Annotated in this window: 44 protein-coding genes and 2 pseudogenes; 14 read left to right on the top strand and 32 right to left on the bottom strand. The window is 61.9% G+C overall.

What is annotated here, in order from left to right:
- The first annotated feature begins 400 nt into the window (after positions 1–400).
- On the top strand, positions 401–1,942 hold the full coding sequence (locus RBA40_RS02475) for an alpha-N-arabinofuranosidase (protein ID WP_306645662.1): 1,542 nt from the start codon (positions 401–403) through the stop codon (positions 1,940–1,942).
- 578 nt (positions 1,943–2,520) lie between these two features.
- Here the strand turns inward: RBA40_RS02475 and RBA40_RS02470 are convergent.
- Genes RBA40_RS02470 through RBA40_RS02440 form a run of 7 tightly spaced genes read right to left on the bottom strand, consistent with a single transcriptional unit; the run spans position 2,521 to position 12,635 of the window.
- Positions 2,521–7,773 carry a DNA repair ATPase gene (locus RBA40_RS02470; protein WP_306645660.1) on the bottom strand — a complete coding sequence of 1,751 codons (5,253 nt, stop codon included), beginning with the start codon at positions 7,771–7,773 and terminating at the stop codon, positions 2,521–2,523.
- Between the two features lie 4 nt (positions 7,774–7,777).
- Positions 7,778–8,311: a TFIIB-type zinc ribbon-containing protein gene (locus tag RBA40_RS02465; RefSeq protein WP_306645659.1), complete on the bottom strand. Its 534-nt coding sequence runs from the start codon at positions 8,309–8,311 to the stop codon at positions 7,778–7,780.
- Positions 8,312–8,360: 49 nt separating this feature from the next.
- Positions 8,361–10,433, bottom strand: a complete 2,073-nt coding sequence (locus RBA40_RS02460; protein WP_306645657.1) for a flotillin family protein — start codon at positions 10,431–10,433, stop codon at positions 8,361–8,363.
- A gap of 29 nt (positions 10,434–10,462) precedes the next feature.
- Positions 10,463–11,110: a ubiquinone biosynthesis protein gene (locus RBA40_RS02455; RefSeq protein ID WP_306645656.1), complete on the bottom strand. Its 648-nt coding sequence runs from the start codon at positions 11,108–11,110 to the stop codon at positions 10,463–10,465.
- A 33-nt stretch (positions 11,111–11,143) separates the two neighbouring features.
- Positions 11,144–11,470, bottom strand: coding sequence for a hypothetical protein (locus tag RBA40_RS02450; RefSeq protein ID WP_306645655.1), 327 nt, complete (start codon positions 11,468–11,470; stop codon positions 11,144–11,146).
- Between the two features lie 9 nt (positions 11,471–11,479).
- Positions 11,480–12,208 carry a PspA/IM30 family protein gene (locus RBA40_RS02445; RefSeq protein WP_306645654.1) on the bottom strand — a complete coding sequence of 243 codons (729 nt, stop codon included), beginning with the start codon at positions 12,206–12,208 and terminating at the stop codon, positions 11,480–11,482.
- A gap of 10 nt (positions 12,209–12,218) precedes the next feature.
- Complete coding sequence (locus tag RBA40_RS02440) at positions 12,219–12,635, bottom strand: DUF2170 family protein (RefSeq protein WP_306645652.1); 417 nt, start codon at positions 12,633–12,635, stop codon at positions 12,219–12,221.
- Between the two features lie 572 nt (positions 12,636–13,207).
- Here RBA40_RS02440 and RBA40_RS02435 point away from each other — a divergent pair.
- Genes RBA40_RS02435 through RBA40_RS02425 form a run of 3 tightly spaced genes read left to right on the top strand, consistent with a single transcriptional unit; the run spans position 13,208 to position 14,276 of the window.
- The gene (locus tag RBA40_RS02435; RefSeq protein WP_306645650.1) at positions 13,208–13,546 is read left to right on the top strand and encodes a cation:proton antiporter domain-containing protein; all 339 of its coding nucleotides are present in this window, start codon (positions 13,208–13,210) and stop codon (positions 13,544–13,546) included.
- A complete protein-coding gene (locus tag RBA40_RS02430) occupies positions 13,489–13,950 on the top strand; it encodes a hypothetical protein (RefSeq protein WP_306645648.1) in 462 nt (153 codons plus the stop codon). The genes RBA40_RS02435 and RBA40_RS02430 overlap by 58 nt, the downstream gene beginning before the upstream one ends.
- Positions 13,951–13,964: 14 nt before the next feature.
- Positions 13,965–14,276, top strand: coding sequence for a family 43 glycosylhydrolase (locus RBA40_RS02425; RefSeq protein ID WP_306645646.1), 312 nt, complete (start codon positions 13,965–13,967; stop codon positions 14,274–14,276).
- Here the strand turns inward: RBA40_RS02425 and RBA40_RS02420 are convergent.
- Positions 14,260–14,580: a hypothetical protein gene (locus RBA40_RS02420; protein ID WP_306645643.1), complete on the bottom strand. Its 321-nt coding sequence runs from the start codon at positions 14,578–14,580 to the stop codon at positions 14,260–14,262. The genes RBA40_RS02425 and RBA40_RS02420 overlap by 17 nt on opposite strands.
- An 86-nt stretch (positions 14,581–14,666) precedes the next feature.
- Between RBA40_RS02420 and RBA40_RS02415 the strand changes: the two are divergent.
- Positions 14,667–14,744 (top strand): annotated as a pseudogene (locus RBA40_RS02415) (hypothetical protein); the annotation flags it as partial.
- A 27-nt stretch (positions 14,745–14,771) separates the two neighbouring features.
- On the opposite strand, the gene tssA reads toward RBA40_RS02415, so the two are convergent.
- The 22 genes from tssA to tssB all read right to left on the bottom strand — a co-directional run bounded on the left by tssA (position 14,772) and on the right by tssB (position 41,903).
- A complete protein-coding gene (gene tssA, locus RBA40_RS02410) occupies positions 14,772–15,887 on the bottom strand; it encodes a type VI secretion system protein TssA (RefSeq protein ID WP_306645641.1) in 1,116 nt (371 codons plus the stop codon).
- Positions 15,884–20,014 (bottom strand): type VI secretion system protein, encoded by a 4,131-nt coding sequence (locus RBA40_RS02405; protein WP_306645640.1) that lies wholly within the window; start codon positions 20,012–20,014, stop codon positions 15,884–15,886. The genes tssA and RBA40_RS02405 overlap by 4 nt, the downstream gene beginning before the upstream one ends.
- Positions 20,011–20,787 (bottom strand): DotU family type IV/VI secretion system protein, encoded by a 777-nt coding sequence (locus tag RBA40_RS02400; protein WP_306645638.1) that lies wholly within the window; start codon positions 20,785–20,787, stop codon positions 20,011–20,013. Before RBA40_RS02400 ends, RBA40_RS02405 begins: the two co-directional genes overlap by 4 nt.
- The gene (tssK, locus tag RBA40_RS02395) at positions 20,784–22,115 is read right to left on the bottom strand and encodes a type VI secretion system baseplate subunit TssK (protein ID WP_306645636.1); all 1,332 of its coding nucleotides are present in this window, start codon (positions 22,113–22,115) and stop codon (positions 20,784–20,786) included. The genes RBA40_RS02400 and tssK overlap by 4 nt, the downstream gene beginning before the upstream one ends.
- A gap of 16 nt (positions 22,116–22,131) precedes the next feature.
- On the bottom strand, positions 22,132–22,653 hold the full coding sequence (locus tag RBA40_RS02390; protein WP_306645634.1) for a hypothetical protein: 522 nt from the start codon (positions 22,651–22,653) through the stop codon (positions 22,132–22,134).
- A gap of 41 nt (positions 22,654–22,694) precedes the next feature.
- A complete protein-coding gene (locus tag RBA40_RS02385; RefSeq protein ID WP_306645633.1) occupies positions 22,695–24,104 on the bottom strand; it encodes a cation:dicarboxylate symporter family transporter in 1,410 nt (469 codons plus the stop codon).
- A 9-nt stretch (positions 24,105–24,113) separates the two neighbouring features.
- On the bottom strand, positions 24,114–25,409 hold the full coding sequence (locus RBA40_RS02380; protein ID WP_306645632.1) for a dicarboxylate/amino acid:cation symporter: 1,296 nt from the start codon (positions 25,407–25,409) through the stop codon (positions 24,114–24,116).
- A gap of 22 nt (positions 25,410–25,431) precedes the next feature.
- Positions 25,432–26,313: a substrate-binding periplasmic protein gene (locus RBA40_RS02375; protein WP_306645630.1), complete on the bottom strand. Its 882-nt coding sequence runs from the start codon at positions 26,311–26,313 to the stop codon at positions 25,432–25,434.
- Entirely contained in the window at positions 26,310–26,489 is a 180-nt protein-coding gene (locus RBA40_RS02370) for a hypothetical protein (protein WP_306645629.1), read from the bottom strand. The genes RBA40_RS02375 and RBA40_RS02370 overlap by 4 nt, the downstream gene beginning before the upstream one ends.
- Before the next feature lie 18 nt (positions 26,490–26,507).
- The gene (locus RBA40_RS02365; protein WP_306646034.1) at positions 26,508–26,894 is read right to left on the bottom strand and encodes a DUF4280 domain-containing protein; all 387 of its coding nucleotides are present in this window, start codon (positions 26,892–26,894) and stop codon (positions 26,508–26,510) included.
- Entirely contained in the window at positions 26,894–27,571 is a 678-nt protein-coding gene (locus tag RBA40_RS02360) for a toxin-antitoxin system YwqK family antitoxin (protein WP_306645628.1), read from the bottom strand. Before RBA40_RS02360 ends, RBA40_RS02365 begins: the two co-directional genes overlap by 1 nt.
- Complete coding sequence (locus RBA40_RS02355) at positions 27,572–29,608, bottom strand: type VI secretion system Vgr family protein (RefSeq protein WP_306645626.1); 2,037 nt, start codon at positions 29,606–29,608, stop codon at positions 27,572–27,574.
- Positions 29,605–32,229: a type VI secretion system ATPase TssH gene (tssH, locus tag RBA40_RS02350; RefSeq protein ID WP_306645625.1), complete on the bottom strand. Its 2,625-nt coding sequence runs from the start codon at positions 32,227–32,229 to the stop codon at positions 29,605–29,607. The genes RBA40_RS02355 and tssH overlap by 4 nt, the downstream gene beginning before the upstream one ends.
- Complete coding sequence (gene tssG, locus RBA40_RS02345; RefSeq protein WP_306645624.1) at positions 32,219–33,238, bottom strand: type VI secretion system baseplate subunit TssG; 1,020 nt, start codon at positions 33,236–33,238, stop codon at positions 32,219–32,221. Before tssG ends, tssH begins: the two co-directional genes overlap by 11 nt.
- Positions 33,226–34,974 (bottom strand): type VI secretion system baseplate subunit TssF, encoded by a 1,749-nt coding sequence (gene tssF / locus RBA40_RS02340; protein ID WP_306645622.1) that lies wholly within the window; start codon positions 34,972–34,974, stop codon positions 33,226–33,228. The genes tssG and tssF overlap by 13 nt, the downstream gene beginning before the upstream one ends.
- A gap of 11 nt (positions 34,975–34,985) precedes the next feature.
- Positions 34,986–35,441: a type VI secretion system baseplate subunit TssE gene (gene tssE, locus RBA40_RS02335; RefSeq protein ID WP_306645620.1), complete on the bottom strand. Its 456-nt coding sequence runs from the start codon at positions 35,439–35,441 to the stop codon at positions 34,986–34,988.
- A gap of 228 nt (positions 35,442–35,669) precedes the next feature.
- On the bottom strand, positions 35,670–36,548 hold the full coding sequence (locus RBA40_RS02330) for a papain-like cysteine protease family protein (RefSeq protein ID WP_306645618.1): 879 nt from the start codon (positions 36,546–36,548) through the stop codon (positions 35,670–35,672).
- 720 nt (positions 36,549–37,268) lie between these two features.
- Positions 37,269–38,186, bottom strand: coding sequence for a hypothetical protein (locus RBA40_RS02325; protein WP_306645616.1), 918 nt, complete (start codon positions 38,184–38,186; stop codon positions 37,269–37,271).
- 50 nt (positions 38,187–38,236) lie between these two features.
- Complete coding sequence (locus tag RBA40_RS02320) at positions 38,237–39,016, bottom strand: hypothetical protein (protein ID WP_306645614.1); 780 nt, start codon at positions 39,014–39,016, stop codon at positions 38,237–38,239.
- Positions 39,017–39,255: 239 nt separating this feature from the next.
- A complete protein-coding gene (locus RBA40_RS02315; protein WP_306645613.1) occupies positions 39,256–39,741 on the bottom strand; it encodes an Hcp family type VI secretion system effector in 486 nt (161 codons plus the stop codon).
- Between the two features lie 87 nt (positions 39,742–39,828).
- Positions 39,829–41,322, bottom strand: a complete 1,494-nt coding sequence (gene tssC / locus RBA40_RS02310) for a type VI secretion system contractile sheath large subunit (RefSeq protein ID WP_306645611.1) — start codon at positions 41,320–41,322, stop codon at positions 39,829–39,831.
- A gap of 41 nt (positions 41,323–41,363) precedes the next feature.
- Positions 41,364–41,903 carry a type VI secretion system contractile sheath small subunit gene (gene tssB, locus RBA40_RS02305; protein WP_306645609.1) on the bottom strand — a complete coding sequence of 180 codons (540 nt, stop codon included), beginning with the start codon at positions 41,901–41,903 and terminating at the stop codon, positions 41,364–41,366.
- A gap of 246 nt (positions 41,904–42,149) precedes the next feature.
- On the opposite strand from tssB, the gene RBA40_RS02300 reads away from it, so the two are divergent.
- The gene (locus RBA40_RS02300; RefSeq protein WP_306645608.1) at positions 42,150–45,449 is read left to right on the top strand and encodes an nSTAND1 domain-containing NTPase; all 3,300 of its coding nucleotides are present in this window, start codon (positions 42,150–42,152) and stop codon (positions 45,447–45,449) included.
- 424 nt (positions 45,450–45,873) lie between these two features.
- On the opposite strand, the gene RBA40_RS02295 is transcribed toward RBA40_RS02300, so the two are convergent.
- Positions 45,874–46,650: a hypothetical protein gene (locus RBA40_RS02295; RefSeq protein ID WP_306645607.1), complete on the bottom strand. Its 777-nt coding sequence runs from the start codon at positions 46,648–46,650 to the stop codon at positions 45,874–45,876.
- A gap of 417 nt (positions 46,651–47,067) precedes the next feature.
- Here RBA40_RS02295 and RBA40_RS02290 point away from each other — a divergent pair, with 417 nt between their 5' ends.
- Complete coding sequence (locus RBA40_RS02290) at positions 47,068–48,411, top strand: PAN/Apple domain-containing protein (RefSeq protein WP_306645606.1); 1,344 nt, start codon at positions 47,068–47,070, stop codon at positions 48,409–48,411.
- A 531-nt stretch (positions 48,412–48,942) separates the two neighbouring features.
- Here the strand turns inward: RBA40_RS02290 and RBA40_RS02285 are convergent.
- Positions 48,943–49,126, bottom strand: a pseudogene (locus RBA40_RS02285) (thiolase family protein); the annotation flags it as partial.
- A 246-nt stretch (positions 49,127–49,372) separates the two neighbouring features.
- Here RBA40_RS02285 and RBA40_RS02280 point away from each other — a divergent pair.
- The 7 genes from RBA40_RS02280 to RBA40_RS02250 form a co-directional block, all read left to right on the top strand.
- Positions 49,373–49,510 carry a hypothetical protein gene (locus RBA40_RS02280; RefSeq protein WP_306645605.1) on the top strand — a complete coding sequence of 46 codons (138 nt, stop codon included), beginning with the start codon at positions 49,373–49,375 and terminating at the stop codon, positions 49,508–49,510.
- A 238-nt stretch (positions 49,511–49,748) separates the two neighbouring features.
- Complete coding sequence (locus RBA40_RS02275; protein WP_306645604.1) at positions 49,749–50,909, top strand: GNAT family N-acetyltransferase; 1,161 nt, start codon at positions 49,749–49,751, stop codon at positions 50,907–50,909.
- Positions 50,910–50,919: 10 nt separating this feature from the next.
- The gene (locus RBA40_RS02270) at positions 50,920–52,134 is read left to right on the top strand and encodes an MFS transporter (protein WP_306645603.1); all 1,215 of its coding nucleotides are present in this window, start codon (positions 50,920–50,922) and stop codon (positions 52,132–52,134) included.
- A complete protein-coding gene (locus tag RBA40_RS02265; protein WP_306645601.1) occupies positions 52,131–53,291 on the top strand; it encodes a LuxE/PaaK family acyltransferase in 1,161 nt (386 codons plus the stop codon). Before RBA40_RS02270 ends, RBA40_RS02265 begins: the two co-directional genes overlap by 4 nt.
- Positions 53,292–53,302: 11 nt before the next feature.
- Positions 53,303–55,825, top strand: a complete 2,523-nt coding sequence (locus RBA40_RS02260; RefSeq protein WP_306645599.1) for an acyl-CoA reductase — start codon at positions 53,303–53,305, stop codon at positions 55,823–55,825.
- Entirely contained in the window at positions 55,825–57,102 is a 1,278-nt protein-coding gene (locus RBA40_RS02255; protein ID WP_306645597.1) for a phenylacetate--CoA ligase family protein, read from the top strand. The genes RBA40_RS02260 and RBA40_RS02255 overlap by 1 nt, the downstream gene beginning before the upstream one ends.
- A 196-nt stretch (positions 57,103–57,298) precedes the next feature.
- On the top strand, positions 57,299–57,671 hold a 373-nt coding region (locus RBA40_RS02250; RefSeq protein ID WP_306645595.1), incomplete at its 3' end, for a transposase.

The following is a 57,671-nucleotide window of genomic DNA, read 5'->3' as shown; positions in this document are numbered from 1 at the left end:
CCGGCGCGCCAACGAAGGCACGCGCCGGGTGAGCACCGGAATAGCGCTAATGATAAAGGCATTGCAAGCGTGCATATAATCGCATTAATACTGCATTTTTGTGCATTCAACATGCGGCAACGGCGGGGCGGCCGCTGGCGTACTGGGAGCTGCCCGGATCGACCTGCGGCCTTCCAAGCGACCGATAGCAAAATCTGCACGAGCACTGCTACCAACCGTGCAGAATTTTCGCACAAGGCCCTCGTGCCCAATCGCGTGCCATTTCGGCGCGTAGTTCTGTCGAAATTTTTGGGATAGACTCCGCCGGTTTGCTGGAAAGGCGAGGCCCACTTCCCGTCTCGCAAGCGAAAGCCGGCCCTTAAGCGGCCACATAAAGTGCGCAACGAAAAATGGAGAAGACATGAGGGTAGTAAAGAGCAGCGTAATGGCGCTTGCATTGCTGGCGAGCGCGCCCGTGTTCGCAGCGGTGACCATCAACATCGATCCGGCCAAGCCTGGCGCCGTCATCAACAAGAACGTCTATGGACAGTTTGCCGAGCACCTGGGCACTGGCATCTACGAAGGCATGTGGGTCGGTCCCAGCTCTAACATTCCGAATATCAGAGGCTGGCGCAAGGACGTTGTCGGCGCGCTCAAGGCGCTGCACGTACCGCTGGTGCGTTGGCCGGGCGGCTGCTTTGCCGATGAATACCACTGGAAAGACGGTATCGGCCCCCGTAACAAGCGTCCGGTCAAGGTCAACACCAACTGGGGCGGCGTGGAAGAGAGCAATGCGGTCGGCACTCACGAATTCTTCGACCTGGCCGACATGCTGGGCGCTGACACCTATGTGAACGGCAACCTGGGCACAGGCACCCCGCAGGAAATGTCGGAATGGATCGAGTACATGACCTCCGACAGCAAGTCGACGCTGGCCGAGCTGCGCCGCAAGAACGGCCGCGCCAAGCCTTTCAAGGTTGATTTCTTCGCCGTCGGTAACGAGTCATGGGGCTGCGGCGGCAACATGACGCCTGAGTATTACGTCAATTTGTACAACAACTATAAAACCTTCCTGAAAGCACCGGCGCAGCACCGGCCGAAAATGATTGCCAGCGGCGGCCACTCTAACGACAAGTGGTCCGACGTGCTCAGCAAGGGTCTGAAGGGCCGCACCGCAGGCATCAGCTACCACTACTACACTATCCCGACCGGCAACTGGGACGTCAAGGGCGCGGCCACCGGCTTTCCAGAGGCGCAGTGGATATCGACGCTGGTGAACACCCTGAAGATCGATACGAGCATCAAGGAAAACGTGGCGGCGCTCGAGAAGAACGATCCCGAAAAAAAGATCGGCCTGCTGATCGACGAGTGGGGCACCTGGTATGACGTGGAAAAAGGCACCAATGCCGGCTTCCTGTTCCAGCAGAACACGCTGCGCGACGCCGTTGTCGCGGCGCTCAACTTCAACATCTTCCATGCCCATGCAGAACGGGTCACGATGACCAATATCGCGCAGATGGTCAATGTGCTGCAAGCGATGATCCTCACTGAGAAGGACAAGATGCTGCTGACCCCGACCTACCATGCCTACAAGATGTACGTGCCGTTCCAGGATGCGACCTCGTTGCCAGTAGCCTTGAGCGACAATGTCGCGTACAAGTTTGGCGCGGCCAGCATTCCGGGCATCAGCGCCTCTGCGGCGCGCGCCAAGGACGGCAAGCTGTATCTGGCCATCGTTAACACCAACCCGCACGAAGCGTCCGACGTGGCGGTCAATGTCGCCGGCCAAAACGCTTCCGGGGTCAACGGTCAGGTGCTGACAGCGGCAGCGATGGACGCGCATAACACCTTCGATCGAAAGGATGCGGTCAAGCCGGCGCCGTTCGCAGCGAAGGCGGTCAATGGCAAGTTGAGCCTGAAAATCCCGGCCAAGGCAGTGGTGGTCGTCGCCGTCGAGGGCTAAGTCCGATCTCCGGGACATCCTTCGCGCGCCGGTACACGGGATGGCCGGCGCGCTCGACTATGTAATATCCCGGCAAGTAAAATGACCCTGAGCAGTTGCGCAGGTGGAGGCAGAAGGCAGAAGGCAGAAGGCAGAAGGCAGAAGGCCAGCCTCCTCTATTTTCGCAAACACGATCTAAATGATTATATTTCTCTCTGATCTGGGGTCTTTATTCTGCTGCAACCGCAACATGGCAACCGCCAGTTGGCGCCATACAGACGAAAAAAAGCCTCTGAAATCAGTGGCTTGGATCTTGCGAAATGCACGAGCCTGTCAGATCATGCCATCTCTGACCTCACTCCCATTCAATCATTAACGGCACTGCTAACATCTTGTTTTGTATCGGCATTCTACCAATTTGCAGACTAGGACCATCAAAAATACCATGCACCACGACGGGCAGTACAAGTGTCTCCGAACCGTGGCTCGGCTATGATTGACCACATTGTGGAGACCGTATTGGTTATTGTTCAGTAAGACGGAATGCCACCACGTTCGCCCCTCCCATTCGCCGCTGCCGAGGCACGGCAAATACCAGTTCAGTCCGGCTTTATCTCATGCGCTTCTTGCGGAAACAGGCGCGCCAAGCGTTTCTCGATCTCCTTGATATCGGTGCCGGTATCGCGCACATTGTCCCAGATGCTGTGGTCGAGCCGCATCTTGTGGTTCATCGCGCTGATCAGCGGCAGTAGCGACTGCTCGTAGCTTTCCGCCAGGCGCAGCACCGCTTCCTGCAGTGCCAACTGTTCCGGCACCGTCACATGCACCGCCGGATTGATGCGCTGGCCCAGCGCCGCGATCTGCAAGCCGATCTCGGACAAGGTATTGGCCATCCGGGTGGCGCCGTCGGCATCGGTGCCGCCCTGCTTGCGCAGGCGCACGAAATCATCGACCAGCGCGGCCCAGCGCTGCTGTTCCACCGCATCCGGCTGGCCCAGCAGGTGCGCCAGCTTGAGCAGATTCTCTTCGGCGCCGGCGGTCAGCGTCTGCGCTTCGCCACGGTAATGGTCGCGCAACAGGGCGTCGAGCTCGGCATCGTTCATCAAGGCCGAGACCTTGGGCGCGAGCTTGTTCATGTTGCGGTAGCTGCCCTGCAGCCTGAACGGCGGCTCCATGCGGTAGGCATCGTCCTGGGCGGCCGAGGCGATGTACGCCCGGTTCACGGCCAGCAGGGCATCGCGCACCTTGAACAGGCGCCGCAGCAGATTGCCGATCTCGGCCAGTTCGGCGCTGGTGTAGGCGTGCGACAGCTCGCCCGGCGCGACCGCTTCGCCCTGCGCCATGCGGATCAGGCGCACCACATCGGCCGGGTCGCGCGACGCCAGCGGCTGCAGGTCCGGATGGGCCACCAGCGCGTTCTCGATGTAGGACTGCGCGAACACTTCCTCGCGCCCGCTCAGCACGTCGCCCAGGTTGTAGATGTCGGCGCGGTTGGCCAGCATGTCCGGAATCTTGAACACATCGCCCGATTCGGTGTACGGATTGCCGGCCATGACGATGGCAAAGCGCTTGCCGCGCAGGTCGTAGCTGCGGCTTTCGCCCCGCCACACACCCTCGATGCGGCGCGTGCCGTCGGCCAGCGCGATGAATTTTTGCAGGAATTCGGGATGGGTGTGCTGGATATCGTCGAGATACAGCATGACGTTGTTGCCCATCGCCAGTCCCAGGTTGAGCTTCTCGAGCTCCATGCGCGCCCCGCTGTTGCTGGCCTCGGCCGGGTCGAGCGAGGTCACGCCGTGGCCCAGCACCGGACAGTTGATGCGCACGAAAATCATGCCGAGGCGGTCGGCCAGGTATTCCATCAGGGTCGTCTTGCCGTAACCGGGCGGAGAAATGAGCAGCAACATGCCCATTGAATCGGTGCGGCGCTGCTCGCCAGCCGCGCCGATCTGCTTGGCCAGGTTCTCGCCCACCAGCGGCAGATAAACGTCGTCGATCAGGCGGTTGCGCACAAAACTCGACAACGGCCTGGCCTGGAACTGTTCCAGCCGCAGGCGCGCTTTTTCCTCCTGCAGCAGGCTGTGGCGCAATTGCTGCAACTGCTGGCAGGCCGGCACGATCACGCCGCTGTGGTAAGCCAGCCGGCGCAAGAAGTCGTTCAGTTGCAGCGCCATGCTCTGCCCGCTCACGCGCGCATGCTCGCCCAGCAAGCCGTCGACCTGCGCAGCCAGTTCGGCCGGCTGCACCCGGCGCGGGAGCGAACACAGCAGGCTGGCCGCCGCTTCCGGCAGCATCGTCAGGTCGTGTCGTTCCTGCAGCATGAAGCCGTACAGCCATTCGGTCGCCAGTTGCCAGCGCGCGCGCCAGCCCTGTGTGGTGTTGGTCCATGGCTGGGCAATGCCGTGCCGCTCCAGGTGCCGCAGCAAGCCCTGCGCCAGGTCGGCGCCGGCACGGCTGGCCACCCAGGCGTGCGGAGTTGCGCGTTTGGGGTCGCCACCGTGGGCGCCCAGCTCGGCCAGCAGGTAGGCGCCGCCCTGCTCCAGCAAGGCAGCCGGGGTGTCGCTCGCGCTGTCGAGCCAGGATATCAGGTCGAGTTGCTGCTGGGTCAGGAACTCTTGCAGCGACAGCGCGAACTGGGCCGCGACCTGCTGGCCCATGCGTTCATTGCCGAACTGGACGCGCATCAATTCGGCCTGCCCGGCCTGATGCGTGACCAGTTGCGCGTGCGGGTGCAGGTCCGGCGTGTCTTGCAGGTGTTGCCAGTACAGCACGGCCAGCGCGCGCGCCAGCGGGCTGTAACGCAACAACGCAGCGTCTTCCAGCATCGGCAGCAGGCGCCGCAAGATCAGGCTGGCATCGTGGTCGTGGATGCCTTTCTGGTAGCCTTCGTGAAAGCGCGGGGCGGCGAAGCGGCGTACGTGCTCTTCGAGCAGCGGGCTGTCCGGATCGCGCGCCGCCTGCACCAGGCTGGCCCAATCCGGTTCGGCACTGCCTTGCTGCGCCGCCAGCACCACTTGCCAGGCCAGGTATTCGGCGCGGTAGACCAGCGCGCTTTCCGACAGTGTCTCGACGCTCCAGTAGGCTTGCAAGGCGTCGAGCCGGGCATCGTCGAGCGGCAAGAAATAATCGGTACCGGCCAGATGGTAGGCCGGGCGAGCGTGCCAGGTGACGATGGCCAGGTCGAGCACCTGCTGGTTGACCGTGAAAGCATGGCTTCCCAGGCGGATGGTGTTGCCGGTGACTAGCTCGTTGCGGTCGCGCAGGGTACGCTGGCCCTGCTCGCGCAGCGCCTTGAGCTGCCCGGCCAGGTCGTCCGCACCGACCGCGGCGCCCAGCTTGCGCAGTTCGGCGATGCTGGCGCGCAGCTTGTTAAGGAGGGCGTCCGAGGCGAAATAGGCTTCCAGCTGGGCGCTCTCGCCCAGTTGCGCCAGCCGCTTGGGCACCCCGGCCAGGATGCGCCGCGCCGCGTCCATGATGGCTTGCACGCGCCGCGCGCGGCCATCGAGCAGGGCTTGCTTGCGCCCTTCCAGCGCCTCGTAGACCGCTTCGCGCTTGTGCGCGATCTCGGCCAGATAGTCTTCCTGTTCGGCGAATTTGCCCTCCAGGTCTTCCAGCTGGGCCAGCAGGCGGGTCAGCAACTCGTCGCAGCGCTCGGGCGTGTCGGCCTGCTCCAGCGCGCTGTCGACCGACTGGCCGAACAGCTGGAACTGGGCGGCGAACTCGGCCGCCGACTCGCCCTGCGACAGCGCCTTGCGCTTGTGGCGCGCCTGCGCGCGCAGCTTGTTGACGTCGGCATAAATGGCCGAGATGGTACTCAGTATGCGGGTGCGCAAGGTGGCGTCGCCCAGCCCGAGGGTGGCGAGCAGCTCGGTCAGCCCGTCCAGGCTGGCGGCGCTGCGCTCGAGCGTATCGTACAAGGGCGCCAGTTGCGCCGTCGTGTGCATCGTTTCGAGCTGGGCGCGCTGGGCCGCCAGCACGCCGGTGAGCGGGTCGAAGGCATTGTCCTGGGCCAGAAATTGCACGGTCTTGTCGGCCACGCGCGCTTCTTCGGCGGCCAGCTCGGCGTCGAGCTCGTCGAGCCGCGCCACATCCATGTAGCGCTGTTCCCGGAGGCTGGCTAGGCGCCCGCGGCCGAGGCGAATGGCGTCGAGCGCGTCGATGAAGTCGATGGGCGACTGCCACAGGCGGCTGGCGCTGTCGGTCAGTAACTGGCGCTGGGCCAGGGCGCTCTGCGAAAGAAGCGCTGCGGCGCTACGCCGCAGCGCCGCCACCTTGTCGAATTCGTCGAGCGTGGCGCTGGCCACGGCCATCATGGCCTGCACTTCGCTGGCCGCGTCGTGCGCCTGCGGCGCGCCCAGCCAGTGGAAGGCGTCGCCGATACGGCGGCACTGGCGCACCAGGGTCTCGAACACGAAGCGGGCCGGCAACTGGTCGCGCGCGGCCTGCGCCTGTGCGCGCACCAGCTTGGCCAGCGAGTACAGTTCCGACAGGCCGCGCACCAGGTCGCGGTTGCCGATCTTGCCCAGGTAACTCTGGCGCGGCGCCTGCAGGGCGGCGTGGTCGTCGCTGACGAAGGCGGTCTGCCACAGCTGCATGGCGTGGTTGCGGGTCGGCTCCTCGCTCTCGGCGGTAAACAGCAGCATGCTGCCATCGGCGTAATGGGCGTAGCCGTGCGCCACCAGCGGCTGGGCCAGCGCCTTGCTGATCATATTGTAGGTGAGCAACACATACACGCCCTGCTCCACCCCGTAGAACACGTACAGCACGTCTTCGCCGTTGGGCGACATGACGCGCCGCTTGAATTGCAGGCCGCGCGGCAGGTCGGCAAATACCTTGCTTTCCCCGCTCTGCAGGATGTAGCCGTCGGGGAACACGATCCCGTGGTCTTCCGGCAACTGCACGCAGGAGGCGCCGATGGCGTCGATCCGCGCCACCTGGGCCGTGCGGCGGTTGAATACCAGGTAGCGGAAGACCGACTCGCGGTACGGTTTGATGCGCAACAGGATCAGTTCGCCCACGGCGGCGTAGGCGATGTCGCCATCGTTGAGCGACTGGTTGCGGTCCTCGACCGGCTCGGCGTAGATGCCCAGGCCGGTATCGGTATTGTTTTCGATCTTGACGGTCAGGTCGCCGCCCACGGTCTCGACGAACAGGATGTCGAGAATATTGATGTGCGGATGCTTGCCCAGCACATGCTGCTCGCGCGTAGTCTGGGTCCACTCGAAATCGTGGGTCGGCGGCAGTGCAATGTCGCGCTCGCCGCGGTTATCGATGTAGCTGGCGGCGCCATTCTCGCCGAGCTGCCAGCGGAACACGCGCACGTCGCTGATGCGCTCGCCGATCTTGAAAGCGGCCAGGAGCTTGCCCTGATGCACGCGCAACTGGACCAGCTGGGCATTTTTATAGTAACTGTAGAGTTCCCTGAATTCGGCCAGGAAGCGCGGTTCGTCGAGAAAGGTGTGTTCCAGTGCGAGCGGTTCGAGCTCGGCCTGGTCGCCATCGGCGCGCAGGCGGTACAGCCCGAACACATCGGCCACCCGGGTTTCCTGACGCAGGCCAATGAAGACGTTGTAGCCGAACAGCAGCACCTCGCCCACCAAAACCAGGTCGCGCGCCACGCAATTATTCTCGGTGCGGGCGCGGGTGCGGGCCCGCAACAGCATTTCCTGGCGGCCGAATTCGGCCAGGCGCGCCTCGTTGAGCAGGTTGGCCTTGGCCTGCAAGGCCTTGCCATGCTCACCCAGGCGGGCGCGCAGCAGCTCGAAGCTGCCCGACTCGGGCGCAATGTCGTCGGCGCTGGGGGGGGCGTTGCCGGAGTCGGCCGGTGCCGGTGCTGCGTGGGGGTCGCTCATGGACTCAATCTGCTTTCGTATTCAGGAATGCCATCATGTCGGATTGGTTCGGCTGCTGTGCCAGCCAGGCGCGCATGTGCACCAGTTGCTCGTAGGCGTCATCGCCAAAGCGCAGGCGCATGGCGTGCTCGGCGCGCTCGCGCGCGGCCGCCCGCTTCAGGTCGCTCTGCCAGCGCTCCGACACAATCGCGTCGAGCTGGTCGTGCAAGCCCATGGCCAGCACGCGCTCCCACTCGCCCTTGTCGAACCAGACCGCTTGTGCCATCGCACTGTAGTCCAGGCGCAACGGATTGTCGTTGCTGACCTTGAGGCGGGTCATCAGGCGTCCCGTGTTCGGGCATACCCGCGCCGGTTCGCTGGCTTGCGAAATCTCGCCGTCATACTCGGGCGCGGCCAGTTGCGGCGTACGCTTGCGCCAGAGCCGGTAGCGCTCCAGTTCCACCCAGGCGCCATGGCAATCCTTGCAGCGTTCGGCCGGCAGGCCGCCTTCGATCTTGACGGACGCGACATGGCGGCCGCCGCATGCGGGGCAAATCATGGTAACTCCTGTATCGATGGTGAGGCGGGGCATGGGCCCCGCCGCTCTGTCAATTGGCGCGCGGCGCTTCGAGGGCCGGCTGGAAGGTCGCCAGCAAGCTCTGCAGCGCTTGCTGCTGCTGGGCGGTGCCATCGCGGCCGACCTTGGCCAGCAGAGCCGACACTGTCAGGTTCTGCAACTCGCCCGAGGAACTGCCCAGCGCGCCGATCAGGCCGCGCAAGTCGCCCACCATGTCGCGCTCGCCGCTCAGGTGGTCCTTCAGGCCCATCTGCAAGGTACGGCTCTTCTCGACCGTGGCGTCGATGCCCTTGCCGATCGAGAGCGCCTTGACGAAGCGCTCGAAATAGTCGCCCTCGCCGCCGACGATATCGATCTTGGCGTTCTGCAGGGCCTTGCCCAGCACCTCGGCCTGGTCCTTGGCGATCAGGGTCTGGGCATCGATGCCCTTGTTGATCTGCTGGTTGGCCATTTCGAGCTGCATGCGGAACTCTTCGTGGGCGCGGGTTTCCTGGCTCATCGCCGACATGGCCTCAAATTTCTGCGCCAAGCCCTTCGATTCGGCTTCGAAGCGCGCCTGGATGACTTGCGCCTCGGCGTCGCCATGGGTCGCCGTCGCGGCCGCGTCGGCACTCTTGACCGCCGCTTGCGCCAGCCCCATCTGTTCCACGCCAGCCGCTTCGGCATGCATGCGCAGGCGCATCGCTTCCGCTTCGGCCGCGCCCTGCTTGAGGATCGCTTCGGACGAGGCGATCATGACCCGGGCGCTGGCCAGGCCAGGGGCGGCCAGTTCGGCTTCCTTGCCTTCGGCATCGCGTTTTTGCGCCTCGGCGCCGCGCTCGGCCACTTTCAGGGCAGCGTCGGCGACGGTCAGGTCCTGGGCGGCGCGGTGCTTGGCCGAGCGCTCGGCCGCTTCCGCGGCTTTTACCGTCAGCACCATTTTTTCCTCGGCCTGGGCTTCGGCGGCGATCACCACCGATTTTTTCAGGCGGTCCGCTTCAGCCACCACGCGCACTTCCTTGATCGCTTCTTCCTGCTCGGCCACGGTGCGTTCGACCACGATGCGCTCGCGTACCACGTCGGCAATCGCCTTTTTCTGCACTTCGATGGCCTTTTCCTTTTCGATGGTCTGCAGCGCCACTTCGCGCTCGCGGTCGACAATTTCGAGCTGGCGTGCGCGGGTGACGCGCTCTTCTTCGATCGCCACGGCGCGCTTGCGGTTGTTTTCGGCCACTTCCTTCTCGCGGGTGGTATTTTCCTGCTGCACCATCACCAGCTGTTCGGACTGCAGGCGTGCCAGTTCCGACTTGGTGAATTCTTCCGACTGCACTTTCTGGGTTTCGGCCTGCTCGCGGGCCCGCACCGAACTGACTTCACGGCCCTGGCGCGACTCGGCGTCGGCTTGCTGGCGCTCCAGTTCCAGGATCGCTTCGCGCGTTTCGACATCCTTTTTCTTGATCCGCATCTGCTCGTCGCGAACCAGTTCGTTGGTGCGGATATTTTCGATCGCGGTCAGTTCGGTGATTTTCTTGATGCCCTGGGCGTCGAGAATGTTCTGGCCATCGAGCTTGTCGAGCGCGGTCTGCTCGATGTAGTCGATGGCCGCGTCTTCCAGCACATAGCCCGACAAATCGTCGCCGATCTGGCGGATGATATCGTCACGGAAGCGGTCGCGCGCCTGGTACAGTTCCACGAAATCCATCCCCTTGCCGACCGTCTTGAGCGCTTCGGCGAACTTGGCCGAGAACAGGCTTTCCAGGGTTTGCTGGTTGGAGGCGCGCACGCAGCCGACCGCCTGCGCCACCTTGAGCACATCCTCGGTGGTCTTGTTGACGCGGATGAAGAAGGTGACCTTGATATCGGCGCGGATATTGTCCTGGCAAATCAAGCCATCCTTGCCGAGACGATTGATTTCAATCGTCTTGAGCGAGATTTCCATCATCTCTTTCTTGTGAATGATGGGATACACGATACCGCCGGTAAACGTTACCTCGGGTTGTGCGCGCAGGGTATTGATGATCATGACGTGGCCCTGTTCCACCTTGTGGTAGAACTTGGCGAACAGCACGAAACAGCCCAGCACGATGACGGTAATGATACCGATCGAGAGCAACATAATGTCCATGGTTTCTTTCTGATTCGAGTGAGTAAGCGTTAAATAGCGTCGGTTGCTGCCTGTACTTCGTACTCCCGGGTGGCCTCGTCATAGGCGACGATAATCGCTATGGAATGCCTGACCAGCGCATTGGGCGTGTCGGCCCAGACCCGGATATTGATGCTGGCGCCCTGGCCGCCGACCTCGGCGCGGCCGAAACGGCGGTCGACGTAGCGCGTGACGATCTTGCAGTCGAGGCCGACCAGACTGGCATTGGCGCGCGCCGCCTGCGTGACAAACAAGCCGCGCAGCGGACGCAGCACGCGCGCCCCGAGCGGCACGGCCAGCGCAGACGAGAACAGCAAGGCCGCGAGTCCCCCGGCGATGCGCAGCGGCGCGCCCGGCAGCCAGACCAGCACGTATTGATGCAGCAGGACCGTGCCGAGCCAAGTGAAGAACATCAGCACGCTGGCGGCCACCGACAGCGGCACGCCGCCCAGGCCCAGCGCCACCAGGTAGCCAGCCAGCGCCGGCAGGCCGGGCCCGTCGTGGGCCGCGTGGCCGGCGTCCACATCGAGGTCGAGGTCGATCGCATCGCCCATGTCGACCAGGCCGATCATCGACAACAGCCAATAAATCAGCAGAACGGCCAGCAGTACCGTGGGAATGGCGCTCGGAAAGCTGCTCAAAAGGTGCCAGAGGTCCATCGCGGGTTCCTTCTTGTTATGGTTTCAAAAAAATCATGCGTCCTGTTGGCGGGTTTGCGCAAAACGGATCAGGGCGTCGTGCAGCGCTTCCTTGATCTTGCGCTTGTCGTCGGCCGGCACGCCGAAGCGCTCGGCCAGGATCGCGTAGTCGGCATCGCTGAGCGTGACCGTCAGGCGCGGGCGCACCGGCTTGCTGGTGACAGGCAAGCCGAGGATCAGGCGGATCTGGTCCGATGGCGACACCTGCTGTTCGAGCGCGGCATAGCGCACCGCGTCAATCACCTGTTTTTCGACATCGAACGCCACCTGGACGGCGCGCAAGGCCGCGTCCGATCCGGTCCAGCGCGGGGAACTGACCATGCGTCCCCCTCAGTCCGGCTTGGCGCCGCCAGCGCCCGCGTCCGCGTCCGCATGCAGGCGTTGCTGCAGGCGCGCCATCACCTGCGCCTTGCGGCTGGCGCTCGCGCCGATGCCGGCGGCGGCCAGCTTGCGTTCCAGCGATGTATGACCGAGTTCATCTTCCAGCTGCTCGGCCGCCTGCATGCGGTCGGCCGTGTCCTGGTGGCGCTGGCGGATGCGTTCCAGCGATTCCTTTGCGCTCATCAATCTGGACCCGCTGCTGCCCATGCTGCTCGAAATGGTGGCCGTGGCCCGGTACACGCTTTCGGTCGTCTTGGCCATGACCAGTTCGCGCTCGTGGTCGCGCAGGTTGGCCTCGGCGTTGCGGATCAGGTCTTTCATGCGCGCCACATGACCGGAAAAATCGTCGCGCGCGCTGGTCTGTTCGGCCAGCGCCACTTCGAGGCCGGCCACCTTGTCGGCCACTTCCCCGGCCAGCCCTTCCTCGTTTTTTTTCAGCGCTTCGAGCGCCAGTTCTTCGTAGCGGCGCAGGTCGCGCCCGAGCCGCTCGATCTCGCGCGCGGCCTGCATTTCCCGCGCCATGACCGCGGTCAGGTCCTGGCGCGCGTGCGCCACATGGGCTTTCGCTTCGATGATTTCCTGTTCGTAGATGCCGTTGGCATTGTGGTCGACCAGGCTTTGGCCGATGCTGCGCACGTCGCCGCGCAGCATGGTGAGGATTTTGGAAAAGACAGCCATGATGCGCTCCTTATTTTAAGAATTCGGTCAACACGTCGAGGGCTTCGAACGCGTTGTCGGCGACCATCGCCACATCCGTTGCAATGCTGGCGGCGCTGGCGTCGTGCGCCAGCGAGCCGAAAATCACGTAGTGCTCGCCGATGCGGCCGAAATTCGACAGCGGGATGGCCATGTTCAGGTCCAGCATCGTCTCGAGCAGCTCGGCCCGGCGCTCGGGCCGGATTTCGCTTTCGGTCCACAAGTAGCAGATGCACAGTACCTGGCTGGGCGAGCCGGTGACGAACACCGGCAACTCTTCCAGTCCTTCGATACTGATCCGCATCACCGGCACGCCGTCGGCATCGGCCGGTGGCAGCAGATGGCTGCTCACGCCCACCGACCCGAGCTTGCGCAGCAGCGCCTGTTCGATCTCCAGCATCTGTTTCATTGCCATTTCCATCATTGTCATCCTTGCATGCGGAGGTACTTCAATCATCCCTGAGCGGGCCAAAGACATAATATGTCCAAGTATAGATGGCTGACATAAAATGTCAAGATGCAAATATGCAATTCTTTTGAATGGCGATCAGTCAACAACTGAGCATCGCACGATCCTGCTAAATGTTGCTGGTGTGCCATTTCCTGGCTACATTGATCGCCCTCGCGCCGCTCCGTGCCGCAAGCCTGTTGACTGCCCGGCACCGCCGTGTTGAACGATGCCATGCCAGATCTTGGTGCCATCCTCCTTGTCCTGACTTGCCCTGCCAGCCTATGTCAATCACCCTGTCGTGCGGCTGCCGACGACCATCGGCGTGAGGGCCATCGCCCTGCTGCTGTCGTCGGCCCTGCCGGACTTGAAGGCGCACAGGGTGAGCGCATTGCATCACCGCGCTGTCGACCGCGATCAATGTCAGCGAGGTGCCATGGCAGGGAATGTTGTCGATCCTGCTGTTCGGCGGGGCCCTGCACATCGACGTGGGCAAATTGCGCGCCTTCCGCCTGCAGATCTGACTGCTGGCCGTGGTCGGCACGCTGATCTCGGCCATCGCGGTCAGGGCCATTCTTTGGTGGACGCTGCCGCTGGTCGGTTTGCCGCTGTCTCTGACCGACTGCATGCTGTTCGGCGCCCTGATTTCGCCCACTGATCCGATCGCCGTGATGGGCACTCTGAAATCAGCCAAGGCGCCGGAAAGCCCGGAACTGCTCATTGCCGGGGAATCGCTGTTCAACGATGGCGCCGGCGTCGCGCTGTTCGCCATCATTGCCGGGGGCTGGTCAGCGGAGCGACGCTCAGCGCCTCGGTGCTGTTGTTGCAGGAAGCGGGCGGTGGCGTCTTTGGCATTCTGCGGGGCTATGTGACGTATCGCTTGCCAGGCAGTATCGACAGCGATCAGGAACAAGTGCCCGTTACCCCGGCGGCCGCCATCGGCAGCGATGCGCTGGCCATGTCGGACGAGACGCGCGGACCCGTGGACTCCTTCTGGGAGCTGCTCGATTCGATCCTCAACGCCGTACTGTGCTTGCTGATCGGCCTGGAAATGATTGTCGTGCGCATGTCGCCGATGCTGGGCGTGGCTGCGTTGATCACCATCGCCGTGACCCTGTTTGCACCTGCTATCAATGATCGTATCGATACCCAAAATCCTGCTTGCGAACATCCGGCACCATCAGGCGCACCATCAAATGGCGTTGCTTCGGATTGCCCATCAATGCCAAGCTGTACCGCAGGTGCGAAAAAAAAGCCCCTGAAATCAGAGGCTTAGTTCGAACAGAGTGCATGAGCCTGCCGGCTCATGTCATCGCTGACATCATTCCCACCGTGTTCACCGATGACGACGGCACCAGCTGGCTGGCCTGGAGCAATCGCCAGTGCTACATTGCGAAACTCAAGCCCAACATGATCGACATCGACGGACCGATCCGCGAAATCACGCCGCCGCACTTCGTGGAAGGCCCTTGGCTGCACAAGCGTGGCAAGCTGTATTACTTAAGCTACGCGTCGATGACCCTGCCACACCGAGCGCCGAGCACGTATCGTATTCAACGGCGCCAAGCATCACCGGACCCTGGACCTACCGCGGCCTGTTGACGGGACCGGCCAAAAACAGTTTCACCATCCACCGGGCATTGTCCAGCTCAAGGAGAACTGGTACCTGTTCCTGCACAACGCCACATTGGCGATCGGCGACGTGAGTGGCATGGCCGGCCGGGGTGCTGTTACTGTCGAACATTTGCAAAACAATCCAGACGGCACGATGAAGCCGGTCGTGCAGACTGAACTCGGCGTGAGTGTGCCGGCGCTGCCTTAGCTTGTTGCTCCGGGCTAGATCGCGCGTCTGCCGCGGCGCTTCCAGTCGGCACGGCGGGATCGCGTTGGTCTTTTCAAACTGCATGTCAAACAGGATCCACTGACCGATGGACTAATCCTCAGGACAGCACGAAACGGATACTGGCCACAGACCTCGACGACACTTTGCTGGTGGGTCCGGCCGACTCCCGGCGGCGCGTGCGCGGCCTGTTCAGCGGGGGCTTGCCCGGCGCCAGGATTGTATTCGTGACCGGCCGCAGCCTCGAATCGATCATGCTACATTTTCAATCCAAGAACACCCACCAGCCGCTTGAGGTCGCCCTCCTCCCTAATGATTTCGGCGATCAGTTCCGGCAAAGGCATGCTGCCCCAATGTAGCGCGCGTCGAATAAGAAACGGAACGGGACTGTGTGGTTCAAGCTCCATCAAATAGCGCGCCAGCGCATCGAGCGTCACATAGGCGTCAGCGCGGTTGCGCCAGCCGGAGAGGGTCACGCCGGCGTCACAGTGCGCCGGCGCGGGCATCGCACCAGTGTTGGGAAGCACGGTTTCAAGCTCGGGTTCGTCGTCCATGTCGATCGCTTTCTGTTCAGGATGCAATTGCACCAGCACGCGCTCGGCAGCTTCCAGCGTCGCTAGCAGGCGTGACATATTCGGCGCGTCATCCCCCAGCCGTTCATTGAGGAAGGAGTTTATCGCGGACAACGCTTCGCGGCTTTGCGAGACTGCAGCCCGCGTCGCGTGCAACTGGGCCTGCGACTGGGCAGCACAGCTCAGGATAGCGGCCCGCGTGAGCTCGGAGTCGGCGTCGCCGCGCGCCTCGCCACGCTGTTTCTCGTCCAGACCCGTCAGATCTTGCGCCGACATGCGTTCCCAGTCTGCCAACGTCAAGCGGGGCGGCTTGTACTGGGCCAGTGGCAGCAGCACCGCGTGAATGCGCACGTCGACGCTGAGCGATTCGTTGAGCCATTCCAACGGCGCCAGGCGCAGGTCGCAGTCACCCTCCTTGTCGATCATGGGATGGATCGAATCCCAATAGCGGCGCAACAGCGCGTCGAGCATTCCCAGTCCCTGGCACAGGCCGGCGAAGCCGCGCTGGCGCATCCATGACTCAGTCAGCCATACGGCAAACTGGAGGTGTTTGGAGCGTGTGCAAAGCATCTCCATGCAAAGCGCATCGATCCGCACCCAGTCGGCCACCTTGAGTGGCCGCTCCCATTGCCTCATTGGCAGGCTGGGATCATCCTCGTCGCGCAGCAGGCGTATTTCGGTAAAGACGGGATCGAAGCGCATGTCCGCGCCGCATGGTGCATCGGGCGCTAGCGGCGCAAGAATTTCAGCAACAATCTGCCGGTCTGCGTCGTTGACGAGAAAATCTGTTATTGCGTTCATTTGGCATTCGCCTCAAGTTGATTTGTTAACAGCGCGGCGCTGCTGGTCGGCGCCGCGTCCTGCCAGCGCGGCACATGCGACAGGAAAACCGTGGGCCAGGCCAGCGGCGTGCGCTTGCCCGGCGCGCTCACGCTCAGACGCAGGAAAACACGGGTCCGTGCCGCCAGCGGCACCACGTTCACACCCGCGCCGGTGTGCAGCACCGGAAAGTCAAAGCGCAGCAGCGGCCCGCGCTGGTCGCCGTCGGCCACTTCGCTATCGCGGTAAGCGCCGATAAAACTGAACAGTGCCCATGGGTCGCCAAAGCGATAGTTCACGGTGCGCTCGGTCACTGACATGTTGAGGTGCCCCGGTTCGGCCTGGGGCTGGCCACTGCCGTCGCGCGCCAGGCGCAGTGACAGCAGCACCGGCATGCCGGGTTCCCAGCGCAGTGCGCGGGGCGCGTCGCCAAGGCGCAGCGTCCCCGCGCCGATGGCGAGGCGCCAGTCGATGATCTGGTTGGCCCCGGCATCGGCCACGCCTGCGGGGCGAAACTGCACCGTCACGTCCAGCCCGCCCACCTGCCCCGGTTCGACCGGATACAACGGCGCCAGGACCTCGCGCATGCGGCGCAGCTGCTCGCCTGCCTCGCGCACCGCGGCGCTGGCGCCTGCCACACCTGGCTCGCGCTCGGCCAGCGCACTGGCTGCACGGGCGCGATCGAACTGGTTCATCGCTTCCCCCACCGCGTCCCGGTCGGCCGGCAGCGCATCGCCGCCCGGACGCGCATCGAACGGCGCGCGGCGCGCAAGGTCACGGTTGTACAAGCCGGCAAAGCGCTCCCACTCCTCCCGGTAGCGGCCGGCCGCCAGTTCGCGGCAGCGCACCAGCAAGCCGGCCTGCAGATTGAGCAAGCGTTCGGCAAACACATCGGCGCCCCGCTGTCCACCGCGTGAACTGAGCCTGGCGGTACAGTTGCCAAGGTCGATATCGGCACTGCCGCTGACGATGAACTGCTCCAGCGCCATGAGCGAACTGGCCGGACTCTTGAGCCTGTAGCGGCGCAAGTCCGCCACGATGGCTTGCCAACGTGCCACCAGCGGGTGCCCGGGGGCGAAACTGGTCATCTGCGCCAGCACGCCTTCGGCCTGACTGGCCGCAGTATCGACAAACTCCAGCTGCTGGGCGACGTAGGCGGCAAGTACGGCGGCGTTGCCATTGCCAAAGGCGTCGAGCAGGACACCCTTTTCGCCGTTCCACGCCTCGAACGCGCGCTCGCGCGGCACGAACACCTCAGCCCCCCTGAAGATGTCGTCCAGACGCTGCAGGCGCGACAACGCATCGGCCGCCAGCACCGCGTCCAGCTCTGCGCTGACATCGCCTGCCCCGATTTCCAGCAGCCAGGCACGCACCCGCAGCACGCTGGCGCGTTCGGCATCGCTGGCGCCACTCGGCAGTTCGACCGGGGCCACGCTGAGCGCCTGCATCAACAGCCGCTGCGCACTGGCGGCCAGCGCCAGGTCGGCCAAGGCGGCGGCAGGTTGCTGGAGCCTGGCCGGCAGCGCCATGAAAGGACCGGCCTGGAAGCGCTTGCGCGCCTCGGCAAGCCCGATCGCCTGCTCCAGCAGCGCCTTGTTCCAGCTGACGGTGGCGCCGCGCGCCAGCACCGGCAGCTGCGCCGGCCCGCCGGCGTTCATCCACGGTTGCGCCACCAGCGCCGCCACCGACGCGTGCAATGCCTGGCGCGGCGGCGAGAATGCCCAGGCGCTGCCGGACCACACCAGGTTGTCGGCCATGCCATCGATTGGACTGGGCGCCGACAGCGCGGCATCCCTGGCTACGACAAAGCGTCCAAAGCCATCTGCGACGCGCCGCCGCGTTTCCTGCACGGCGGATTTTCCCAGCAGGGAATTGGCGCCGATACGGTCTATCATGCTCTCGTGCGCGGCGCCGAGGTTGACACTGCTCTGTATCATCCAGCCCCCCTTCCCCCCGGCGATCTGATTCTGCTGAAGGTTGAGCGCGTCGCGCAGCGCGTGCCACGCCGGCAGCTGGCCAGCCAGCCCTGCGCCAGGCTGGGCGCCGGCGAACAGGGCTGCACTGCTGGCGGCCACCATGCGCTCCGAACGCAGCAAGTCGTTGTCATCGAACAGGCGCTGGTACAGCGCCGTGCTGGCCCGTCGCAGCGAACAGCGCGCCGCCGCCTGCATCGGCTCGAGCGCCAGCGATGGCTCGCGCTGTGCCACGGCCCGAAACAGCGCGGCCGTCCGTGCCGGAGCGCCATTGAGCTCGGCGCCAAGCAGGACCCGCACCACCAGCGCCAGATCAGCGCCCGACGCCGGCCCGGCCTCGGCATGCTTTAGCCGCAGCATGGCGCCGATCACGCGATCGATTTCGTCCAGCCGCGCCAGGTATCCCAGGGTGGCGCCGAACTGCGGCAGGTCGTCGACATTGAGTGCGCTCCCGGTTTGCGCAGCCACCTGTTCGCTCCAGCCAGCGGGCATCGTACATTGGGCGCCACCGATCAGAGCGCCGGAGACCGGCTCGATCGGTACCCCCGTCAATTGGCCCAACCGGCTGAACGCGGCGCGCCGCAATGGGTCAAAGGCGTTGTCGGCAAAGCCCTGCTCGAGCCGGCCAACCACGCGCTGGTGCAGATCATCGAATAGCGGCCAGGAACCGGGCATGAAGACCGAATTGAAACGCGCGCTCCCCAGTTGCTCGATATTGAGCAGCGCGTCGGTGGCGCGCCTCTGGCTGCGCTGGGGGTCGTCAATGCCGGCGCGCGCCGTTTGCAGGCTGCGCCGGGTATCGCTATTGAGCGCGTTCAGATAGCCCACCAGGTCGCCACCCAGTTGGTGCAGGCGTACGGTGGAGACGACCAGTGCCGCGGCCCACAGCACCGGCAGTGCCAGCACCACCCAGGAAGCAACGCGGCTCGCAGCAGGGCGACGCATGCGCTGCGAGGAGGACTGTACCAGCCCCGCTTCGGCAAAGACCTTGCGCTCGAAAATGTCGCGCATGAAGACCGGCATCGCCTCTGCCGTGGCCGCTACCGCGGGCTCGCCCGGTCCTGGCGCGGCCAGGGACGGCGCGGCCAGCGCACCGGTTGGCGGAGCCGGCATCGCGGCAAGCAGTGCGGCAGCGTCGCCGCTGTCGCCGGTCAGGTACATGCCACGCAACAGGAACGGTTCATGATAGGCGCTGGGCCGCATCAGCTCTTCGCAGAACAACTTGAGGCCGCCCCGCAGGCGTTCAAGTTCCCCGGGCAGCATGAGGTAAGCGCTGCTGTCCGCGCCGGGCGGTTCCAGTGCGCTCAATTCCGCACAGCGATCGCTTGCCGCCCGCACGATGTCGTCCATGGCGCTGTCGGCCCACTGGGTGCGAAACGGCGCCACCAGTTCGTAGGGCGACGACCAGCCCAGCATCGATCTGCGCAGCGCCTCGGGCAAGGCGCTGCCAAAGTTGGCAAAGCCCGGCAGCGCTTCGCATTCGGACACCACCAGATAGATCGGAAAGCGCAGCGCCAGGCGATTTTGCGCCAGCCACAGGCGATGGTGAATCGCCTTGGCGCGCGCCATCAGGTCGAGCTGGCCTTGCGGGTCGGTTTGCAGCAGGGCCGTGCACGGCACCGCCAGCACGATGCTGTCGAACGGGCGCTGCGGCCGGTAGCTGCGGCACAGGCCCAGAAAATCGTCCCACACCCCATTACTCGAGGCGCTGTCGGGATCGGGCGAACCGAGATGGCCGGCCTGCAGTTGGACGATCACGCCGCTGTCGAAGAAATGCCAGTCGATGCCTTGCGCGGCCGCGCTCAAGGTACTGTCGGCGCTCAGTGCGCTGGGCAGGCCGGACTGCGCCAGCGGCAACGGGCGTTGCGCGCTGTCGTTGAGCAGCAATGTCCACGACAACTTGTAACGTTCGTGACGCGCCGCCAGGTTCGATTCGATCAGTTCGACCGCGCTGCGAAAGGACTGGCGCAGCGACTCCGCGCCCAGCGTGCGCAGCTTGCTGTCGGCATGGGCGGCGCCGCCTTGGGCAGTCCCGCGCAAGGCCGCGTTGATGATCAGACCAAGCAGTATCAGCACCAGCAGCGTCACCAGCAACAGCGTGGCGATGGCCAGGTTGTCGGACAGAAACTTCATCATGGTGCCACCCCGCCCGCGGCTGCTGCCGCACCGGCCAGGGATGCGCCGACGGCCTGGCGCACCGGCCAAGACTGCCAGAGCCAGGCGATCTCGGACAACCCCAGCAACAGCAGCATCACCAGCGCCAGCGTCATGCCGCGCCGGCTCAACTTGGACAGGCGCCGCGCACCGCCATGCGAGAGCGTACTGGCATACGGTTGTTCGGCCACGACAGCGTCGCGTCCGCCCAAGTCGGCGGCGCGCTGGTAGATGAACTGGAATAGCTCGCGCCGGTAGTCGGCAATCCGCCCCAACGCGGCGCTGTCGCGATAGCGTCCCTGAAAACCGAGCGACAGCAAGGACAGGTACAGGCGGGCCACGCCGCGGCGTGCCGGTTCGCGCTCGCGCAGCAGCTGGTCGACGTCGGCGAACACCTGCTGGCCGGCGTGGGCCGAATTGAACAGCCTGGCCTCGATCAGCACATGGCGCCAGTGCGCGCGGCCGGCCCAGTCGGTGTGCAGCAGCACTTCGTCGGCCAGCGCTGCTTTCAGGAAGCGTGCCTGCAGCTCGGCTTCCAGGCCGGCCTTGCCGCCGCGGCGCCCGGCCTCCAGCGTTTGCAGTTCGATCAGTTGCGCCAGTTGGCCGCTGAGCGCCTCGGCGCCGCTGTGCGCTTCATTCTCGCCCAGCTTGGCCGCGGCCGCCGCGGCTTGGGCGAGCACTGCCGTAAAGTGGCGGAACTGGACCGACGCCAGGTCATCGCCGCCGTCCCGGCCCGGGTTGTCATGGAGTGTCATGGTGAGCCTTTGATGAACAGGACAAGTTCCTGCGGCCGATTGGCCGCCGGGCCTTCGTTGATATTGCTGATCTGGAGCGCCTGGTCGGCAACGATGAACTGGTCCGAGGTATCGACCCCGAACAAGGCGTAACCGGCGCTGGTGCGCAGGCCCAGTTCCGGCGCATCGTCGATCCTGCTGCGCGCGGCGCCGAGCATGCGGCGTTCGCACAGGGACGTCCAGATGGTGCGCGAGCCGATCACGGCGCCCTCCATCCACTGCCCCAGCTCGCGCTCAGTGTGGCCGCGCAGGCCCACCACCAGGCGCTTGCCGAGCCACTCGGCGCGCATCGGCAGCGTGAACGCCTGGCCGTCGAAGTCGAAGGTGCACGTCTTCCAGTCCTGGCTTACCTCATCGACCAGATCCTGCAGCGCCAGCAGTACGGCGTCGAACGCGGCGTAGCTGTCGGCGTGGCGGTATGGCGGCGGCGCCATCGGCACCGCGCCGGGACGCAGCGCCGCCAGCGGCCCCAATTGGGCGCACAGCGCCAGGTACAGCGGTTGCGGCTGCAGCACCGGCGCGCGCAGCACCGCTTCGAGCAATGGCAGGTGCAGCACCAGGCCAGTGAGCCGGTTTTGCTGCTCGAGCAGCGCCAGACGGTCTTCCAGGCGCGACGATGGCGCCATGTTCTGACGCGCCAGGAACAGCGCCTTGCTGCGCATGTGCGCCGCCAGCTCGCCCGCGCGCCGGCACAGGCTGGAGTCGCCTGGTACTTCCAGCTGGGCAGGCCAGAACGCGCCGCGCCGCACAATTTCGTTTTCCTTGCGCAGATTCGCCAGGTGCAGTGCGACATAGGAGGCGCCGGGCGCCTTGCCTGCGATGAGCTGCAGATTGGGCGCCATGCGCGGCACCTCGCAAGCGAGCGCCTGCGATACCTCGTCGTCGACGCTGCCGCCTTCAAGACCGCGGAACATGGCAGGCTGGCCCGGCAGGTTGAGCGCGCGCGCCGCGCCGAGCGCCAGATAGACCGCCAGATCGCCCAGCTCCATGCGCTGCGCATACGGCGCCAGGTCCAGTTCCAGCTCCTGGTCCTGGGCCCGGGTGGCATCGAAATGGACCGCCATGCCGTTCGGGAGGATCGCTTCGAGCGCCAGGATGCGCAGCGTGCCGGTGGTCAGGCGCGCCTCGTCCAGCACCAGCCGGCGCACCCCCCAGGCAGCCGGCTGGCCCGCCAGCGATTGCCACCCGACGAGCGCGTCCACTCGTGCGCTCTCCTGCTGGAACTGCTGTGGACTGAGCAGCATGCCCTCGTGCCACTGGATACGGTCATACAGTTGTGCTTCGGCCATGACGATGCTTCCTCGGTTAGCGGGCGCTGCCCGGCTTGATATCGCTGGCAATGAACTCTTGCGCGTTCAAATGCAGCACATAGCCCTGGTTATCGAGCAGCAGGCGCAGCCTGTGCTCGCCCGGGGTCGCGTAGTTGGCAAAGACCAGGGCGCCCCAGGCGCGCTGCTTGCCGAAGCGCTGGCCGTCAATCCTGATTTGCTGTCCCGGCGTAATTTCTATCGGCAGCACGGTGAGCGCGTCGGGGAAAGTGCGTTGCAGGTCGGCGCGCGCGCCGAAGTACTTGGCCGCCGACATCGCCGCCAGGCTCTCGAGCATGGCCTTGTCCTTGACCAGCACGATGTCGACCGCCAGCGCGCTGTCGGCATTGGCGTCGGCGGCGGCCGCCAAGGTGACGCTGGTCCAGGCGGGTTTGGCCGGCGCGGGCGCCAGCCCCACCAGCGCGCGCGCGCCGGCGACGGCGCCGCAACCGCCCAGTGTTGCAACGGCGAGCAGCACGGCAGCGCACCGGCGCCACCTGTCAATGAGTATGAATCGCATGGCTTCTCCAAAGTGCGGCACATCTTGCGGTGGTCCCGGAACTACAATCCAGGCATGAGCATCTTGCGCAGGCCAAAGCCGACGCCGGCGCAAAAAATGGCCAGCAACGCGGCCGTCAGCAGACTGGCGCTCAACCAGGCCTGGCGCCGCGACACCACGACCGGCCACACGGGCGCCGGCGCGGCGGTGTGCAGCGCTGTCGTTTGCAGCGGGCGCGCGGTCGACACCAGCGCCACCAGCACGGCGGCGCTCAGGTAGGTCACCAGGTTGCGCGGTCCGGCGCACAGCACCTCGACCGCGGCCAGCGCCGGCAGCAGCGCCTCCATCGGCAAGCCCAGTGACGCTTGCAGCACGCCCGACCACAGCACCGTCTTGACCCCGACCGTGCCGATCGAGCACAGCGCGCTCCAGCACGCCAGCAGCACCACCATGGCGCTCTCGGACAGCGTCAAGGGCCGCCCGTACAGATTGGCGATGAACACCGCGAGCACCGCAAAAAACAGCGCTTCGCCGCAGCGTATGAACACCGGCGCCACCGGCATCACCAGCTCCGACGCGCCGCGCCGCAAGCCGAGCCGCACGCTAAGGGCGGCGATAAATTCCGGCAGCGCCGCTGCGCCGGTCGGGGTAAACAGGCACACGGTGACGGGTTCGCGCAATGCCGTCATCACCGTCCACGGGTGGGCCTTGAGGCGCCAGCAGATCAACGCGCCCGCGACCAGACTGGCCAGCAGCACCGCCGCCAGCCAGGTGGCGAGAAAGCCGATCAGCAGGCCGGTCGATCCGTCCGCCGCGCCCGCGCTGGCCGCTGCGGCCAGCACAAAGGCGATCAGCGGCAGGCCGCCATTGATCGACCCGATGGCCGCTTCCAGGGCGCGATACACCGCCTCCAGAATGATGCTCAGGTGATTGGTAGCGTCCCGTCGCTGCACCGCCACGGCCGCCCCGAACAGCAGCACGCCGATCAGCACCGAAGGCAGCGCGCCGGCCGCCAGCACCGCATACAGGTTGCGCGGCACAAATTGCGCGATCTGGGACGTTGCCAACAGTGGCGGGTCGGCGCCGTACAGGCTGATTGCCGCGTCGCCCGCGCCCAGCGCCATGCGTCCCAGGGCCATCTGCTGCGGCGGATCCAGGCCGGCGCCGGCCGCGCTGACGCCGGCCAGCAGCACACCGCCGAGCGCGCACAGCGGCATCGCCAGCAGCGCCGGCACCGTCAACGCCAGCCAGCGCCCCCAGTAAGCGCCGGCGGCCGGCATGCGCTGTAGTCCGAAATACACAGCCAGCACGATGTACGGCAGCGCGACGGCTTGCAGCAGCGCCAGATAAATGCTGGACAAGGCCGCGAACAGCGCGGCGCCGCCCGGCCACAGCACGCCCACCCACAGCCCCAGCAGCACTGTGCTCAGCAACGCGGCCGGATGCCGTCTCATGTGCGTCAGCAGCTTCATCGTCATCTCCTATAACTGCACCGGCCGCGCGCACACCAGCGACACCGCTGCGCAATCGACGATCACGGTCACCGCCGTACGTGCCATGGCGCAGATCGGATCGACCGCCATGAACAGCACGAAGGCTGCCTCGAACGGCAGCGACAGGCCGGTGCACACGGCGCCCATCAGCGACACCGTCACCACACCGGACATGCCGGACGAGGCAAACCCCGCCAGCGCGGCCAGCACCACCAGCATGGCCAGGTCCGCGGGGCTCAGGGCGCGCCCGTACAGCGCCGCGATGAACAGTGAACCGCAAGCGAAGTAGGCGACCGGGCCGGTACGCAGCAGTGCGACGCTGAGCGGCACCAGCAGTTCGACCCGGTTGCGCGCAAAACCGAGGCGCTCGACCATGGCCGCGACCATGGCCGGCATGCAGGCGGCGCTGTTATTGGTCGCTACGCCCAGCGCAAAAGGTTCGCGCAGCGCCGCGACGACCCCGCTGATGGTGCCGCCAGCGCGATGGCGCACCAGGAACAGCGCCAGCACGATGACCAGTACGCTGACCGCCAAAAATCCGATCACGAAGCCGGCCATGGCGGCCAGCGGTCCAACGCCGGTGCGCGCCACCTGGCCGGCCGTCATGCACACCAGGATCAGCGGCAAGGGCAGATTGATCCAGCGCGTCAGTGTCTGGCAGGCGTTGTAGACGGTTTCAAGCGCGTCCTGCAGACCGGTCGCGAGGCGGGTCGGGACCTGCCCGACCGCAAAGCCGAACAGCAGTGCGAACACCAGCGCCTTGAGCGTTTCGCCATTGGCCAGGGCGGCGAAGATGTTCGACGGGATCAGCATGCGCAGGATGTCCTGTCCGCTCGCGCCGGCTGGCAAGGGTTCCGGCGTGAGCAAATACATCGGCATGTTGCCGTGATCGACATCGCCGCCGACGATCTGCCCCAAGGTGGCACGCAGGTCGTCGGTCATGCCCCCGCCCGGGTGAAACAGCAGCGTGGCGGCGGTCGCGACCAGCGCGGCGCCCAGCGCCAGCAGCGCAAATACCAGTACCACCCGCTGAACGATACGGGCCGCCCCGCCCTCGCGGTACAGGTTTTGCAGGCTCATGATGACGGCCGACATCATGAACGGCAGCACCACCATGGTCAGCAGGTCCACGTACACCGCCCCGACCAGGGCCAGCGGACCGGCCATGCCGGGCGCCGCACAGCCGATGGCGGCCCCCAGCATGACGCACGCCAGCACCATCCATGGATTGATGGCAAGGGCCTGGAAGCGGCGCAGGGCGCCGATGATGCTGATCTGGTTCATGGCAACGCCTTCAATGGAGGTCCTACTTGATCAAGGTGAGCGCTCCGCTCACGCTGGGCTTGTCGGTGCGGGATGCAATGACTTCGTTGACGAAGGCCAGCAGGGACGTGTCGCGCACGCCGGTCATCACACTAAGCGCCGACTGGGCGTCATTGAAGGTGACCGTGCGCAGCGTCAGCGCCAGGCCCGGGTCGCGCTGCAGCACGGCGCGCACCTCCAGCTCGTCGCGATAGGCCGCCGTGACCTGCCCGCGCCGCACGGCATCGACCACCGCCGGCCAGTTTGAAAACGTGACGATCGTGGCCTGCGGGAAGTGGCGCCTGCCATATTCTTCCCACGATGTATTGGCGATCACGCCGATGCGTCCCTTGAATGTGCGCACCACCTGGGCCACGGGCCGATCGCCGGACATCTCGGCCATCCGCAGCCGGTTGATCAGCATGGCGTGGCCCAGCATCAGGTACGGCGTGGAGAACAGCACCATCTGGCTGCGCTTGACTGTGCGGCCAAGGCGGCTGATGGCCAGGTCGGCGCGGCCGCTGCCGACCATTTCGACCACGCCGTCCACCGTTGCGCTGCTGCGGTCGAAGCGCACAGTCACTCCCAGCTCTTTGCCGATCAGGCGCGCCAGGTCGACGTCGATCCCGCTCAGCACGCCGTTCTGTTCCACGAAAAACGGCGGACTGTCGGTCTTGAACATGGCCACCACCAGTTCGCCATGCCCGATGATGCGCGCAATATCCGGCGCCATCAGGCGGCCATCGGCCATCACGATCAATGGCGATGCACCACTTGCACGGACCTGGCATGTGGCCGGGGCGCTGGCGAGCAGGCCGACCGACAGGACGGCGGCGTGCATCCAGGCCAGGCTCCGCAGGCGCCTTAAGGTATCAGCGGCGCTCATGACGCGGCCTTCGGCGCCGGTGCGGCGCGTTCGAGCGGGACCGGAGCGGCCGGTTCGGCAGCCATGCGCACGCCCAGCTGAAAACCCAGCGAGAACAGCAGCACCAGCAGCGCCACGCCGGCAAACAGCCCAAGCGCCACCAGGCGTGGTGTAAAGTTGAATCGGTATTCCATCATTGGCCTCGCCAGACGAAGTTAAGGAACCGCCACGGTCATCTGACCGGGCGCAGAGATTTCGATCACGCCGCCGGCCATGCACATCAGCTTCGACGCGTTATTCAGCGCCGGCATTCCACCCAGCAGGACCGTGGGCGAACCGGGGACCCATGGCGCCGTGGTCAGCGGAATGCAAGGCATTGGGACCAGCACGCCCAGCGCCGCCGCGGTCGCCGCCGCGACCAGGGGATTGGCCAGCGACGTGCACATCCCGAACGGCATGACATTGACCATCGGTTTGTTGTCCATGATGCTGGCGTCAGGCATGGCAGTCATCACCTGGCTCAGCGGCAGTACGTTCAGCACGCCGGGCGCCAGCCCGAACGAGCATGTCAGCATCGCCCCGCTGCAAACTTGTTGTCCCATCATTCCCCCCTTAACAGTTGTTTGACACGATCGAGCAGCGCCGGCGCCGCCGCGGCGTTGCCGAGCCGCTTGCCGCACTGGCTGAAGCGGCTTGGCTCACCATCGGGCACGCCGTCGCGATACATCACTTCTTCCATCAGCGCCCCGCCGGGCCAGTAGCGCCGCACCGGGCCATGCAGCAAATTGGCGCGGTAGGTGCAGCGCTGGACCACGTCGCCGCGCGCGTCATGGTCGACCGATTCGCCATCGAGCAGGCCGGCCCGGTAATGGGCGCTGCGCACATGGCGGCCTTCGTGATAGAAGGTCGCTTCCCCTTCCAGCTTGCCGTCCGCCAGCGGCAGCTGCGCCGTCATTTGGCCGGCTTCGTCGAACGACAGCGACGGGCCGTTGGCGATACCGCCGGCCATGCACTGGGCCGCCACCCTGCGCCCGTTGACAAAGGTCTCCATCAAACCCTCCGAAATTCCATGGCGATAGACGCTGCGCTGCACCAGCACGCCGTCGGCGCCATACACCGCCATCGCGCCATGCAGCTTGCCGTGCTCGAAATTGGCCGTCATCGCGGGTAGCCCGGAAGGGCCGAACTCCTCGAGCGGGCCATGCAGCACGCTACCGGCCATGACGCAGCGCAGCAGCAAGCGGCCGTTGTCGTCGTGTTCCTCGATGGTCGTGTTCATCTAGTTCACCTTGGTCATCGCGCCCTTGAGCGTCAGGCTGGCACCGGCTTGCACCGTTTGCGTGGCATCGGCCTTGCTATTGATGATCGGTGCCTTGCTCTCGATCTTCATGCCGGCGCTTTGCAGCAGCGCCTTGCCGGCCTTGCTGGTCAGGTCGGTGCCGGCTTCGCAAGTGAGCGCGGTGCCCGCCTTGCTGGTCAACGCGGTGCCTGCCTTGTTGGTCAACTCTTTGCCCGCTTCGTTGGTCAGCGCCTCGCCCGCCTTCGCCAGCAGCGTTTTGGCCGCCTCCAGCGACAGTGCGTCCTCCGTGACGACCTTGATCGCTCCCTTGACCGTGATGGTCAGGCTGCCGTCGACGGTGAGCGCGTAATCGCCCTTGACGGTGTGCGTGAACCTGGCTTCGTTGGCGTGGGTTTCGTCGCCCGTCGCGGTCACCGCGCGCGTGCCGGCCACTTTATGCAGCTCGTTGCCCTTCTTGAGCTCGAGCGTGCGGTCGCCTTCTTCCAGGGTATGCATCTCGGCGCCCTTCCTGAGCGTGGTGGTGAGCGCGTCTTCGATCTCGACCAGCATGTCCTTCTGCGCGTGCAGGTACAGCTGCTCGGCGTCCTTCTTGTCCTCGAAGCGCAGCTCATTGCCGGCGCTGCCCTGCTTGATTGATCGCGTGCGCAGGACCGACTGGGTCTGGTTGGCGGGCAGCGCGGCCGGCGTGGCATTGTTGCCGTTGTAGACGCTGCCGGTGATCAGCGGACGGTCAGGGTCGCCATTGAGGTAGCTGATCACCACCTCGTGACCGACGCGCGGCAGGAACAAGGCGCCGAAGCCCTTGCCGGCGGACGCCTGGGCTACCCGCACCCACGGCGCCCGCTCATGGTCCTTGGTGCCCCGATCCCACGCAAAACGCACCTTGACGCGGCCGTACTGGTCGGTCCAGATTTCCTCGCCCTCGGGGCCGACCACCAGCGCTGTTTCGCAGCCTGCCGCATGCGGCCGCGCAGTGTGCATCGCGGGCCGGAACGGCAGCGCCGCCGGAAATGCCTCGAAGGCATTCGCATAGCTGTCGGCGCGCGCAGTGTGGCGCACGCGGCGCAGCACGTAGGCGGCGTTCAGCGTTGGCACGAAATGGCCCGACAGCGTGAATTTGGCGCCTGCGCTGAAGGCATGGCAATAGCTGTCGCCGTGCAGCAGGCGCGCTCCGGCCTGCCCCGCTTCCACCCTCAGCTGGGCCAGCGCCCTGGCGGCATCGACGCTCGGCTGGCCGCTGGCGAATTCATAGGTCGCACCCATGCCTGCCGCTGCCGAAAAGCTGCCTTCGAGCGACGTGTCCGGAGTGCGGAACTCGTAGTCGCTCACGGTGGCCTTCTGGAGCGCGATGCGGTGCTCATGGGCGAAACGGGTCACCGTATCGACCGGCTTGCTCATCCCGGTGGCGGGCCAGAAGCGGATCGCCGACCCGCCGTCGCAGTCGGCGAACTGCGCCGGCGCATCGGCCAGGACCATGCGATGGCCACTGCTGCTAAAGGTAAAGAAGTAGCAAATGCCGGCCTGCTCCATCAGCCGCGAAATGAAGTCGAACGCGGATTCGTCATACTGCACGCAATAGTCGCGCTTGGGATAGACGCCGCTTAACTTCGAATCGTACGAGACGCCGAACAGGGTCAGCACATCGCCCAGAATGGCGTCGACACTCATGTTGGGGAACACCTTGCGGTCGCGCGACAGGGTCAGCAACCATAGCGCCGGCACGAGTTGCGCCTGGTAGACGGCAAAGTCCCGGTCCTGCCCGGTATGGATGAAGCGCGCCACCATGCCGCTGAAGTGGCGCGTTGCAGCACCGGGAACGCTGACCGTCACGGTCATGGCCTTGCCGACCACTGACTCCGCACTGAGCGAGGTACTGCCCGAGCGCATGTGCAGATCGAACTTGAACAGCTCGGACAATCCTTCGCTGCCCTCCATGCTATCGAGCAGCAGGTCGTCCGGTCCCAGCGGCGAACTCAGTTGCAGCATGGCCCCTGTCTGGGTGAAACCGGTTTTCATGCCGCCCCCCGCGCCAGGCTATCGCGAAAACGGTAGGCGAACTGGCCGTCATCCACGTGCATGTGGACCGCGCTGAACGCCGAAGCGGTGGCCATGCGCTCCAGGACCTGGGCCGACAATTGGGGCAGTACGGTCTGGGTCAGGATGAAGTCGATATTGCGCGCGCCGCTATCGACCTCGGTGCAGCGCGCGGCAATGGCGGCGGTGACGCTGTCGTCCCAGCTGAAGCGCGCCTGGTGATTGGCGCTGAAGCGTCCGGCGAGCCTGGCGAGCTTCGTGTCGACGATGACGCTGATGTCGGCGTCGCCCAGCGGGTAGTACGGCACCAGCACCACGCGCCCCAGAAATGCGGGGCTGAACTGACGCAGCAGCGCCGGACGCAGTCGCTCAACCAGGGATGCCGCGTCGGGCAGCGATACCCGGCAAGCGTCGGTGATGATGTCCTGCGCCGCGTTCGACGTCAGCAGGATCAGCGTGTTCTTGAAATCGATCGGCACGCCTTCGCCATCATCCATGGTGCCCTTGTCGAACACCTGGAAGAACAGTTCCAGCACGTCCGGGTGGGCTTTCTCCATCTCGTCGAGCAGCACCACGCTGTAAGGCCGGCGCCGCACGGCCTCGGTCAACACGCCGCCTTTGCCGTAGCCGACGTAGCCCGGCGGCGCGCCTTTCAGGCTGGAGATCGAATGCGCCTCCTGGAACTCGGACATGTTGATGGTGATCAGATTGCGCTCGCCGCCGTACAGCATGTCGGCCAAGGCGCAGGCGGTCTCGGTCTTGCCCACGCCGCTAGGGCCGACCAGCATGAATACGCCGACCGGCTTGCCCGGGTCGTCCAGCTCCGCGCGGAAGGTGCGCACACGGCTGGCGATCGTGTCGAGCGCTTGGTCCTGCCCGACCACGCGCTCGCACAAACGCTCGTGCAGCTGCAGCACGGTGTGGATTTCATCGGCCAGCATTTTGCCGACCGGGATACCGGTCCAGCCCGAAATCACCTCGGCGACCGTGGCCGAATCCACGCACACCGGCACCAACGCTTCGCCGTCCTGGATCGTCTCCAGGCCCTTTTGCAGGCGTTGCAGCTGGGCGGCGTCGGCCTGCCGGTCGTCGGCGGCGCCGGTGTGCGCGGCGATGCGGCGGCGCAGGGCCAGGATCTCGCCGACCGCGCGCCGTTCATCGGCGAGCTTGTCGCGCAGCTGTGCGCGGCGTGCCTGCAGGCGGCCCAGCGTGGCATCGACCTGGTCGGCGGCAGCGCGCTCGCCCTCGCCGCGCGCCATTTGGTGGCGCAGGATGCGTAACTCTTCGGCCGCCAGCATGATGTCGTGCTCGACCGACTCAAGCTGCGGCGGCGTGCCCGCCAACGCCAGAGCGACGCGCGCGCAGGCGGTATCGAGCACACTGACCGCCTTGTCAGGCAGCCGGCGCCCGGTGATGTAGCGATGCGACAGGCGCACCGCGTCGCGCACGGCTTCATCGAGGATTTCCACCTGGTGGTGGTGGGTCAAGACGTCCACCATGCCGCGCAACATGCCGACGGCCGCTTCCGGCGTCGGCTCGTCCACCTTCACCACCTGGAAACGGCGCGCCAGTGCGGGATCGCGTTCCACATGCTTCTTGTATTCCGCCCAGGTGGTGGCGGCGATGGTACGCAGCTCGCCGCGTGCCAACGCAGGTTTGAGCAGGTTGGCGGCGTCGCCCTGCCCTTCGGCGCCGCCGGCACCGATCAGCTGATGCGCTTCATCGATAAACAGGATGATCGGCGCGGCCGACGCGCGCACTTCGGCGATCACGGACTTGAGGCGATGCTCGAACTCGCCGCGCACGCCGGCTCCGGCCTGCAGCAGCGCCAGGTCGAGCGAGCAGACGCGCACGTTGGCCAGCGCCGGCGGCACGCTGCCCACCGCTACGCGCAAGGCGAAGCCCTCGACCACGGCGGTCTTGCCGACGCCGGCCTCGCCGGTGAGGATGGGATTGTTCTGGCGGCGGCGCAGCAAGATGTCGATGATCTGGCGGATCTCGGCGTTGCGCCCGCGCACCGGATCGATGCGTCCGGCGCGTGCCAGCGCGGTCATGTCAACGGTGTACTGGTCCAGCGCCGGCGATGCTCCGGCTGGCGCTGCTGGCGGGCCTGATGCGGGGCCGGCGTCTTCGGACGATGCGGCCAGCAGTTGCGCCAGGTCGGCCCTCACCCGGTCGCGCGGAAGCTTGAGCAAGGCCGGGGCGGTCTCGATCAAGGCGCCGCGCAGGCTGTCAAGCTCCAGTAAGGCAAGCAGCACGGTACCGGAACGAATCTGCTGCACGCCAAGCTGCATGGAGCCGATCAGCCAGGCTTCCTGGAACAGCGCCGTGAAGTTGGGGGACATGGCCGGGGTGCGGCTGTTACCGCGCTTGAAGCCGTCAAGGCTGGCCTGCGTTTGGGTGCGCACCGCATCCATGTCGACGCCGAAGTGCGCGAGCATCAGCGTCAGGTCCGACGCGCTTGTATCGATGAGGGCCAGCAGAAGGTGCTCCAGTTCGACATTGAAATGGGTCTGCTGGACGCACAGTTCGGCGGCGCGGCCCATCGCGCGCTTGCATTCCGGGTTCAGCTTTGCCATGAGCGTACGGATATCAATTTGCATGGCCGTCAGCTCCAGTCGGTATGGCTTGAGCGCGCAGGTCGAAGCGCGGTTGCTGATACGCTCGCGCGCTGCTGGCGCCGCTGCACAGCCATGCGCTCTGTCCCAGGCGCGGCGCCAGCGCCTGCGTACGGCCGAGGCGCGTGGCCGGCTGTGCAGCCAGCGCCGGTTGCAGGCTCACGCTGATGTCCTGCTGCAGATGGCGCGCCACCAGTTTGCCAAGCAGGCCATACAGCTCGCCTGACGGCAGCAGCGCGGCAAACTGCGCGGGCGCCAGCGGCGGCGTCGTAAGCGCCATCGCGGCCGCTTGGTCCCAGGCGCGCGCACCGAGACTGGCGCCCATGCCGAGCCGTTGTTTGCCAAGGCGGGCATGCTCGCGCGGGACAAGCCCTTGCCAGCGGCCGACCATCTGTTCCCCAGCGAAGGCAATGCCGATGCGGTCGCGCAGCAGCGCCAGCAACGTCGCCATGGAGCGCGGTGCGGCGCTTTGCAGGCCTGCGTGGCGCAACCAGGCTTGTTCACCGGCCGGACCTGGAGTCCCTTGTGCACGGCCTGACTCCGACAGGGCATCGAGTGCCCGCACCAGCGGCGTGCTTTCCTGCGCCAGCGGGCGCAGCGACAAATGCTGCTTGCAGCGGCTGCGGTACCAGAAGCCGATCAGGCGTTGATTGAAGATATCGAGAAAATCGAGTCCCGCGTGATCGCGCTGGCGGCGCTGCTCCAGCAGCATTTCCGCGAACGGCGCAGCAATCGGACCATGGCCGCCTGCCAGGGTCAGCGCGGCGGTGCGTAGCATCAGGGGTGGTCCGGGCCGGGCGCTGTCGCCCAGGCTGGCAATGTCGCTCGCCGGGAAGGCAAAGTCGGCCTGCCCGGCCAGGCGCACGGCTTCGTCGATACCGTGTGCGGTTCCGACCGGCTCACGCGATGGTTCGCTCCGTTCGAGCAGGCTGATGGCCTGGAACAGGTTGAAGTCGTGCGGCGCGCGGCGCAGCTGTGAGATCAGATCAGGCATTGTCGCCCCACCATGGCTGGCCAGTGCTTCCAGGGTTCGCCGCGCCGCACAACAGAGAGGCGCACGAACGAGTTGGCGGTTGTGTAGAGCGCGAAAAAGCGTGCCAGCACCGCAGCCAGCACCAGCGGCGATGTTCCGGCAAAGGCATCGGCATCGAATTCGAGTTCAATGTCGGTGCCGCGGCAGTGCCCGCGCCAGGTGTCGCTGCCGACGCGCGCCATGGCGCCGGTCGCGTGCATGCGCTTGATGCCGCAGATCTGGACCTGGTCGCGCGCACTGCCGCCGGCAAACAGCATCAGCATCCTTTGCAAGGTTGGTGCGGTACCGTGGACCAGCGAGTGGTGATTCAGGCGCATCAAGGACACCAGTGACCACAAGGCCTTGGTGGAGGCAACCGGGGCACGCTGGGCGCTGGGCTGGTACAGTGCGCGAATGACAGTGGAAGCGGCAATGCCGTCGCCGTAGAAGCGGGTGCCCGGTCCGATCTGGTCGGCCAACTGGCGGTTAGTGCACAGCAGTTCAGCGTACATGACCTGCTCGGGCAAGGCACTGCGCACGTCGCCGCTTTCGATGAAGCTGAGATAGGCGTCGGTGCCGTTAATACCCTTGCGCAGGCTGGTTTCGCGCCGCATGGTCCAGCACAATGGCAGGCCCTCGCCTTCCATATCGGCCTCGGCGAAGGCATTTGGAATCGGCACGCTGCGCTCACCGTGCGGATCGGACGCGGTTACCGAGACGATCGAGTGCACCTCCATGACAGCATCGCGGCGGCGGTCCGGCACCAGCAGGTATTCGTAATGGCGGCGGTTGAAGGCAATCGGCTCGCTGGTGACGGGGAACAGATTCACCGCTGGCACGCAGTTGAGCAGCACATTGTCATGCGTTAGCAGCGACAGCACGGGCGCACTGTGGGTGAACACCAGACGTACCGAGAAGCTGGCACCGCTGCCCAGGCGTCCGCGCAAGCTAGTCAGTTTGAAGAACTGGAACTTGCGCGGGAATGCGAAGTACTCCTGCAACAGGCCGTAGGCGGGATGGGCATGGCCAGGCTTGCACAAAATTGCCTCGTGTTCGGCGAAACCGACTTCCGTCAGCTGGCGTGGCGCCAGGCGGTGCACGCCATTGCTGCCTGCCAGCTCGACACTTTCCAGGGAACTGAGCAGCATTTCGTGCAGGGGCATTGTCGTCATCATGTCCCCTGCCAGGTGCAGGCACAAGCTGTCCAGTTCCAGATCGGCGACATCCATGCCGGTGTCGGCCTGGATGTCCAGGCGCAGTGTGCGCGGGCCATCCTGCGCGATGCTGGCCACGCGCAGGGGCCACAAGGTCGTATCCCAAGCCACCTGGAACCGGCATTGTTCGCCCGTTGCGGCGCTGGCCGACAGCATGGTCCCGCGCCGCACCGGCATGCCGGCCGTGACCTTGCCTTCGGCAGGATCGAGCGCCATTTGCACGATGGTCATGGCGGGCACCGGCTGGGTCAGATGCGGGCACAGATTGTCGAGCAAGGCGCCGGCTGCGGCGGGAAGGTCGCGATCGAGGTCGCGGTGCAGGCGCGCAGCGACAAAGGCGACCGATTCGATCATGTGCTCGGTGTGCGGATCGGCTGACTCGGCCCCCGTGAGCACCAGGTGCCTGGCGACTTTCGGATAGCGCGCGGCGAAATCGGCCGACTGCGTGCGCAGATAGCTCAATTCGCGGCGGTAGTATTCGAGCAGGTCGTCCTGGGTGTTCATGGCCATCGTCCTCACGCAGCCGCAGCCACATGCGCGGCGCCGTCATTGAGCACGACGTGAAAATACACGCGGCACACGTGCCATCCGAGGGCGACGGCCGCGTCGATATTGATGCGTGCCGCCGTCGGGTGCGTGGCGTCCTGCGTGATGTGCACGTGTACCTGCGACAGGCGCGGTTCGTACAGCTTGATGGCGCGCGTGACCACCAGCTCCCAGCGCGCGAGGTCCGCTTCCGATTGCGGCGAGAGTCCCAGCGTATCGGGCAGGCCGTAATGCAGCGCGGTTGGCGAATCGCTCAAGAACTGCTCGATGGTCAGGCCATTGCGGACGTTGAACAGGCGGACCATGTCTTGCCGCAGCGAGTGTTGAAGGCTGTCGGAATCAGGCGTCTCATCATCCATTGCCAGCAGTTTTCCGCACAGGCGGTCGAACAGGGGCATCGGCGAGCTGACTGGCATAGCGTTCATGGGATCACCCTGACCAAAGTTGCTTGCGGTGGAAAGACTGCGCTTCGTAAATCGGATAGTTCGGAGTGAATGGTAGGCGGTGGCGCGCGCGTAACACCAGTAACAAGTGCGTAGCTTGCTGCGCATTGAAAAGCGCTGTCTTAATGTGACAATGGCCAATGAAGATGCATCTTCATTGGCCATTCAAAAGCGGTGGTGCGGGAAACTTGGTCTTCGTTCCTCGGCGGCTTACTTTACCGCCAGCACCCATTGATACCAAGTGCTGGGGTAGTTGATTCCATTTTCGTTCGGGTCATAGTTGTCAACCGTCTCGACGCCGCCGGCATTGGAAATGGTGAGCTGCTGGAGCCCGTACCAGGGATCGAGGACGGTAATCGTACCGACACTGTTCTTGCCCACGACCACGATGTAGTGCAGGCCGCCGCCAGCGCCAGCCCATTGGACGACGGCGATGCATGGCTTCTTTAAAGTAGCCGCCAACAAGAACTGGTTCGGATTCGTGCAATGAAGCTTAGCCTCGATCCGGTATTTCGCCAGGACGTTATCCATGCCCCAGGTACCCTGATTGATCCAATCGTGGCTATTATTGCTGACCACAACGCCACCGCTACCCAGGCTGCCATCTATAGTTGCGCGCAATGCTTCCTCTCCCACACTCACATTTCCAACCTGCATGATCAGGATGCGCAGGCACGCGGGGCCACATGAACTTCCTTTTTGTTGCAATGGAATTTCAAAATGATTTCCTCCTAGCTTAGCGTGGATCAATTTACCGGGAACATACATCTGTGCCGCCACGGCTGACGCGCTCACGACAGGCAACGGCGGCGGTATCGGCACTGCGATCGGGACCGGCGGCGGCAAAGGTCCGGCCAGAACAGGGAGGATGGGCGTCAAATATTTGTCGATCTGCTGGCGCAGGTCGTCTACGGTGCCTCTGGCGTTACGTCCGCCTGCGCCACTCCAGCCGTTAGGCTTGCTGTTCACCCAAGCGGCGAGCGCCGACTTCACCGCCCGCGCCCTGTCACCGGTCTGGTGTTGATGAAAGTTCCTCAATGCGCTGTCTACGGCTTTAAGTGCCCCGCTGCGCCCGAAAAACGTGAACATATTGGTTCCGGTACTCCATTCCTGGCAGGTCATAACCATGCTGTCCTCGCAAATAGAATGCGACCCGGCGTCAGGCGCGGTACCTGCTGCTCTGTTAGTCGCCGCTGCCATCGTATTGGCCGGCCGACACGTAACACAAGTAACAGCATGGTATCGCTTGACAATGAGTCATAGTAATTGGGGCAGATGCAATTGTTGGGGATTCATGCAGTCCAGATACCGGACGACACGAGGGTCACGAGCCAACTTATAGCTCGCGCCATCGCCCAATACGTTGGCCTACTCGCTGACGAAAACAGCAAACGCTTGGCTGGTCATTTCGTTCGGCATAGCACATAGAGTTGGCGTGTTTTTTGTTCACGGCGCCAAGGATGCGTGCGCTCAGGTCCGCGAGCGCTCAGGGTACCGGGGAGCCGAGCACTTGATGATCTAGCGCTTATCGGCCGCAGAAGCCACGCCAAGAGCATTCTGGCGCTCCAAGCGGTGAAAAGTCGTACAGATATCCAGACCGTTCGGCTTGCTCTGCGTCCGCTATTGATCAAGTCGTCTTCGCGCTGTCGAAACTAAGACGAAGGGACTTTCTGTTCCGTGTGACCTAAGCCGGAGGCTATTGATCAGTTCGTGCCCATTGTTAGCCGAGCTGACCCCGTGCCCTCCTCAGGCCTTGGTCCTCGGCAAGCTGTTCTTGCCGCTCGGAATCCGATAAATCCCATCTCCAGCTTATAGTAGCCCCGGCGCCAGAACCAACATCCCCCGGTATGCCGTTTCGAGATCAAGGAAAGCCTTCCTTTGACGTTGCAGCGAGGGAGAATGAGCGAAATAGTCTATCTGCACCTCCGCCAAAACAGTCATCGGATCAAATTGTGCACGCATGGCGTGCGCAACCAGGTGTGGGGCCTGCAAATAGTTTGACGTATGTTCACAGCGGCGCACGAAATTGAAAATTCGCCCACCTGGCTTGCTTTCCTTCTCCCAGACGGACTCCATATATTTCTCCAGAGCGGCTATGGCGACTGGATTTCCCCGGAACGGAGCAGCATGAAGCTCTCGAATCAGCCTGGTCGCCATCTCATCAATTTCTCTGTTGAGCTCTGCAAATTCGGCGGCCGCCTTTTGGAATTTGATTCCGACCAGCTTGTATTGGTTCTTTCCATCGTCGAGTAGAGCTTGCGCAGCTTGTGCTACTTTCTGAAGTTCCTCGATGGTATTGAAACTCGCAGGCGGGTGGTCATCAACAATGGACCACACATAGGGTCGCAATATTCGGTGGGCGGCTTCGCGATTAGAATAGGTGGATTTTACCAAAAAGCAGAGGGAAATCGCGCTTGCAGTGATGGCCGCCTGCGGGCCGGCGCAAGCGGCAAGGATGCCAGAAGCAGCGACTGCGCCAGCGGCAAACTTGCTCAAGCTCAATCCAGATTTCACAGCCCCGCCAACGCCGGCTGCGACGTTCACTCCATTGATTCCGGCTCCAACGTTTTGAAGACCAATGCTTGAACGATCGATGCTCCTGAAATAATCAGTAAAAGAGTGACTGACCCGGCGGAGGTTACTGACTTTACCGCTGCCATCGCCAGTGAGCTCGCTAAATGCATTTCTTGGCATTCTGTTCTCCCAATTTTCGTTCATATTGTTCAAAATTGATCAACGCAGCAGAGTCAATGGCCTATAAGGACAAGAATCGTCGATCAGTACCTTGTTATGCGATCCAGCGGCACGCCTCCCGCGTTTTTTGAGGCATTGCAAGGTGGGCACATATACTGATAATTTGCCAGGTCCCGTTCCGGGGATAGACAATTTTGATACTTCATAAGATCTGTGATCGTTAAGAGGAACGCTGGCGGGAGTACCGGCATCCCCAGCGATGGAACAATCACGTACGAATTCAATGGCGCCCCTGCGCCTGCCGGTGCGATATTGAAGCCGCTGTGTACGAGATCTTGTAGAAGGTTGCAATGGACTCGGGGTATTCGTGCACGCCAAAGGGCAGCACCACTTTGCATGACTAGATCATAAACGTCGTGCGTAAATGTATGGTAAATATTAAATGCGATATCCGCGCCGCCAGGTGGCCCAAGGTTAAACACATACCCGCGATGCTGATTAACATTGGTCGCGGTTCGATGCACGAAATTGCTCGCTGTAATTTTTGCGGCGCCAGCAATATGAGGTTGCGCCAGAATTGGTGCTAGAAGTGTCGCCTTCGCGACGTTGTGACCCAATTGCGAGAGGATGGTGGGCAGGCAGGGGCGGCAAGTTGGTTCTGGGCAAACAAATGAAGTGTCGGTCGTACCTGTTCCACCATACCGAAAATTTTGCGTACCGATGGTTACCGGCGTAAACGTATCGATTCCCGCGACGACATAAATATCTCTTGCAATGTCCGGGTTCAATTTCATCGTTTGATAATGATCGTTTGTCAGCGCGCCGCCGTTCGGCCCACGACCAAATACTGCGAGGCATGCCATATAATTCCCTTCAACTATTTCAAGTCTGCGGATTCAGTTGGTGATTTCGATGTACAAGGCTTGGGCCACGTCGAATTGCTTCGCACAAGCGGAGCAAACATGGCATTACCAAACGTACACAGCATCAGTTTTGCCGTTACCCCTTATCTCAAACAGAGCAAAACTTTCGTCCGTGCACGCCGGTCTGGCACAAACCTTGTACAACACAACATGGCTCACCGAAGCGGATATGCGGCGCCTCAATCAGCCTTCATCGTCCCCAGATTCCAATTCCAAGTTCCGGTTCCTTTTTTAGTCGAATCTGCGTTTTGCTGCGCAAAAACCGCTTCAATTTTTGTAAAATTGAGCGAGAACGAGTCATTTGGAATACCACCACCTCCACTACAACTCATTTGCGAAACCATCGCATTTTCCATTGTGTAGGTCATGAAGTTCATGTACACGCCGTTCTCGACACGCCCAATGTGCAGCGTGGCCGGGCCGATCTTGCTACCTTGCGTGCACGCCTTGAACAATTCGGTAGTGGACAGGTCCGACGATTTCGAGAAAGACATTTCCGAGAGCACCGGCCGGCCTAAGGTACGTTCGGTATTCGCCGAATCGCTACCCATCGGCAAATAAGCGTTATGAGAAAAGGAATTGACGATGATCTGGTTGGGGTGGCCCTCGATCGTGCAATTACCTTTGTATTTGTCGCCCAGGTCCAGAATAAGAACGTCTGACATTTCGTACTCCATATAAAGTAGGCGGGAGCCGTCATGGGCAGCGCCACGCTAAAAAAAGAATGTGCGGGCAATATGCTCGCACACCGATTACGCAGCAACAGCCGCAGGCAATTCCGCCACCAGGCGAATCGAGGTGGTGAGCTCTTCCATCTGAAAATGCGGCTTCAGGAAAACAACGGCCGAATAGGCGCCCGGCTTGCCCGCGATGTCGGTAACATCTACCCGCCCTTCCGACAAAGGAAAGCGCGCCTTTTCGCCCTGCGACGCGTTCGCGCTCAGCAGGACATAGTCAGCCAGCCAGTTGTTCAGATAGGTCTCCACGCTCTGGCGGCTCTGGAAGCTGCCAATTTTGTCGCGCATGATCACCTTGATGTAGTGCGCAAAGCGGGAAGCCGCCAGCACGTACGGCAGGCGCGAAGAGAGCGCCGCGTTGGCATTGGCCGCATCCAGGTTGTACAGCTTGGGCTTGTTGACCGACTGCCCGCCGAAGAACGCCGCCATATCCGACCCTTTGGAATTGACCACGGCAATAAAGCCCAGGTCATTCAATTCCTTCTCGCGGCGGTCGGTAATGAACACTTCGGTCGGGCACTTGAGCGCAATGTCGCCCTCGTCGGTCTTGAACGTATGCGCCGTCATGCCGGTGATCTTGCCGCCGCCCTCGACCCCGCGAATGGCCGTGGTCCAGCTATGCTTGGCAAACGAATCGGTTATGCGCAGGCCCAGCTGATAAGCCGAATTGGCCCACAGGTATTTGCTGTGGTCCTTGCCGTTGACGTCTTCCTCGAACGCGAACGACTCCACCGGATTGGTCTTGGCGCCATACGGCAAGCGGGCGGCGTAGCGCGGCAGTACCAGCGCGACATAGCGCGAATCTTCCGATTCGCGGAAACCGCGCCACGAAGTGAGCTCGGCGCTGTCGAAGATCTTCGACATATCGCGCGGCACGCCCAATTCGGTAAACGAACTCATGTCGAACAGCGACGGCGCGGCGGCGGCGATGAATGGTGCATGCGCGGCCGCCGCCACTTTCGACAAGCGCTCGATCAGCGCCATGTCCTGCGGATGACGGCCGAAGTAATAGTCGCCAATGAACAGCGAATACGGGTGTCCGCCAAAGGTGCCGTACTCTTCCTCGTAGATCTTCTTGAACAGCGCGCTCATGTCATGATCGACCGCGCCTTCGAGGTCTTTCAGCAGCTCTTTCTTGGACACGTTCAACAGGCGCAATTTCAGCTTGCTGCTCGTTTCGGTGCCGAACACCATATCCCGCAGGCCGCGCCACGACGCTTCCAGGGTCTGAAACCCTTCATGATGCATGATGGCGTTGACCTGGTCGCTGAGGATCCTGTCGATCTGCGCAACGCGTTCATTGATCATCGCCACGATGCCCTTGTCGGGCGCCGCCCTCATGCCCTCGTCGAGCACCTGGGTGGCAAACTGCCCCAGGAGCTTGCGCGCATACATGTTCTGCGAAGGGTCGACCGCCATTTTTCCTTCCTGGACGATGCGATCCAACAGGCTCATTTCCACTACCGCGGCATTGCCGGCGCCGCTTTCTGCTGTTTGTGTGCTGGCCATAATTGAACTCACTTTCGATGTTGGTATGAATCGGCGCCCGATCAGGACGCGAGCGCTTCGGCACTGTCGGCCGTTGCCTGGGCGTGCGCCGCAGCGGGATCGTCGGTGCGCAAGGTTTTCAGCTCTTCGGTGTTCTGCACGATGTTTTCGAGCAGCGAATCGAGTTCGTCGTTGCCATCGAGCTTGCCGAGCAGGTCGCGCAATTGCTGGCGCACTTCCAGCAGTTTCGCCAGCCGTGGCACTTGAGCGACGATCGATTCCGGATGGAAGTGATCGAACTCGGTGAAGTTCAATTCAATTTTCAGGTTGCCCTCGCCCTTGTAGGTGTCGGGCACCGACAGATCCAGGCGCGGTGCGATCTTGGCCATCACTTCATTGAAGTTGTCGCGATCGATTTCCACCAGGCGGCGCGCCTTCAGCTTGAGCGGCGCCTCCAGCGGCTGGCCGGACAGATCGGCCAGCAGGCCGACCACCAGCGGCAGTTCCTTCTTCTCGACCGCGCCGCCGATTTCCACATCGTAGGTAATCTGAACGCGCGGGGGACGATTGCGTCCCACCCATTTTTGCAAGCTCTCTGACATCGCATCCTCACTGGTTGTTGGACTTGTGGATCAGACGATCAAGCAGGTCCGCCAAAGCGTTTCAACTGACCTGAAAGCACCGTCAACTCGTTTCGTCATTCGGGTAGTTCGGAGTTGATGGTAGAAGTCCGTTTGCACGTAACACAAGTAACAACAAGGTCTCTCATCTACAACACTGCGTTCGACAGGGTCGGATCGTCGTGATACGATATTTCATTGCAGTTTGGCTAACTTTACAAAGGCACTATGTCTGGTCGGCCCTCCCTGGTTGGTAATCCGCACCAAACAAGGGCGCGGTTTCGCTTCGGACCCTGGCTGGTCGCCCCTGCTTTAAACACCATCGAAAACGCGGACGAGACGCGCCAGATGGAGCCGCGCACGATGGATGTGCTGGTAGCGCTGTGCCGCGCCGACGGTGCCATCGTCAGCACCGAAGAACTGCTGGAACAATGCTGGGGCAGCACGATCCACGGCGACAGTCCGGTCCACAAGAACATTGCCCAACTGCGCCGCCTGTTGGGCGACAACGCCAATGCGCCGGTCTTCATCGAGACCATCCGCAAACGCGGCTACCGCACTGTGGCGGCGGTCGACTTGACGGTTGACGATATCCAGCCGCCGCATTGGGAAAACGGTTCGCCCTTCCGTGGCCTGCTGCCGTTCGACGAATCCCATGCTGGTGTCTTCTACGGCCGCGATGAAGCAACCTGCAATCTGGCGCAAGCGGCCCAAACGCAAATCGACAATGGCCTCGCCCTGCTGCTGTTACTCGGTCCCAGCGGCTCGGGCAAAACCTCGCTGGTGCAGGCCGGCCTGTTCCCGGCCATGTCGCGCGCGCAGGCCGGCAGCGGCCCTGCACTGCTTGCTACCACCGCCTTCGACATCGCCGATCAAGGCGAACAAACGCTATTCACCGCGCTGGCCGGCGCCATGCTCGACCTGCACTGGGACGAGACCTACGGTTTTCCTGATGAAAGCGCGATTGCGCTGGGCCAGCGGCTGGAACGTGATTGCACCAGCGTCATCAATCAGCTCCAAGCCGCGCTGGCACCGCATGGCGCAAGCATCCGCTTCGCACTCTTTATCGACCGTTTCGAAGCGCTGTTCAACGCCAACCGCGTCACCGAAGCGGAACGCGGCGCGTTTCTGGCCGCGCTGGAACAACTGGCGCGCAGCGGCACTTGCCTGATCGTGATCGCTTGCCGCAACGATTTTTACCCGAACATCGCCACCTTGCCGCTGCTGATCGAAGTCAAGCCTTATGGCGGCCATGTCGACTTGGCGCCGCCCAGTTTCAGCGATATCGCCCAGATGATCCGCAAGCCGGCCGCCGCGGCGCAACTGGTCTTCGGCGTCGATCCTGTCACTCACGCCAGCCTCGACGACATCTTGTGCGAAAGCGCCACCGCCAGTCCGGACGCCCTGCCCTTGCTGCAATACTGCTTGCACGAGCTGTACCGGCAGCGCACTCCCGACGGTGAACTGAGCTTCGACGCATTCCATGAACTGGGCGGGCTCGAAGGCGCGATAGGCCGGCGCGCCGAGCAGGTTGTCGTTGGGCTCAGCGACGACCACCGCGCCGAACTGCCGCACATCATGTCGCTGGTAACGGTGCTGGCGATTGACGAAGAGCTCGTCACCAGCCAGCGCGCGCCATGGTCGGCACTGCGCAGCGAGCAGGCGCGCGACACGGTGACGGCGCTGATTGAAGCACGCCTGTTCGTCAGCGACCTGGCCAGCGGGACGCGGGTGTTTGGGATTGCGCATGAAGCGATCCTGCGTCGCTGGCCGCGTATGAGCGAATGGATCGGTGCGCACCGCGATGCCTTGCGGGCGCGCGGCCGGCTGGCGCAGCAGGTTGCCCGCTGGAGCGCCGATGGGCGCCGCGCCGACCTGCTCATCCCGCGCGGCAAGCTGCTCGACGAGGCCAAGGAGCTGCGCGATGCCGGACTATGGTCGCTGGAGCCCGGCGAATGCGAGCTCATCCGCCTGTCCAACCGGCGCGCGCGCCAGTTCGAATGGGCGCGCCTGTCCGCGCTGGGGCTGATCATCGTGCTTGCCGTGCTTAATTCCGCGCTCGCCCTGAGTGCACTGGCGGCCAAGCGCACTGCCGAAGCGCGCCGCACCAAAGTCGAAGGCTTGGTCGATTACATGCTGGGCGACTTTGCCGACAAGCTGCGTCCGCTGGGCAAACTTGAACTGCTCGAAGGCGTCAGCGGCAAGTCGCTCGAGTACTTACGAAGTTCGCAACAAGATGAACTGAGTCCGGCAGCCTTGACGCTGCGTGCCAAGGCCTTGCAAGTGATCGGCGAGGTCAGCAGGGAGCAAGGCAACGCCGCGCAAACGATCGCCGCTTTAACCGAGGCCAATGCCATACTGCGGCGCCAGCATGAAGCCGATCCAAAGAACACCCAGGTGCTCAAAAATCTCGGTGACAACAATTACTATATCGGGCAGATGCACAAGGATCACAACGACATGCCGGCAGCCGCGGCCGCATGGCAACAGTATCGGCTGCTTACCGAACGGTTGCACTCGCTCGAACCTGACAAAGTGGAATGGTGGATTGAACAGTCGTACGCCCACAATAACCTCGGTTCCCTGGCGCTGGCGCTTGGCAAGCCGGAGTCCGCTGAACCGGAGTTTGCCGCATCGCTCGCGCTGAAACAACGCGCACTGCAACGCGCGCCCGGCGACAAAATGCTGATCGCCGCGCTGGCCGACACCTATTCCTGGCAAGCGTTAGCCAGGCAATCCATGGGGGAGCTGGGGGCTGCGGAACAGCTGTATGAACAGGAAATGGAATTGGTACAGCAAGTGCGCCAGCGATTTCCCAGCGAGCCCATGTGGATCAATCGCTATGCCCGCGCTCTGCAGCATCGTGCGGTGCTCGCGCTCGCCCTGGGCAAGGATGATCGCGCGCTGGACGATCTGGCAGCTGCTGCCGCGTTGTTTGTCGACCTCGCACAAAACGACAAGAAAAACCGGGCGTGGCAGGTTGAACTGGCGAATGCCGAACAAGAGTATCTGATGGTCAAATTGCGCACCGAACCTGCGCAGCTCATCCTGCCGCAGCTGCAGCGCATTCACGCCAACCTGGTGGCAGAGAGCGCAATGAACCCGAAAAACGTCCGATGGATCAGCAACGAAACCGTCGCCCGCTCCCGCATTGCGACGGCGCTGCTCGAGATGGGCGATCTTGAACGGGCGAAAGGCGAGATTGAAACGGTCATTACGCAGTTCCGTCGCTTACACGGGCGCACGCCTGCCGATTTGCAAATCCGCCTGTCGTTGGCGGAGTCGCTGTTGCTGTACGCAAAGATACAAAAGAAACGGAAAGACGACGCCAATTCAATCATTGCGTGCAAGGAAGCCTACGCTGTGATTCAACCCAGCACCACCTCAACCAGGGACTTTTTGATTCTCGATCCCTGGAGCCGCTCGACGCTTTGTCTGCAACAATCCGTGATCGATAACGTTCCTTGGCAACGGCTTGCACAGATCGGGTATCGGGATTCTCTCTACCGTAAGTTGATCCCAAAATAGGAAGATTCTATGAACCATACAAATCCAATATATTCCCAAGTCCCGGTGTTAGTTACCATCGTGGGCGTCGATGCGTGTTCGGAGGTCTACTACACCTATGACGATCCAAAAACGGGCAAGCACCATGATAAGGCACCTACTTGCAAGATTAACGCTGTGTCTCCGTTTCAAACGTTGTTCGCGTTGGACTACGCGACATCGCGTAACGGTTGGGTCGTCCTCATGCCAGCAGTACGGACCCCAACGTCATCAGAGATAGTTCAACCGTTAATCCCGTCGTTCCCGGACGTCGAAGCTTCTCGCCTTGTACTGATTACTCACGATTGCACTGACCTGGAATATAGATTCGACGTCATCTTCTTCAATCAACTCACGAGGACGACGATATGGGATGATCCTCAGGAGGGCAATGTTCACCAGCCTATCAAGCCGGGCAGTGCTGGGACCAATCAGGCCTCATAGTCACGCCGGAAACATCCTCGCCCAGCATGTAATTCTGCAAGTCGGTACAGATCGCCAATGCCAGCTTCTCCTGCAGCGCGATGCCCAACTCCCCGTGGCGATCGCACTGCCGGATCCAGGCGATCTGCCCGGTATTGGCGTCGATCAGGCGGATCGTCGCGCGCACGTACCTGGGCTCAGTCCTGACCCGCACTTCGATTCGGTATTGCTCTGCCGAAGCACCCGATTCGCTGCCAAAGCGCTGGAACAGGCGCAAGGCAAGTTCTTCCTCCAGTCCGGAAATAAAGTTCCTTGTTCCACTTTCCGGGGTCGGGCTACCTAGCGGCGTCAACGCGACCGATTTTATACTGATGGGACGCGCGCTCGCCGCTGATGTCAACACGGGAACATACGTTCCGAGAGGAATCGAAATCTGCAAGCCGCTCACGTTGGCCGCGGTCGCGTAGTACTGCGCGAGACGGCCACGCAGCCTGCCCATCTGCACCCGCACGACGGGATCGAAGCTCGTATCGTAATCGCGCGCGTCACGGTGAAACACCTCAATACCGATCGCATATTCGCTGATCGATGCTTCCATGCCGCTCAATTTCCTCATCATCAGGAACGACAGCATGGCGCGCATGCGCGGCGCTTTCAAGAAGATCGGACTGGACAGCACATGTTGCACAGCCTGCCATGTGGCGTCGCTTTGCACGGCGGTGCCTGTCAATGTCGATGCGTTGCTGGTGCGCGTATTCATGGTCGATCCAGTCGGAAAAGGGATTCAGGAAGTGCACTGAGGTGTGCCTGAATTCACTCTAACGAGCTGCATGAATCTTGACCTTACGATTACCTTACGATTTCAAGCCATTGATTTAAAAGGAGCTTGTTCTCGATTTCCGAAGCGGCCCAGACCATGCGCGCTGGCCCGCAAGCCCTGCGCGTGGATGTCCGGTCACGCACCGCCGCGTTACGGAATGTTACTTCACGCGCCGGCCAGGCACCGTCACCATCCCTGCATGGGCTGTTATCGAACGCCGCCGCTGGCAGGTGGCGCAAGCAGCAACACCGACGGTAGCACCCGACGCAAGAGCCGATCCCGGCGCGCCGTGGTCTACCGTCGGCGGGCCGGCGACAACCCATCCTTGTAGCAATCAACGTCCATTGGGAGAACAAGATGAAAACTGTTTCGGTATGGTTCAAAATACTGATTGTCGCGTTGGGCTTGCTGTGGGGTAGTACGGCATTGGCCGTTGACTACCTCTCGGGGATTTGGAAGATCCCGGCCACAGGAGAGCTCGGCGCCAGGCGCTACAATACCACGCGGCAGGCTTGCCAGGAAGCGTGTACCGCTAACCAGTCGTGTAGCGGCTTCTATGCTTTCACGGATTGGGATACATGTCAGCTATATGGACCGGACGCCGACGTCGCCGCTCGTGTAGGGCCTTGGTCGAATGTCCAAATGAACTGGAAGAAAGCCAGCCCGGACCCGCTTGCGGCCTATACGTCTGGCTTTTTGCCCATCCCCAATAATGGCGCGCTGACGGATACGTTGTACGGTTATCAGCCGCAGCAATGTGCCAAGATGTGTAATGGCAAGGCCGATTGCGTCGGTTTCCACACGATCACGACGTCCGACGTCTGCAGGCTATACGGCCTCGAGTCGACCTGGTCGAGCACCAATGGCCCGTGGTCGAACGCGAAGTTGTTCATGAAGGGTACCCAGCCAGCCATTCTGATGGTGGATATCCATGTGATCGACAGTACCAGCGGCGGTAATGCCAGGTGGACCAAGGAGTACGCGCAGCAAGTGCTGGCTAAAGCGACCCAGGAAATGAACAATGGCGAAGTGGTGTTCAGCCTCGGAACCTTCGATCGCATTGTCGATGACCAACTCTTCAATGGCCGTGCGCTGGACCCTATCTTTCTCAAGTTCGACAACACCGGCCGTCCAGGCCGGATCAACATCTATGTCGCGGCGCCCATGAGCAATTACGGAGGGGGCGTGGCATGGGTAACGGTCACCTTGTCGCCCTACGCAGTCATTTCTTCGCGTTACGATTCCTTTAACTACTATGACGTGGAAGATACCGCCAGAATTTTCCTCCACGAAATAGGGCACAACCAGGCATTTGCGCACAACGGCAGCTTTTACAGCTATCCCTACGCAACCGACTGGTACTGGAGCAGTAGCCCCCTCGCCAGGCAGGTGTTCGCACGGCTCGCCGCCTGGTCCAAGCTGCGTCAAAAAGGCTTCGACCCTAACCTCAAGAATAACAACTATAGCTGCGCCGTCAATTCCCCGCTCCCCGATCGAGGCACTTTCCCGGCACCAAACGTTCCAGCTGCAACGTCGCAGGAATGTGCGGCGCGCTGTAGCCAATCGAGCAGTTGCGTGGCCTTCTATTCGTTCACCACGTACCCATCGTGCGTGCTCTTCGACGCGACGAGCATTGGCAGCGCTACCCAGCCAGGCAACTCGGCCACGGAGATGTGCTGGAAAACGGCCGGCAAGAAATAGCGCATTCGCGCCGGCGTTGAACAGGTCTGCAAGATATGCGTCAGCAGCAGTTCGCCTATCCAGGCATTCACGACCACCAGTGCGAGCCGACCCTCATAGCGTTCCCAAACGCCGAGGCCAAGTTGGGCAATCCGACTTGGCCTCATCTTTTGCGCGTATAAGACGAAGCAACCCTCGAGTGAGGTTTCTCCAAATAGTCGCTGGACGGAATTCCGGCCAGCACGACACGCATGCCGCATCCCGTATTTGGTCGTCACGACTTGTCGCTGGGACTATTTTCGTCAAAAAATATTTCGGTTTCCTCTGGTGGGTTTTCCAAAATCGTCTCGGTTCTATCAGCGTGCGAAGGCATGGTTGACGATGGCACGGCCGCATGATGTCTCTGTGCCATCGGAAAGTTTTCAGGTCGCAGCGACGTGCCATGAGCCGGTTTCGTGGCGCGACGGCAAAATGGCAGCCGCGATACGGTGATTCATGCGCTTGAATCGCCTATCTTCCGCCTTCACTTCGGGGATGAAGGTGACGCGCTGGCCGCAGCGCGATCTGACGCGGGATGTTGGCGCCGGTCGCGCCCTCCGGGTTGGCGCAGCCGATCAGCACATCCTCAACTTCACCCGGCTCGATGTTGGCGCGCGCGATGGCCGCCCGCAGCACATGGCCGCCCAGCGTGGCGCCGTGGGATCATGTTGAAGGCGCCCTTCCACGATTTGGCCAAGCCCGTGCGGGCGGTCTAGCATGTGTCTCTCCTGGTATGGGATGAATGGTCTGTGCCCGGCGGCGTTGGCCCGCCGCCGGGTGGATCGATACGGGAACAGCACAATTTAGTACGGTCGTTCGCAAATTTATTTGACGTGCCGAAGACGCCTGCGCGACGTAAAACATTGACACGACGGCGACGACGCCAGCAGGAGCCTTGTGAGGTGAACGCTTCGCCTCCAAAGCATGCCGCCCAAAGCGCTGCATGTCGGTCATGAAAGCGTCACATTATGTCGAGACCGCCGCGCGTTTATCGACCGGCAAGGTATCAAATGGTTTGCCAGAGCGAGGCGGCGCGTCGCTCTCGCTGTTTCAAGAAAAACCAGATCCGTGGAAAATTTAATGCTTATTGCATTTGCGTTACAAATTGATGACAATTTTCCGCTTGATCCCGTTGTCCACCTTTGTCTAATCATTTGGTACCGCCCTCATATTTTCTTCGTCGTCACCAAGCTTTTATATTTCCCTGCTTGACTTTCAATATTGCCTTATATAGAATTCGGCGCCATGATTAACTCGCACGCCGATAAAACGGCGCCATTCCAATAAGATAATACACTGTCAAAAAGAATAATATTATTATGATAAAAGATATTACCTTAAGAAAAGCCATTCCACGAGATGCCGCTCAGATCGTCGACCTCTACCAGAGCGTCTACCAAGGTGATTACAGTGATCCAATGATGTCGGAGACGGCGCGACTGCGCGCTGCGCTCGGGCGGGATGACTATTACTGGATTGTGGCGTCCATCGATGACCGAATTGTTGGTTCCGTTGTCTATCAGCACACGCTCACTGGGTTTGCCAAAGTCTTTGGCGCAGTCATTGAAAATGACTGTCGCGGACAGAATTTGACGGAACGGATGATGGAATTCGGCTATGCGCAATTGCGCGCCATCGCACATGTCGAAGTCGTCTACGCCACAACCAGAACGGTTTCTTCGGCACCGCAAAAATTGACGGCGAATCTGGGCTACCGAAAACTTGGAATTTTCCCAAATGTTCACAAGACGAGTGGGTATGAAACGCATTGTCTTACTGCATTATTTACGAAAAGCGCGTTCGATTCGCGCTTTACCGATTTTGCCCTGCATCCACGCCTGCGTCCCCTTTTTGAAATAGTCCGGCGCGAATGCGGCTTGCCCGCGATTCCCGACGATTGGATTCCCCATACCAGCGCCGAAAATTTCTCGCGCGCACGCTCCGCGCTGGAACTCGAATTGATCCACGCACCGCGCCTGACCAAGCGCCGTTTTGACGAGGGCAAGAACACGCTGGTGGCGCAAGACCACCATACTTTTTTCCCGTTTCAAGAACCCAATCTGCTGATCAGCTCGGCCGATCAGGACGTGGAGGTTTTCTGTTATTTTTCAGAGACGGACAAACATTGCGTGTTGATCGGCATTCACGATGTGTGCAATGCAGGATTCGCCGATATCGTGGAAAAGGCATCGGTAATCTTGCAAGACCTGGGTGTGCGCTATATCGAATTCATTATTCGCGCCGATGAGTCGGAGAAAATAGAAATCGCAATGCAATCCGGTTTCATTCCCTGCGCCTATTTCCCCGCCATGCATTTGATTGGCGCGCAGCGCTATGATTTCGTCATATTCAGCCGATCTTATGAAATACTGAATTTCAGAAATATCCGCCTGGAAGGCATTAATCGCGAATACTTGAACCAGTATCTGCAGCTCTGGAAAAAAAATTCGCTGGAGCCGGAACCGGCGTGCGCAGCGTGACAGGATTATCATGAAATTTTCAATGGCAGTATTCAAGGACCAGAATTCATCCCGGCTTTTCGTCGGGCAATTCATTTCACAAATCTGCGACAAGATGATGACCCTCGGCCTGGTCTGGGTTATTTCGCAGGAGCAATCCATACAAATGATACCGTGGTTCCTGGCGATAGGCGCGCTTCCCCATCTGTTGCTGGCCAGCAGTGGGGGCAAGCTGGTGCAAAGAATCGGCGTCCTGAGGACACTGATACACACCGACGTATTAAGGGGCATCATCTTCTTGCTGGTCGGACTGTTGTGGCTCGCCTATTTCAAGCACCATTCGCTGACCACGCTATTTATCCTGACGTTTGTTTCAAATTTGCTTGGCGCGCTGTTCAATATCGCTGTCTTTACGCTGCCCGGGCTCATGCCAAAAAAGGAATTGGTCCCACAGTTGACCGCCATGGTCGATTCCTGCTTTTCCCTGGGGACGGTAGTTGGGCCAGCGATTTCCGCCCTGCTCTATCCTTGGCTTGGTTTGTCGGGTCTGCTTGTATTGAATGGGCTTAGCTATTTGCTGGCGGCAGGGCTGGAAGGGGGAATCCGGCTCGATCCTGCTGATCCGGAAACGGTCGAATCGGAGCCGGCGAATGCCGACATGGCGCCAGCGATACCCGGGCGGTCGATGTTTGCCGATCCCTTGATACGCTTCATGTTATCAGCATTTTTCCTGATGAATCTTGCGCTGACACCCTTGATGGCCTTGCTCCCCTTGTTTGTTCAGACCCGATTCGCCGGCAATCTTGCCATGCTGGCCGCCTTCGAGGTGTCGATCGGCCTGGGGATGGTGGCGGGAAGTTTGTTGCTTTCGGTCGCGGAATTTCCGCTCAAAAGGGGCAAGCGGGCGATCGCCGGCTTGAGCGCCGTGTCCCTGCTCTACCTTTTCTTTGGCTTGAACCACAATCCCGTATTGGCTTGCCTGGCACTGGCTGGCTTGGGGCTGGCACTGGCCGTCGTCAATGTGTCGCTATTGACGCTGTTTCAATCGCGGCCGGCGCCAGCCGATGTCCCCGTGGTCATGAGCTGGGTCAATACGATCAGTATTGGCGCCTTGCCGATATCGATGTTGATGGTGGGAAGCTTGATTGAAAAAATCGATTTGACAAAAATGACGATATGTCTCGCGCTCGGGTTGTTGACGATATCACTGGCCACCGCATTTTATCGGGAATTTAGGGAAATATGAATATCAAGACTATGCACGCGGTCCAGGGCGTTTGCGAACAACGCCACCCCTTCGCTTCCTCCGCCGCGCAGGAATCGATGTTTGTCGATGCCATGAAGGAAAATATCAACTGGCACCAAGAGCAATCGCCATTTTATCGGAAATTGCTGGAAATGAAACAATTTGATGCCGCCACGCTGACGTCGATCGATGACCTGGCGAGCATCCCCTTTGTTCCGGCGACGTTTTTCAAGTCGCACGAACTTCTTTCGGTTGCGCGCGATGACATCAAGCTGCACCTGACTTCTTCCGGAACGACCGGTCAAAAGTCGCAAGTCTCGTTTGATGCCTGGTCATTGAGCGCCGGGCAAAAGATGATCGACGCGGTCTTCGAGCACTTTGGCTGGAACACGCCGGATGTCAAGACCAACTATCTGCTGTATTCGTATGAAACCGCATCCGATTCGCAACTGGGAACGGCCCACACCGACAATTTCCTGTGCAAGTATGCACCCGTTGCATCGGCATTTTATGCTTTGCGCAGGACCGGCGCGCCAACAACGGCGACGGGCGGCGCGTCGCACGAGTTCGATGTTTTTGGTTGCATCGAAAAGCTGCAACACTACGCCGCAGAAGGTCTTCCAGTACGCATTTTCGGTTTCCCGGCATTTCTGTTTTTTACACTGAAGCGGATGCGCGAGCTGGACTTGCCGCCGCTCAAACTCTCCGCCGATTCGCTGGTATTCCTCGGCGGTGGATGGAAAGGCAATGCCGACCAGGCGATCGCCAAACACGATCTGTACGCCCGCATTCACGAGCAGCTCGGCATTCCCGACCTGCGTATCCGCGACAGCTTCGGCTCGGTCGAGCATGCCGTCCCGTACGCGGAGTGCGCACACCACCAATTTCATGTTCCCGTCTGGTCGCAGGTGATCATCCGCGATGTGCGTACCCTGAAACCAAGGAAGTTCGGTGAAGCGGGCTTTCTGCAATTTCTCACGCCCTACATCACCTCAGTGCCTGCCCAGAGTGTCTTGATGGGCGACATGGCGACACTGTATCCCGGCCAATCCTGTGCTTGCGGAAATGAGCGGCCGTATTTCGTCATTCACGGACGGGCTGGAACAAGTAAAAATAAAAGCTGCGCCATTGCGGCGGCTGAACTGTTGAGGCGGTAATGATGGAAAATATGAACAAGCAACACCTCTGGCAAGGCGAGTGGATCGGCGATCAAGAACTGGCCAGCAGGATCGGCGATATACAATCGTTGGTGGCCCGGCAAATGGCGTGCGAACTCGATATCGAGACGGTGCTGGCGGCCGGGGATTTACTCGGGAAAAATATCAGGGAAAAATCGGCTATTTTTACCGAATTGAAGAACTGCTTGTCTGGCACCGATCAATTTACGTCGGACGAAATCGGTCTGGCCTTGCTTGAAATAGCCGATGTCTTGCGCCGTGCGAATCTGGAAAAGAAGCTCATCCGTGAACTCGGTTCCAGCAATCCCTTGCTCGCTTGCCGCACCCAATTCGACGATGCGATCTTCGAAGCTTGGGCGCCGTTGGGTTTCCTGGTCCACATTTCACCGCAAAATGCCTTCACGGTCGGGCCGATGAGCGTGCTCGAAGGATTGCTTTCTGGAAATTTTAACTTTCTCAAGACGAGTCCGCAAGAGAGTTCCTTCGCCCAGATCTTGTTACATGCCTTGGGCAAGTGCGATCCGAGCGCCCAGCTTGAGAAATTCATCATCGTGGCGAACATTTCGTCGAAGCGAAAAGATCTGTTGGAGCCGGTATTTGCCGGGGCCGATGGCATCGCCGCCTGGGGCGGTGAGGAGTCGATTCAATCGATACGCGCCATGGCCCCTGCCAGCGTGCGCATCGTCGAGTGGGGACACAAGATATCGTTGGCATTTCTTTCCATGGAAGCTGCCCAGGATCCCCATACGCTGAAACAACTCGCCATGGAATGCTGCCTGATGGAACAGCAAGCCTGTTCCAGTCCGCAATGTGTCTATCTCGACACGTCGGACTGGAATGAATTGCAGCGGTTTGGCGAGCGGCTTGCCGATGCCTTGACGCTGGTGGCGCACGAACTGCCACGCCAGTTGCCCGATACCGCCAGTGCCGGCGAAATTGCTTTGGTCAGCGAGTGTCACAGGCTCGAATCGTGCCTCGGCAATGCTCGCCTCATCGAAGCACCAGATGGCGGGTGGCGCATTTACATCGACGACCATGCGGCACTGGCGGCATCGCCGCTGTACCGCAGCATCTGGGTCAAGCCCTTGCCGCGCACCGACATCATCCGGGTCTTGCGGCCCATGCGCAACTATCTGCAAACAGTGGCGATCTGTTGCAAACTCTCGGAAATTCATCCGCTGTCGCGCTCATTTTTGCGTGCGGGTGCGATCCGTATCCGGCGTATTGGCGAAATGACGGGAGGATACCCCGGCGAGCCGCATGACGGCGTCTATGCATTGCAACGCTATTGCCGCAGAGTGAGCTTGCAGTTGGCCCATGAAGCGCAGGGGATTTCCAATTTCGATGAGTTGAGAAAATTCCCTCCGCTGCAGTGGGACCCCGTTCCGGCCATTACCGCCAAGGAGCAGTTCCAGTCGGTGCCGGCCGATCCTGCCCAAGCCCATCTTTTCTTCAAGTCGGGCGGTAGCACGGGCGAACCAAAACTGTCGACGTTCAGCTACCAGCAATACCATGAGCATATCCGGCTCGGTGCCGAGGGTTTGTACGCGGCGGGCTTTGATCCGCTCGGCGACCGGGCGATGAATCTGTTCTTTGGCGGGGGACTCTACGGTGGCTTCATCAGCTTTTTTTCGGCACTCGAACAGCTGGGCGCCATCCAGTTCCCCATGGCGGCCCATGGCGATACCCGCATGGTCGCCCAGGAAATCGTCAAGAACAAGGTGAATGTCTTGCTCGGCATGCCATCGTATATTCTGCAACTGTTTGAAAAGGAAGCTGACATTCTCTCCGCCTATCGGGGAGTCAAGAAGATCTATTATGGCGGAGAACATTTCAGTCCCGCCCAGCGAAATTATCTGCACGAGTCCTTCCAGGTCGACGTGATACGCTCGGCCGCCTATGGCAGCGTCGATATCGGTCCGATCGGGTTCCAGTGCGAACATAGCGATGGCGGCGTCCACCATCTTCAGCAACAGCTTCAATACCTCGAAATATTGAAAATGGATGAAGATCGAGCGGTGCAAGGCGAGGAAGTCGGCCGATTGGTTTTCACGCCGCGCATGTTGTCGGTCAATAAGCCATTGCGCTACGAAATCGGCGATGTCGGCCACTGGATCGCCGATCCGGATGGCATTTGCGCCTGCGGCAGGGCCGCGCCGCGCTTTCGACTGCTGGGACGGACGGGGGATATTTGTCGGATTGGTTCCACTTTCCTCAATTATCAGGAATTCATCCGTATCCTGGCGACGCACTTCGCCTATGCGGGCGAAGCGCAGCTGATCCTGGCGCAAGCCGAGATCAAGGAAAAGGTCATCTTGGTGATTTCCGATTCGGAGCGCTTGCCAGCGCTGCGTTGCCGAGAGATTTTCCTGGAAAACTACCTGGATTTGCAGGAAGCCGTGCTGACCGATGAAACGCTGCTGTTTGAAGTGCAAGCGGTGGGAATCGATGAATTCCACAGGACTGCGGGAAGCGGAAAATTGATTCGTGTGCTGGACCGGAGAGCGCGTTGATGAGCATGGAAATTAGCCGGGAAATACTTCCCTCACTGATCGCGTTTGCCCGGAAAAATTCGCCATTTTATGGCGATCTTTACCGCGCATTGCCGGAAACGATACACGCGATCGAACAGTTGCCCGTGTTGAGCCAGCAAGCGTTTTGGGAAGCCAACCGCCTGGAGGGTGGGCAATTGCTGACGGGGGCGATGCACGATGGCATCGTCTTGAAGAGTGGCGGAACCACCGGCAATCCCAAGTTCTCGGTGTTCAGCCGGACTGACTGGAATGTGTTTGTCACAGCCTTTTCCCGCGGACTGGCGCTGGGAGGTCTGCAGGATGGCGACCGGGTCGCCAATCTGTTTTATGTCGGCGAGTTGTATGGATCGTTCTTGTTTACCCACAAGGCGCTCGAAGAGTGCCCCAAGCGGGTCATGCAACTCCCGATTGCGGGCGCCACGACACCCGACGATGTCTATCGCTTTATCATGGAATTCAAGGCCACAGTCTTGGCCGGCGTGCCGACCACAATGATGAGTCTGGTAGATCACATTGACAAGGTGGGGGGCGATCCAGCCGCGTCGACGGTCAGATTGATCCTGTTTGCCGGCGAAGCCATGTATCCCGATCAGCGCGTCAGGTTGGAAGCATGCTTTCCAGGCGTCGAGATCCGCTCCATCGGTTATGCGAGCACGGATGCCGGATTGCTGGGATTCGCCGATCTTTCATGCGGCCCCAATGAATTTCGCTGCTACGATGATGATGCGCTGTTCGAAATTATCGATGAAGAAACGGGCTCGCCCATCGTCGCGCCGGGCATCGAAGGGCTGGCCGTGGTCACGGCCCTGCGGCGCCATTTGATGCCGATCCTGCGCTATCCGGTCGGTGACAGGGCCAGGTGGGTCGATGCCCATGGTACGGCGCATCGCAAGTTTCTGTTACGGGGGCGTTCCGATGAATCGGCCAGGGTCGGCCCGGTCACGCTGTATCCGGAAGATGTAAGGTCGGTACTGGCGTCGTTTCCGGCTTGCCAGGGCGCCTGCGATTTTCAATTGCTGACCATCCATCGTGACGGAAAGGATGGGTTGATACTGCGGATCGGCAATCGCAATGCCGATCCGGCGCTCAGCGCGCAGATCATTGCTGCGATCTACGAGCATCGCCCCATGTATGGTCAATTGCTGGCGCAAGGCAAGATCCTGCCCATCGACATAGAATGGGTGGATGCGACGGCGCTGGAAATCAATCCCCGCTCGGGAAAGCTCAAGCGCGTGATCGATCGTCGCTTTGCCTGAGTTCACGTAGAGCTTGGCGCGGCAATAGCGTATGCTGTCGTCCTCGATTCATGGATGGAGCAGCGACGAATGGCGACGAGGTGGATAATGTTACATGAGTGCTAGGGAAGCACTGATTCATTCGCCCGATCCCGTTTCGGTCTGGCCTGTGATCTGAGACAATAATGGCACGTCCAGCCCTGACCAGCCGACCATCATGCAAAAGAGTTTTTCCGACCTCGAGTACGCCGCCAAGAAGAAGCTGACACGGCGTGACGTCTTCCTTGCAAAGATCGACAGTGTCACGCCGTGGTCGCAGTTGCATAAGCTGATTGAGCCGTTCTATCCGAAGGTTGAAGGCGCTGGCCGCCCGCCAATTGGCCTGGCGCGCATGCTGCGCATGTACGTAGCCCAGCAGTGCTTCGGTCTTTCCGATGAAGGCATCGAGGACGCGATCTATGACCGCCAGGCGATTCGCGGCTTCGTGGGTATCGACCTCAATCGCGAGTCGGTGCCGGACGCAACGACGCTGCTGAAATTTCGCCGTTTGCTTGAAACGAACGAGCTCACCCGCAAAATTTTCGAGACGA

Source organism: Massilia pseudoviolaceinigra, from assembly GCF_030846505.1.
GTDB lineage: Bacteria > Pseudomonadota > Gammaproteobacteria > Burkholderiales > Burkholderiaceae_D > Telluria_A > Telluria_A violaceinigra.
Note: the sequence above shows the minus strand (reverse complement) of the source record. Positions and strands in the feature narration are given on the sequence as shown.

What these genes read in the sequence shown, in the direction of transcription:
- RBA40_RS02280 (WP_306645605.1), top strand. Translation starts at nt 49,373, where the DNA reads ATGTCGGTCATGAAAGCGTCACATTATGTCGAGACCGCCGCGCGTTTA.
- RBA40_RS02475 (WP_306645662.1), top strand. Translation starts at nt 401, where the DNA reads ATGAGGGTAGTAAAGAGCAGCGTAATGGCGCTTGCATTGCTGGCGAGC.
- RBA40_RS02265 (WP_306645601.1), top strand. Translation starts at nt 52,131, where the DNA reads ATGAATATCAAGACTATGCACGCGGTCCAGGGCGTTTGCGAACAACGC.
- RBA40_RS02385 (WP_306645633.1), bottom strand. Translation starts at nt 24,104, where the DNA reads ATGAAGCTGCTGACGCACATGAGACGGCATCCGGCCGCGTTGCTGAGC.
- RBA40_RS02465 (WP_306645659.1), bottom strand. Translation starts at nt 8,311, where the DNA reads ATGATTTGCCCCGCATGCGGCGGCCGCCATGTCGCGTCCGTCAAGATC.
- RBA40_RS02360 (WP_306645628.1), bottom strand. Translation starts at nt 27,571, where the DNA reads ATGAACACGACCATCGAGGAACACGACGACAACGGCCGCTTGCTGCTG.
- tssC (WP_306645611.1), bottom strand. Translation starts at nt 41,322, where the DNA reads ATGGCCAGCACACAAACAGCAGAAAGCGGCGCCGGCAATGCCGCGGTA.
- RBA40_RS02455 (WP_306645656.1), bottom strand. Translation starts at nt 11,110, where the DNA reads ATGGACCTCTGGCACCTTTTGAGCAGCTTTCCGAGCGCCATTCCCACG.
- RBA40_RS02390 (WP_306645634.1), bottom strand. Translation starts at nt 22,653, where the DNA reads ATGCGATTCATACTCATTGACAGGTGGCGCCGGTGCGCTGCCGTGCTG.
- RBA40_RS02320 (WP_306645614.1), bottom strand. Translation starts at nt 39,016, where the DNA reads ATGGCATGCCTCGCAGTATTTGGTCGTGGGCCGAACGGCGGCGCGCTG.
- RBA40_RS02300 (WP_306645608.1), top strand. Translation starts at nt 42,150, where the DNA reads ATGTCTGGTCGGCCCTCCCTGGTTGGTAATCCGCACCAAACAAGGGCG.
- RBA40_RS02330 (WP_306645618.1), bottom strand. Translation starts at nt 36,548, where the DNA reads ATGTTCACGTTTTTCGGGCGCAGCGGGGCACTTAAAGCCGTAGACAGC.
- RBA40_RS02425 (WP_306645646.1), top strand. Translation starts at nt 13,965, where the DNA reads ATGAGCCTGCCGGCTCATGTCATCGCTGACATCATTCCCACCGTGTTC.
- RBA40_RS02400 (WP_306645638.1), bottom strand. Translation starts at nt 20,787, where the DNA reads ATGACACTCCATGACAACCCGGGCCGGGACGGCGGCGATGACCTGGCG.
- RBA40_RS02260 (WP_306645599.1), top strand. Translation starts at nt 53,303, where the DNA reads ATGAACAAGCAACACCTCTGGCAAGGCGAGTGGATCGGCGATCAAGAA.
- RBA40_RS02255 (WP_306645597.1), top strand. Translation starts at nt 55,825, where the DNA reads ATGAGCATGGAAATTAGCCGGGAAATACTTCCCTCACTGATCGCGTTT.
- RBA40_RS02295 (WP_306645607.1), bottom strand. Translation starts at nt 46,650, where the DNA reads ATGAATACGCGCACCAGCAACGCATCGACATTGACAGGCACCGCCGTG.
- RBA40_RS02420 (WP_306645643.1), bottom strand. Translation starts at nt 14,580, where the DNA reads ATGCAGTTTGAAAAGACCAACGCGATCCCGCCGTGCCGACTGGAAGCG.
- RBA40_RS02375 (WP_306645630.1), bottom strand. Translation starts at nt 26,313, where the DNA reads ATGAGCGCCGCTGATACCTTAAGGCGCCTGCGGAGCCTGGCCTGGATG.
- RBA40_RS02315 (WP_306645613.1), bottom strand. Translation starts at nt 39,741, where the DNA reads ATGTCAGACGTTCTTATTCTGGACCTGGGCGACAAATACAAAGGTAAT.
- RBA40_RS02470 (WP_306645660.1), bottom strand. Translation starts at nt 7,773, where the DNA reads ATGAGCGACCCCCACGCAGCACCGGCACCGGCCGACTCCGGCAACGCC.
- tssK (WP_306645636.1), bottom strand. Translation starts at nt 22,115, where the DNA reads ATGGCCGAAGCACAACTGTATGACCGTATCCAGTGGCACGAGGGCATG.
- tssG (WP_306645624.1), bottom strand. Translation starts at nt 33,238, where the DNA reads ATGCCTGATCTGATCTCACAGCTGCGCCGCGCGCCGCACGACTTCAAC.
- RBA40_RS02405 (WP_306645640.1), bottom strand. Translation starts at nt 20,014, where the DNA reads ATGATGAAGTTTCTGTCCGACAACCTGGCCATCGCCACGCTGTTGCTG.
- tssE (WP_306645620.1), bottom strand. Translation starts at nt 35,441, where the DNA reads ATGAACGCTATGCCAGTCAGCTCGCCGATGCCCCTGTTCGACCGCCTG.
- RBA40_RS02270 (WP_306645603.1), top strand. Translation starts at nt 50,920, where the DNA reads ATGAAATTTTCAATGGCAGTATTCAAGGACCAGAATTCATCCCGGCTT.
- RBA40_RS02440 (WP_306645652.1), bottom strand. Translation starts at nt 12,635, where the DNA reads ATGAAACAGATGCTGGAGATCGAACAGGCGCTGCTGCGCAAGCTCGGG.
- RBA40_RS02355 (WP_306645626.1), bottom strand. Translation starts at nt 29,608, where the DNA reads ATGAAAACCGGTTTCACCCAGACAGGGGCCATGCTGCAACTGAGTTCG.
- RBA40_RS02290 (WP_306645606.1), top strand. Translation starts at nt 47,068, where the DNA reads ATGAAAACTGTTTCGGTATGGTTCAAAATACTGATTGTCGCGTTGGGC.
- RBA40_RS02445 (WP_306645654.1), bottom strand. Translation starts at nt 12,208, where the DNA reads ATGGCTGTCTTTTCCAAAATCCTCACCATGCTGCGCGGCGACGTGCGC.
- RBA40_RS02365 (WP_306646034.1), bottom strand. Translation starts at nt 26,894, where the DNA reads ATGGGACAACAAGTTTGCAGCGGGGCGATGCTGACATGCTCGTTCGGG.
- RBA40_RS02380 (WP_306645632.1), bottom strand. Translation starts at nt 25,409, where the DNA reads ATGAACCAGATCAGCATCATCGGCGCCCTGCGCCGCTTCCAGGCCCTT.
- RBA40_RS02460 (WP_306645657.1), bottom strand. Translation starts at nt 10,433, where the DNA reads ATGGACATTATGTTGCTCTCGATCGGTATCATTACCGTCATCGTGCTG.
- tssB (WP_306645609.1), bottom strand. Translation starts at nt 41,903, where the DNA reads ATGTCAGAGAGCTTGCAAAAATGGGTGGGACGCAATCGTCCCCCGCGC.
- RBA40_RS02370 (WP_306645629.1), bottom strand. Translation starts at nt 26,489, where the DNA reads ATGATGGAATACCGATTCAACTTTACACCACGCCTGGTGGCGCTTGGG.
- tssF (WP_306645622.1), bottom strand. Translation starts at nt 34,974, where the DNA reads ATGAACACCCAGGACGACCTGCTCGAATACTACCGCCGCGAATTGAGC.
- tssA (WP_306645641.1), bottom strand. Translation starts at nt 15,887, where the DNA reads ATGAACGCAATAACAGATTTTCTCGTCAACGACGCAGACCGGCAGATT.
- tssH (WP_306645625.1), bottom strand. Translation starts at nt 32,229, where the DNA reads ATGCAAATTGATATCCGTACGCTCATGGCAAAGCTGAACCCGGAATGC.
- RBA40_RS02275 (WP_306645604.1), top strand. Translation starts at nt 49,749, where the DNA reads ATGATAAAAGATATTACCTTAAGAAAAGCCATTCCACGAGATGCCGCT.
- RBA40_RS02450 (WP_306645655.1), bottom strand. Translation starts at nt 11,470, where the DNA reads ATGGTCAGTTCCCCGCGCTGGACCGGATCGGACGCGGCCTTGCGCGCC.